This window comes from uncultured Thiodictyon sp. (assembly GCF_903946935.1).
Classification (GTDB): domain Bacteria; phylum Pseudomonadota; class Gammaproteobacteria; order Chromatiales; family Chromatiaceae; genus Thiodictyon.
Genome location: NZ_CAJAXH010000267.1, coordinates 1 through 56,769 on the forward strand (window position 1 = coordinate 1; position 56,769 = coordinate 56,769).

55 protein-coding genes, 1 tRNA gene and 1 pseudogene (1 of these 57 only partly in view) are annotated in these 56,769 nt (G+C 63.9%); 30 read left to right on the forward strand and 27 right to left on the reverse strand.

Going from position 1 to position 56,769, the window contains the following annotated elements; all coding sequences use genetic code 11:
* Positions 1-441: 441 nt before the first annotated feature.
* Positions 442-666, reverse strand: a complete 225-nt coding sequence (locus QZX93_RS23315) for a DUF4926 domain-containing protein (RefSeq protein WP_295391931.1) — start codon at positions 664-666, stop codon at positions 442-444.
* Between the two features lie 17 nt (positions 667-683).
* Positions 684-1,016 carry a DUF6883 domain-containing protein gene (locus QZX93_RS23320; protein WP_295391933.1) on the reverse strand — a complete coding sequence of 111 codons (333 nt, stop codon included), beginning with the start codon at positions 1,014-1,016 and terminating at the stop codon, positions 684-686.
* A gap of 188 nt (positions 1,017-1,204) precedes the next feature.
* On the opposite strand from QZX93_RS23320, the gene QZX93_RS23325 reads away from it, so the two are divergent.
* Positions 1,205-1,567: a transposase gene (locus QZX93_RS23325; protein ID WP_295391935.1), complete on the forward strand. Its 363-nt coding sequence runs from the start codon at positions 1,205-1,207 to the stop codon at positions 1,565-1,567.
* Between the two features lie 347 nt (positions 1,568-1,914).
* On the opposite strand, the gene QZX93_RS23330 is transcribed toward QZX93_RS23325, so the two are convergent.
* On the reverse strand, positions 1,915-2,778 hold the full coding sequence (locus QZX93_RS23330; protein WP_295391937.1) for a hypothetical protein: 864 nt from the start codon (positions 2,776-2,778) through the stop codon (positions 1,915-1,917).
* Positions 2,779-2,959: 181 nt separating this feature from the next.
* Entirely contained in the window at positions 2,960-4,390 is a 1,431-nt protein-coding gene (locus QZX93_RS23335) for a DUF1566 domain-containing protein (protein ID WP_295391939.1), read from the reverse strand.
* A 724-nt stretch (positions 4,391-5,114) separates the two neighbouring features.
* Here QZX93_RS23335 and QZX93_RS23340 point away from each other — a divergent pair.
* The gene (locus QZX93_RS23340) at positions 5,115-5,369 is read left to right on the forward strand and encodes an AbrB/MazE/SpoVT family DNA-binding domain-containing protein (RefSeq protein WP_295391941.1); all 255 of its coding nucleotides are present in this window, start codon (positions 5,115-5,117) and stop codon (positions 5,367-5,369) included.
* A gap of 560 nt (positions 5,370-5,929) precedes the next feature.
* Here QZX93_RS23340 and recC read toward each other — a convergent pair.
* From recC to QZX93_RS23380, 8 genes are all read right to left on the reverse strand, one after another.
* Positions 5,930-9,427, reverse strand: coding sequence for an exodeoxyribonuclease V subunit gamma (gene recC / locus QZX93_RS23345; RefSeq protein WP_295391950.1), 3,498 nt, complete (start codon positions 9,425-9,427; stop codon positions 5,930-5,932).
* Positions 9,428-9,481: 54 nt separating this feature from the next.
* A complete protein-coding gene (locus QZX93_RS23350) occupies positions 9,482-9,934 on the reverse strand; it encodes a DUF29 domain-containing protein (RefSeq protein WP_295391942.1) in 453 nt (150 codons plus the stop codon).
* Positions 9,935-10,094: 160 nt separating this feature from the next.
* Complete coding sequence (locus QZX93_RS23355) at positions 10,095-11,111, reverse strand: hypothetical protein (RefSeq protein ID WP_295391944.1); 1,017 nt, start codon at positions 11,109-11,111, stop codon at positions 10,095-10,097.
* On the reverse strand, positions 11,098-11,832 hold the full coding sequence (locus QZX93_RS23360; protein WP_295391946.1) for an ATP-binding protein: 735 nt from the start codon (positions 11,830-11,832) through the stop codon (positions 11,098-11,100). Before QZX93_RS23360 ends, QZX93_RS23355 begins: the two co-directional genes overlap by 14 nt.
* A gap of 49 nt (positions 11,833-11,881) precedes the next feature.
* Positions 11,882-12,463 carry a metallophosphoesterase family protein gene (locus QZX93_RS23365; RefSeq protein WP_295394972.1) on the reverse strand — a complete coding sequence of 194 codons (582 nt, stop codon included), beginning with the start codon at positions 12,461-12,463 and terminating at the stop codon, positions 11,882-11,884.
* A gap of 59 nt (positions 12,464-12,522) precedes the next feature.
* The gene (locus QZX93_RS23370) at positions 12,523-13,521 is read right to left on the reverse strand and encodes a zinc-dependent alcohol dehydrogenase family protein (protein ID WP_295384375.1); all 999 of its coding nucleotides are present in this window, start codon (positions 13,519-13,521) and stop codon (positions 12,523-12,525) included.
* A gap of 111 nt (positions 13,522-13,632) precedes the next feature.
* Positions 13,633-14,217 carry a hypothetical protein gene (locus QZX93_RS23375; RefSeq protein WP_295384377.1) on the reverse strand — a complete coding sequence of 195 codons (585 nt, stop codon included), beginning with the start codon at positions 14,215-14,217 and terminating at the stop codon, positions 13,633-13,635.
* A 30-nt stretch (positions 14,218-14,247) separates the two neighbouring features.
* A complete protein-coding gene (locus tag QZX93_RS23380) occupies positions 14,248-14,703 on the reverse strand; it encodes a hypothetical protein (protein WP_295384379.1) in 456 nt (151 codons plus the stop codon).
* Positions 14,704-14,981: 278 nt separating this feature from the next.
* On the opposite strand from QZX93_RS23380, the gene QZX93_RS23385 reads away from it, so the two are divergent.
* The 5 genes from QZX93_RS23385 to QZX93_RS23405 all read left to right on the forward strand — a co-directional run bounded on the left by QZX93_RS23385 (position 14,982) and on the right by QZX93_RS23405 (position 19,909).
* Positions 14,982-15,767, forward strand: coding sequence for a class I SAM-dependent methyltransferase (locus tag QZX93_RS23385; protein WP_295384381.1), 786 nt, complete (start codon positions 14,982-14,984; stop codon positions 15,765-15,767).
* Positions 15,768-15,926: 159 nt separating this feature from the next.
* Complete coding sequence (locus tag QZX93_RS23390; protein ID WP_295384383.1) at positions 15,927-16,208, forward strand: hypothetical protein; 282 nt, start codon at positions 15,927-15,929, stop codon at positions 16,206-16,208.
* A gap of 126 nt (positions 16,209-16,334) precedes the next feature.
* Positions 16,335-17,609 (forward strand): glutamate-5-semialdehyde dehydrogenase, encoded by a 1,275-nt coding sequence (locus QZX93_RS23395; RefSeq protein WP_295384385.1) that lies wholly within the window; start codon positions 16,335-16,337, stop codon positions 17,607-17,609.
* Positions 17,609-18,682, forward strand: a complete 1,074-nt coding sequence (locus QZX93_RS23400; protein WP_295384387.1) for a response regulator — start codon at positions 17,609-17,611, stop codon at positions 18,680-18,682. The genes QZX93_RS23395 and QZX93_RS23400 overlap by 1 nt, the downstream gene beginning before the upstream one ends.
* Before the next feature lie 270 nt (positions 18,683-18,952).
* Positions 18,953-19,909, forward strand: a complete 957-nt coding sequence (locus tag QZX93_RS23405; protein WP_295384390.1) for a serine hydrolase — start codon at positions 18,953-18,955, stop codon at positions 19,907-19,909.
* 295 nt (positions 19,910-20,204) lie between these two features.
* Here QZX93_RS23405 and QZX93_RS23410 read toward each other — a convergent pair whose 3' ends face one another.
* The gene (locus QZX93_RS23410; protein ID WP_295384392.1) at positions 20,205-20,861 is read right to left on the reverse strand and encodes an HAD family hydrolase; all 657 of its coding nucleotides are present in this window, start codon (positions 20,859-20,861) and stop codon (positions 20,205-20,207) included.
* Between the two features lie 245 nt (positions 20,862-21,106).
* Between QZX93_RS23410 and QZX93_RS23415 the strand changes: the two genes are divergently transcribed.
* The 3 genes from QZX93_RS23415 to QZX93_RS23425 all read left to right on the forward strand — a co-directional run bounded on the left by QZX93_RS23415 (position 21,107) and on the right by QZX93_RS23425 (position 24,960).
* Positions 21,107-21,646: an RNA pyrophosphohydrolase gene (locus tag QZX93_RS23415; RefSeq protein ID WP_295384394.1), complete on the forward strand. Its 540-nt coding sequence runs from the start codon at positions 21,107-21,109 to the stop codon at positions 21,644-21,646.
* A gap of 90 nt (positions 21,647-21,736) precedes the next feature.
* A complete protein-coding gene (ptsP, locus tag QZX93_RS23420; protein WP_295384495.1) occupies positions 21,737-23,998 on the forward strand; it encodes a phosphoenolpyruvate--protein phosphotransferase in 2,262 nt (753 codons plus the stop codon).
* Between the two features lie 2 nt (positions 23,999-24,000).
* Positions 24,001-24,960 carry an alcohol dehydrogenase catalytic domain-containing protein gene (locus QZX93_RS23425; RefSeq protein WP_295384396.1) on the forward strand — a complete coding sequence of 320 codons (960 nt, stop codon included), beginning with the start codon at positions 24,001-24,003 and terminating at the stop codon, positions 24,958-24,960.
* Between the two features lie 155 nt (positions 24,961-25,115).
* On the opposite strand, the gene QZX93_RS23430 is transcribed toward QZX93_RS23425, so the two are convergent.
* Positions 25,116-25,191: transfer RNA gene (locus tag QZX93_RS23430), tRNA-Glu, on the reverse strand.
* A gap of 126 nt (positions 25,192-25,317) precedes the next feature.
* Here QZX93_RS23430 and pcnB point away from each other — a divergent pair.
* The 5 genes from pcnB to panD all read left to right on the forward strand — a co-directional run bounded on the left by pcnB (position 25,318) and on the right by panD (position 29,491).
* Positions 25,318-26,679, forward strand: coding sequence for a polynucleotide adenylyltransferase PcnB (gene pcnB, locus QZX93_RS23435; RefSeq protein ID WP_295384398.1), 1,362 nt, complete (start codon positions 25,318-25,320; stop codon positions 26,677-26,679).
* Positions 26,666-27,208, forward strand: coding sequence for a 2-amino-4-hydroxy-6-hydroxymethyldihydropteridine diphosphokinase (gene folK / locus QZX93_RS23440; protein WP_295384400.1), 543 nt, complete (start codon positions 26,666-26,668; stop codon positions 27,206-27,208). The genes pcnB and folK overlap by 14 nt, the downstream gene beginning before the upstream one ends.
* Positions 27,209-27,270: 62 nt before the next feature.
* Positions 27,271-28,074 carry a 3-methyl-2-oxobutanoate hydroxymethyltransferase gene (gene panB / locus QZX93_RS23445; protein ID WP_295384402.1) on the forward strand — a complete coding sequence of 268 codons (804 nt, stop codon included), beginning with the start codon at positions 27,271-27,273 and terminating at the stop codon, positions 28,072-28,074.
* 24 nt (positions 28,075-28,098) lie between these two features.
* Entirely contained in the window at positions 28,099-28,953 is an 855-nt protein-coding gene (gene panC, locus QZX93_RS23450; RefSeq protein ID WP_295384404.1) for a pantoate--beta-alanine ligase, read from the forward strand.
* Positions 28,954-29,110: 157 nt separating this feature from the next.
* Positions 29,111-29,491, forward strand: coding sequence for an aspartate 1-decarboxylase (panD, locus tag QZX93_RS23455; protein ID WP_295384406.1), 381 nt, complete (start codon positions 29,111-29,113; stop codon positions 29,489-29,491).
* A gap of 204 nt (positions 29,492-29,695) precedes the next feature.
* Here the strand turns inward: panD and QZX93_RS23460 are convergent, their stop codons facing one another.
* Together QZX93_RS23460 and QZX93_RS23465 are read right to left on the reverse strand one after the other, a co-directional pair.
* Positions 29,696-29,995: a hypothetical protein gene (locus QZX93_RS23460; protein ID WP_295384408.1), complete on the reverse strand. Its 300-nt coding sequence runs from the start codon at positions 29,993-29,995 to the stop codon at positions 29,696-29,698.
* Positions 29,996-30,278: 283 nt separating this feature from the next.
* Positions 30,279-30,617, reverse strand: a complete 339-nt coding sequence (locus QZX93_RS23465; protein WP_295384410.1) for a hypothetical protein — start codon at positions 30,615-30,617, stop codon at positions 30,279-30,281.
* Between the two features lie 17 nt (positions 30,618-30,634).
* Between QZX93_RS23465 and zapE the strand changes: the two genes are divergently transcribed.
* From zapE to QZX93_RS23490, 5 genes are all read left to right on the forward strand, one after another.
* Positions 30,635-31,732 (forward strand): cell division protein ZapE, encoded by a 1,098-nt coding sequence (gene zapE, locus QZX93_RS23470; protein WP_295384412.1) that lies wholly within the window; start codon positions 30,635-30,637, stop codon positions 31,730-31,732.
* A 153-nt stretch (positions 31,733-31,885) separates the two neighbouring features.
* A complete protein-coding gene (locus tag QZX93_RS23475) occupies positions 31,886-32,776 on the forward strand; it encodes an S-methyl-5'-thioadenosine phosphorylase (RefSeq protein ID WP_295384414.1) in 891 nt (296 codons plus the stop codon).
* A gap of 19 nt (positions 32,777-32,795) precedes the next feature.
* A complete protein-coding gene (locus tag QZX93_RS23480; protein WP_295384416.1) occupies positions 32,796-33,323 on the forward strand; it encodes an adenine phosphoribosyltransferase in 528 nt (175 codons plus the stop codon).
* A 7-nt stretch (positions 33,324-33,330) separates the two neighbouring features.
* Positions 33,331-34,614 (forward strand): NCS2 family permease, encoded by a 1,284-nt coding sequence (locus QZX93_RS23485; protein ID WP_295384418.1) that lies wholly within the window; start codon positions 33,331-33,333, stop codon positions 34,612-34,614.
* A gap of 38 nt (positions 34,615-34,652) precedes the next feature.
* Positions 34,653-35,465 (forward strand): Fic family protein, encoded by an 813-nt coding sequence (locus tag QZX93_RS23490; RefSeq protein ID WP_295384420.1) that lies wholly within the window; start codon positions 34,653-34,655, stop codon positions 35,463-35,465.
* Between the two features lie 234 nt (positions 35,466-35,699).
* On the opposite strand, the gene QZX93_RS23495 is transcribed toward QZX93_RS23490, so the two are convergent.
* The 10 genes from QZX93_RS23495 to QZX93_RS23545 all read right to left on the reverse strand — a co-directional run bounded on the left by QZX93_RS23495 (position 35,700) and on the right by QZX93_RS23545 (position 46,978).
* Complete coding sequence (locus QZX93_RS23495) at positions 35,700-36,275, reverse strand: Uma2 family endonuclease (protein WP_295384422.1); 576 nt, start codon at positions 36,273-36,275, stop codon at positions 35,700-35,702.
* A 122-nt stretch (positions 36,276-36,397) separates the two neighbouring features.
* Entirely contained in the window at positions 36,398-37,732 is a 1,335-nt protein-coding gene (locus tag QZX93_RS23500) for a DUF4921 family protein (protein ID WP_295384424.1), read from the reverse strand.
* 175 nt (positions 37,733-37,907) lie between these two features.
* Positions 37,908-38,291, reverse strand: a complete 384-nt coding sequence (locus tag QZX93_RS23505) for a type II toxin-antitoxin system VapC family toxin (RefSeq protein ID WP_295384425.1) — start codon at positions 38,289-38,291, stop codon at positions 37,908-37,910.
* Positions 38,288-38,539, reverse strand: a complete 252-nt coding sequence (locus tag QZX93_RS23510; RefSeq protein ID WP_295384426.1) for a type II toxin-antitoxin system prevent-host-death family antitoxin — start codon at positions 38,537-38,539, stop codon at positions 38,288-38,290. Before QZX93_RS23510 ends, QZX93_RS23505 begins: the two co-directional genes overlap by 4 nt.
* A 289-nt stretch (positions 38,540-38,828) precedes the next feature.
* Positions 38,829-39,032 carry a type II toxin-antitoxin system HicA family toxin gene (locus QZX93_RS23520; RefSeq protein WP_295384430.1) on the reverse strand — a complete coding sequence of 68 codons (204 nt, stop codon included), beginning with the start codon at positions 39,030-39,032 and terminating at the stop codon, positions 38,829-38,831.
* Between the two features lie 106 nt (positions 39,033-39,138).
* A complete protein-coding gene (locus QZX93_RS23525) occupies positions 39,139-39,567 on the reverse strand; it encodes a hypothetical protein (protein ID WP_295384432.1) in 429 nt (142 codons plus the stop codon).
* Positions 39,568-40,452: 885 nt separating this feature from the next.
* The gene (locus QZX93_RS23530; RefSeq protein WP_295384435.1) at positions 40,453-42,096 is read right to left on the reverse strand and encodes an NAD-binding protein; all 1,644 of its coding nucleotides are present in this window, start codon (positions 42,094-42,096) and stop codon (positions 40,453-40,455) included.
* Between the two features lie 78 nt (positions 42,097-42,174).
* Positions 42,175-43,365, reverse strand: a complete 1,191-nt coding sequence (gene prpF / locus QZX93_RS23535) for a 2-methylaconitate cis-trans isomerase PrpF (RefSeq protein ID WP_295384438.1) — start codon at positions 43,363-43,365, stop codon at positions 42,175-42,177.
* 209 nt (positions 43,366-43,574) lie between these two features.
* The gene (gene acnD, locus QZX93_RS23540; RefSeq protein ID WP_295384440.1) at positions 43,575-46,166 is read right to left on the reverse strand and encodes a Fe/S-dependent 2-methylisocitrate dehydratase AcnD; all 2,592 of its coding nucleotides are present in this window, start codon (positions 46,164-46,166) and stop codon (positions 43,575-43,577) included.
* A 518-nt stretch (positions 46,167-46,684) separates the two neighbouring features.
* On the reverse strand, positions 46,685-46,978 hold the full coding sequence (locus QZX93_RS23545) for an HdeA/HdeB family chaperone (protein ID WP_295384442.1): 294 nt from the start codon (positions 46,976-46,978) through the stop codon (positions 46,685-46,687).
* Between the two features lie 424 nt (positions 46,979-47,402).
* Here QZX93_RS23545 and ppk1 point away from each other — a divergent pair, with 424 nt between their 5' ends.
* The 5 genes from ppk1 (at position 47,403) to QZX93_RS23570 (ending at position 52,124) form a co-directional block, all read left to right on the forward strand.
* Positions 47,403-49,631: a polyphosphate kinase 1 gene (ppk1, locus tag QZX93_RS23550; protein WP_295384444.1), complete on the forward strand. Its 2,229-nt coding sequence runs from the start codon at positions 47,403-47,405 to the stop codon at positions 49,629-49,631.
* A 40-nt stretch (positions 49,632-49,671) separates the two neighbouring features.
* Positions 49,672-50,262, forward strand: coding sequence for a Slp family lipoprotein (locus tag QZX93_RS23555; RefSeq protein ID WP_295384446.1), 591 nt, complete (start codon positions 49,672-49,674; stop codon positions 50,260-50,262).
* A 149-nt stretch (positions 50,263-50,411) separates the two neighbouring features.
* Positions 50,412-50,984, forward strand: a complete 573-nt coding sequence (locus tag QZX93_RS23560) for a Slp family lipoprotein (protein ID WP_295384448.1) — start codon at positions 50,412-50,414, stop codon at positions 50,982-50,984.
* A gap of 213 nt (positions 50,985-51,197) precedes the next feature.
* Entirely contained in the window at positions 51,198-51,359 is a 162-nt protein-coding gene (locus QZX93_RS23565; protein WP_295384450.1) for a hypothetical protein, read from the forward strand.
* 183 nt (positions 51,360-51,542) lie between these two features.
* Entirely contained in the window at positions 51,543-52,124 is a 582-nt protein-coding gene (locus tag QZX93_RS23570) for an acyltransferase (RefSeq protein ID WP_295384453.1), read from the forward strand.
* A gap of 347 nt (positions 52,125-52,471) precedes the next feature.
* On the opposite strand, the pseudogene QZX93_RS23575 reads toward QZX93_RS23570, so the two are convergent.
* Positions 52,472-53,050: pseudogene (locus QZX93_RS23575) on the reverse strand (transposase); the annotation flags it as partial.
* Between the two features lie 434 nt (positions 53,051-53,484).
* On the opposite strand from QZX93_RS23575, the gene QZX93_RS23580 reads away from it, so the two are divergent.
* From QZX93_RS23580 to QZX93_RS23600, 5 genes are all read left to right on the forward strand, one after another.
* Positions 53,485-53,772, forward strand: coding sequence for a co-chaperone GroES (locus tag QZX93_RS23580; protein WP_295384454.1), 288 nt, complete (start codon positions 53,485-53,487; stop codon positions 53,770-53,772).
* A gap of 59 nt (positions 53,773-53,831) precedes the next feature.
* A complete protein-coding gene (gene groL, locus QZX93_RS23585) occupies positions 53,832-55,493 on the forward strand; it encodes a chaperonin GroEL (RefSeq protein WP_295384456.1) in 1,662 nt (553 codons plus the stop codon).
* A 109-nt stretch (positions 55,494-55,602) separates the two neighbouring features.
* Positions 55,603-55,908 (forward strand): hypothetical protein, encoded by a 306-nt coding sequence (locus QZX93_RS23590; protein WP_295384458.1) that lies wholly within the window; start codon positions 55,603-55,605, stop codon positions 55,906-55,908.
* Positions 55,909-56,365: 457 nt separating this feature from the next.
* Positions 56,366-56,641, forward strand: coding sequence for a hypothetical protein (locus tag QZX93_RS23595; protein WP_295384461.1), 276 nt, complete (start codon positions 56,366-56,368; stop codon positions 56,639-56,641).
* Positions 56,628-56,769 carry the 5' end (the start) of a zeta toxin family protein gene (locus QZX93_RS23600; RefSeq protein ID WP_295384463.1) on the forward strand. Its footprint extends 458 nt past the window's final position, so 142 of the gene's 600 nt are visible here — the first part of the coding sequence; the start codon lies at positions 56,628-56,630; the stop codon falls past the right edge of the window. The genes QZX93_RS23595 and QZX93_RS23600 overlap by 14 nt, the downstream gene beginning before the upstream one ends.

Consider the following 56,769-nt stretch of genomic DNA (forward strand, 5'->3'; position numbering starts at 1 on the left):
CACCCCGCCGCCCGTGTCCTTGCCTTTTTCGCTTGTTCACGGGTGCCCGCCTCCAGCAGACCAAGATGCGGACCTCCTCGGTTACCGCGCATTCTCAATGTCAGGCTCGACATGGCCTGGGACCCCGAGGAGTACCCGCATCGCTCGCTGTGGCGCGATACTGGTTGTTGCCTGCCAGCGGGCCAAAGCCGTCGGCACTCTCCGACTAAAATTTTCGGGGCTCAAAACCTTCAAGGCCGGCTCCACCCGTTACCTTTACACCTCGCCTGCTTTCGCGCCTACGCATCGACACGCCCGTTACCGTTCGCGCCGCAAGGCTCGATACTGGGCTCGTGGCTAGCGACTACCCAGGTGGGAGTTCCACCCACTAGATTACGCGACATTGCCAAGCCGCACTGGCCCCTTTTTCGCAATAATACTCTATCCCGGCTTACCGGCCGATTACCCCGAGGCTGCCTGCGCTAAGTCGTAGCGCAGCACCAGGAGTCGATCGGCGCCGATAGCCGTCAGGGCATAGGTCCGACCCTCGTCGTCGATGAATTCGACCTCGAATACGTCCTGGCCGAGGGACTCCACTAGGGTACCGACCTGCCCCGTGAGCAGACCGCGGTCGGGCAGATCGCCGGTGAGGGCAACGACATCGAAAGGTTTAATGTGTTGGGTCATGGGGGGCTCCCGATCGATCACAGGACATAGCAGCTGGTGAGCCGGGGGAAGTCCTCTCCGGTTCTGACGATCCAGGTGATTCGGACTGCCGCGGCTCCCTTTGGGCCGTCAATTGAGATATCCAAATCATAGCGCCGACCATAGGCATCCGCCTCGCCGGCCGTCGCGTCATGCGTGCATGCGGCGCGCATAAAGGCGGTGCGCAGCCAGGCTGCTTCGCGGGCAGTGATGCCCAGTGCGGCGGCGAAGACCCGGGCCTTGTGCTGGCCGCGGGGATGCGCCGGATTCAGACAGTACCCCCGTCGCTTCTGAAGGTCGACAAAGGCTCGGTCGGCGTTGGGTAGGCGCATGCTCGGGTCGGTCAGGTCAGGGATTTCCGGGGACAGTATATCTAACTCAGGTTTGGCGCGAGGCTGAATGAAGTAAACTGTCACCGAAACTCTTGTATTGCTCTGAACTGAAATCGTTGTCCGTCCCCGTTTTCCCGCATTTAGTAAACTGTCACCGTAATTTCTGTCACCGTAATTTCTACGTTCTGATGACCAACCACGTCCATTTGCTGGTCACGCCCGCAAGCGCCGTATCGATTCCGCAGGTCATTATCGCCGTGGGGCGTCAGTACGTGCAATATATCAACCACAGCTACCGGCGCACGGGAACCCTCTGGGACAGCAGGTACAAATCCTCCCTGGTGCAGGCCGAGACGTATCTCTTGTTTTGCCAGCGCTACATCGAGCTGAACCCGGTCCGGGCGGGCATGGTCGCCGACCCGGCGGAGTATCGCTGGTCGAGCTACCGGCATCACGCCCTTAATTACGGTGACAGTTTACCAAATACAGTAATTACGGGTTGCGTTCAACGCCCATCCGCATTCAGTGTATTTAGTAAACTGTCACCGTAATTCAGAAGCGTGGACCCAAGAAAAGGGATCGCAACGAGAAATAATGCCATTTGGTAAACTGTCACCGTAACCCGCTTCTGAAGGTCGACAAAGGCTCGGTCGGCGTTGGGTAGGCGCATGCTCGGGTCGGTCAGGCCAGGGATTTCCGGGGACAGCAAGCGATTTCCGGGGATAGTATATCTAACTCAGGTTTGCGCGAGGCTGAATTAAGTAAACTGTCACCGAAACCAAGACCTGACCCCATCCGTAATGCGTTAAATCGGACCACCCCGGCCACCGAAAGCAAGTCGCCAAGCGTGGCGAGGGAATTAAACGTGGTATGTCCCCTATTGCCGTGCTTATCTCCCTCACAGGTCTTCAAGGAGGCTGAATAGTTTTCTTAATTCGCTCTTATCGGGACAGCTCGGTACATCGTTAATATAATGTTTGCAACTCGCGCGGAGGTAATCAACAACCCAGCGATACTTCGGATAGATGCCATTATCGGAGTAAATGCACTCCTCAATGTTCTCTATAATCATGGCCAGCGTTGAGCAATCCTGAAAAGCCGGAGCCAAATAGTCAACGAACATCGCAACGTCCTGCGTTATTCCCCATTTTTGGTATCCGGCGTGGGACCACTGAAATACGATATTCCGATCCGAGATATCGTAATTAGGCATCTTTGCCAGCGATTCGTTTAGGCGCTTTATTAGTGCTCCCGCCGACCTGAGTTTTACGTCCTTAATGATTCGGTTGTCTAGGACAACACGGGGGTGCTTTGCATGCTCTTGCTCTAGTCGATAAGCCTGAGCATAGGCGGGGCCTACAACTTGTTGCTCGTTGATAGGGCAAAATGCATTACCATGCGAAATTCCGCCTCTCATCCAAATGTTGTCTTTCGCGAGGCCGAATTGAATATCACGGACGGCGATACAAAGATCTCGCAGCCTCTGCAAATTCTCATTGGGATCACTCCCGGAGCTAATCGAAAGGATTACTGAATCGCTGATTACAATGGAGCCGATAGGAACACCATCATTCGATGCCTTGAGCGTCTCGGTGCTTTTCTGCACCAAGTCGAAGTACTCCGATATCTTTTTGAGGTCTGCCGGTTTTTCGCTCATCACGAGTTTCTTGAAGCCTAAGACGTCGAGAAACGCTACGTAGTGAGGAGAATAACTGATGGCTGGGTCGTCGCTCATAATCCAGATGCCCAAGAAGATGCCCAAGATCTCGGCCTCAGCCGTAGGGACGCCGGTTACCCGGCAGGAGAAATAGCGGAAATAGGGGGCCGAAAATAGGGGACAGACTAAGTTTAATTCATCGACTCATCTCCAACATGTCCTTGACCATGAAGCGTGGTCTGTCACCGATATTCCCTCCCGATCATTCTCCCTATTCTTGGAAGGCTTAAGGTAAAATTAATAATTTATTACACGCATCCTGATCAGGCCAGCGACTCAATGGCGCACGGCTCTTCGAGCGAAAATGATGTATATCGTAACCTAATTGATCCCAGATAGCCATTAGTTTGCTCATTACACAAACAGGTGTCACTTCACGTCCACGCACCAACCTAAGTTTTATCTGGCGTTCTTTAAGGCCTATTCTCCTATTTGTGAGTATTCCTTCACGGAAATCAATGCTATCGCTACCTGTTGTCTGGTACTCACCAGCAGATGTCCCGGGAAAGATTGCTGCGTCTATTGATGGCATTGCGCAAGCCAGCTCAACAATAGAACCCAACTCCCAGATCTCTGGGGTTCTCCAGTCGTCTTTACCTGCATATCTTGCCTGATAAGCTATGCTCACCGCGTCTTGGTAACTAGTACCGTATCCAGTTCCAATGCAGGTGTCGCCGGACCAATACTGTCCCTGGGAACATCGCTTCCATTGCAGCTTAGTCTCTTTATCAGTTACCGTTCCATCCCCATTGTCGATGAAACGACTAGCCGGGGCTGTGGCACTTACTTTCTTGTAATCGCAGTACTGCGTCATCGGTTTTTCTTGACGCTCCTGTTCATAGATCCTCTTAGCAGATACTAGAGAATCCCTAAGAGATGAAAATGCATTCTTAAAACAGTCTTCAAGAACAGAAGAGATTGGGGACTCTGCCAGCAGAGAGTATTTTTTGTCAGCGCAGATAACCATGTCGATCGCGAACGGCTTTAAAGCATCGGTTAAAAAAAGTCCCGTGCCAATTACTCCATCAAAAAATACGATATTTTGCGCTTTAGCAATAAGAAAGTGATAAGCAGTGGTCATCTTAGTGGGGTATGATGAATATATCCACTCAGCGGCCGCGTCTGAAGTAATCGCGTCACTGTCGCGCAAATATATAAATGTCAGTTGTTTTGAAATGCTGTTTGTATTTTGACAAGAGGTCCAATCAGACTTGCAAAAATACCATATCACGTCATCGCTTAACGATGCATCGAAGGGTATTTGGGAATGTTGGAGCCACTCTCTTGCCTGGCTATTGCTAACACCAGCTTTTTCCGCTATTTCTTTAGCTTTATAGTCAATATAACGATCTTTCGTCATTTTGAGCATTCGTGCGTCGAAGAAAACGGCCGGGCTGTTGTACAGGCGTGATTGATCGGCCAATTCCTTGCAAGTTGGGCCGAAAAAGCCAAAAAACCATTGCTCTTTGGAAACAATACTAAGAACTTTTTCTTCAGTTGTGTCAGAGAAATCCGCCAAGCACTCGCTAACGGTTTCCTCGGATACGTGATATTTTTCTGCCAAAAGTTCGATCTTGCTCTTGCTCTTGCAAGAGAAGACAGCAAAAAAAATAAATAACGCGATACCCACAAGGTAGATATCTCGCATGTTTTTCATTAATTTTCTAACCCTCAAGGAATAATTAGGGACAGACCACGGTTTTCACCAAACAACCCTCTCCGCCCATGGCTTCCGCACCTCGCCGCCAATAAAGCACTCCATGGAACTGAGTGAAAGTAGGGGGAAGCGATCAGGCTCAAAATCTCCTTTTCCCCGAAGCCAGATGAATAAGGTGCCCTCCTATTGCATTAACAGAAATTTAACACAGGCAGCATGCAGAGCTTAGTGTATCGCCGGGGCTTTGACGGATGCAAATGGTTTTTTGTGGATACTTGACGGGAGCGGGTGGACATCGGGCGGGGCGACACGGTGGATCTTAAGGTTGGCTTTGATCGTCGTTTCGGCCAGTCCGCGATATTCTGCGAGCCCGCGGCGGCGAGAGGTTGCCGTCCGTGGCGCAGGATTGCAGCGTCCCGGCCGGAATGACAATCAAGGGCGGAATGGGTCTTGGTCGTCGTTTCGGCCAGCTCGGGGCCGGAGTCCAAGGCTTCAGCCTTGGATGGACAGGACTAAGGCTGAAGACTTGGACTCCCCAACGGCCGCTGGCCGGACGCAGATCAAGGCGACGGCGCCGGTGTAAGCTGGGCGTCGAGCAGCAGGTTGCCCCCCGAAGGTGCGGCACGTGCCTCACCGCATCCTCCGGCCCTTGATCTGTCACACCGATCCCGATATGTTTAACGGTCGCCCTTGCTCTGATCGATATATCCCGCGAGAACCGCCCATGACCACCGTCGTCGTTTCCTGCAAAGGTCAGATCCAACTGCCAGCCGCGCTACGGCGGCGTTTGGGTCTGGGTAGCGGCACGCAACTCGAATTGCTGGAGGAGGGCGACGGACTGCGACTGCGCGTGGTCCGTGCCGAGCCCAGTGTCGATCTCACCGGGCTTGCCGGTCTGGTGACGGCACCGTCACGGGGCGTTCCGCGCCGTCTGGAGGACTTCGACCCGGCGACATTGACGGCGCGCAAGCGGGCGTGAAGTCGCTCGATACCAACGTCTTGGCCCGGTTCTTCATTTAAGGATTTCCCGTTCACCCTTCGACAGGCTCAGGGCGAACGGAAAATCCTTAACTTGATGGCGGCCTTGATCATCATCCCGGCCACCGGGCTAGCCGCGAGGTCGTTGGTCCGCGCAGCGGACCCTACGGGCTGGATTCCGGCGTCCCTGCCGGAATGACGATCACGGCTTGGCGTTGATCATAACTCTGGCCGCTCGTGACACGGAGCCAGCGACTGGGCAGGTATTCGCAGACACCAAACCCCGCCGCGGACCATGATCATCGGTCCGCCCATCGACACTCCCGGCGCAGAGCGCCTGACACAGGCGCGACACCGCTGGAGCGGTGTCACGAGAATGGGGGGTCGGCGCCTGGGAGCGCCGACAGTCTGTCGGCGACGGCGCGAAGCGCCGTTGGGTTCTCGCGAAAACAAGGCCCTTTGCGATTCACCGCGAAACCGCGAACCGCCTGCGGCGGCTGGCCGACAGAATGTCGGCGCTCCCAGGCGCTCCCAGGCGCTGCGCGCCGGGAGCGTCGGCGTCTATGGCTTGGCGTGTAGTGCCTCAAAGAGCGGTCGCAGCAGGGTCTCGGCCCAATGGGTGAATGCGCCGTCGGCGCAGAGTGCGTCAAACCCCGGATAGGCACGCGCCAGGTAGGCATCGGTCTCTACCTCGCCGCGTTGTTGGTCGGCACCTTCGTAGACCTTGCGGGCGGCGGATTCATTGCCGGCCTTGAGCCAGGCAAAGGCGGTCTTGGCGGCGAGCGGTAGCGGTTGGCGCATGCCCGCGTGCCAGGCTGCCAATAGGTCGGTCAGGAGCGCCTGCGCCTGCTCGATGGTGAGCGGTTTCAGCTCGACATCGCCCACTTTGCTGATGACCTGGGTGGTGAGTGGCGCACCGGTCAGGTGCCCGGCGAGGTGCATGACCCAATGGCGGATGATGACCTCTCCGCGGTATTGCTTGTCCTTGACCAGGTCACTGGACTCCAGCACGACCCGGCCCCGCTCGCCGGCCGCATTGACGCGTAGCCCGCCGAGCCAGTCCGCCAGCGGCGGCAATTGCGGGTCCGCGGCCTGAAAGCGGATTGGCGCCTCGTCCTCGATGGCCTGCGGCCAGCGGGCGAGCGCCTTCTGATAGCGCTCGAACAGGTCGTCCATGGGGGCGACCAATTCCGCGGCGAGGGCCTCGCCAAAGGCCCCGGCGGCCAGGTCGCCGCGGCGGCGGATGCGATCCATCCGCTCGGCACGGGCGGGCTCGATCGTCTCATCCCGCGCCAGCGCCGCGGCCTGGACCTGGATCAATTCGTTCTGGAGTTGCCAACGCTCCAGCCCATCCAGTGCAAAGGGTTCCTGGTCCTCTCCGGGTCCTTCATCGTCCTCGAAATAGACGCCGAGACGTTGCCGGAAAAAGGTCTTGACCGGGGTCTTGAGGAAGTCCGCCAGTTCGCGGATGGTGAGTGGCTCATCGCGCACCAGCGGGGCGAGGGGTGCGTCGCCGCCCCCCGCTGGCGTCGGTCCACCGCCAGGTCGCCACTCCCGGGCATAGGTGAACCAGGCGGACTGGGCGGGGTGGGGCGGGAAATAGTCCGGGCTGAAGGGCTGGAGCCGGTGCTCTTGGGTGAGCGCGTCCAGGAAGGCCTCCGACGCCTTGTCCGCCGGCCCGGTGTAGCCGGCCAGCCGCCAGCCGGCGGCCAGGTGATCGCGCAACTGGCCGACCAGCACGGAGGGCGGGCGCGGGCTGTTGTCGGTGATGCTGCGCCCCACCCAGGAGCAGTGCAGCCGGTCGCGCGCTGACAACAGGGCCTCCAGAAAGAGATAGCGGTCGTCCTCGCGCCGCGAGCGATCGCCCGGCCGATAGTCCCGGCCCATGAGGTCGAAGTCCATGGGCTTGCGTTGGCGCGGGTAGTCGCTGTCGTTCATGCCGAGCAGGCAGACCTGACGGAAGGGGATGGCGCGCATGGGCATGAGGGTGGCGAAGGTGACGGCGCCGGCAAAGAAGCGCTGCGAGAGGCCGCCCGCGTCGAGCCGCGACAGCCAATACTCGCCGACGATCGACAGCGGCAGCCGTTGGGTGAGCGCGGCCTCGTCGCAGACCTCCTGCCATTCCTGTAGGGCGCTTTCCAGCCGCAGCAGGGTATAGGCGTCCCCGTCGCTGTCCTCGGGCAGCAGGAAGTCGGCCATCAGGGTGCGCAGGCGTACGCACCAGTCGGCGACGGTGGCGGGCTCGCGCAGCCGGTGCCAGGTCGCGTCCAGCCGCTCGATCAGTCGCACCAGGGGGCCGAGCAGTGCGGCATCGAGCCCGCCGATCTCATCGAACGGCTCGATCCCCTGCCACTCGCCGGTGCCCGCGCCGACGGCATAGCCGAGCAGCATGCGGCGCAGACCGAAGCGCCAGGTGTGTTGGGTCTGCGCCTCGGGTTGGGGCGGCAGGTCGAGGCTGGCGCGCTGCTCGGCGTGCAGGCCCCAGCGGATGTTGGCGCCCCGCACCCAGCGATGCAGCCGCGGCAGGTCGTCGGCGTCGATGCCGAAGCGCCGCCGCAGGGCCGGGACCTCGAGCAGGTCGAGCAGGTCGCTCACCGCGAGCCGCGACTGGGGCAGGGCCAGCAGGGTCGCCAGGGCCTGGACCAGCGGATCGGTGGCGCGCTGGCCCTGGTCGGCGACGCTGTAGGGGATGAAGCGCGGATCGCTGCGATCGAGCAGCCCGAACACCGCCTGGATGTAGGGTGCATAGGCGTCGATGTCCGGGACCATGACGATGCAGTCGCGCGGGGTCAGGCTGGGGTCGGCATTGAAGGCGGCCAGCAACTGGTCGTGCAGGACCTCCACCTCGCGCTGGGGACCGTGGGCGGTATGGAAGCGGATGGACCGATCATGCCGCGGGTCGAGCGCCGGCCAGTGGGTGCGGGTCTCGGTGAGTGGGCGCAGGTCGCGGATGTCGTCTTGCAACTGTCCCAGCAGGGTGTTGACGGCGTCCGGCTCGCGGTGCGCGAAGAGGTCGATGCGCTGCTCGATGGCATGGAAATGCCCGGCGTACTGCGCCCGCGCCTGGGCGTCGTCGTGCTCGTCGAGCAGGCCGATGAAGTCGCGCCCCTGTTTGCCCCAGGCCGCCAACAGGGGGTGGGCGTGCAGGTGCATCCGCTCCGGGGCCAGATCCTCAGGCATGCCGTCGCGCCGCTGCTGGCGGCGGTGTTGCGCCCGCAGCAGGTCCTGGTCGGCGACGATGTCGGCCCAGTAGTGCTCGCAGGGGTTGTGGACACACATGAGGATCTGGGTCCAGCGCGCCATGACGGCCAGGACCTCCAAGGACTGGCGCGGCATGCTGGAGATGCCGAACACCAGCAGTCGGCGCGGCAGGCCGGCCGGGCGCTGGCCCGGCGGCCAGTCGGCCGCGCGGCGCAGGAAGGCGGCATGCACGGCCGCCCGCCCGGCATGGGAGCCGCGCCCCAGGTGGCCATGGCCGCTCTCGACATCGTCCAGCAGGGCGCGCCACAGCGAGGCCTGCCAGTGCTGCTCCGGCGCCAGGGGCACGCGCGTACCCCGGGCATCGATCAGCACGGCCTCACCGGCGGCCCAGGCGTCCAGCCAATCGGCGCGATAGACCTGATACTGGTCGAGCAGGTCGGCCAGCCGCTCGGCGAGCTGGAAGCGCTTGCGCAGATCGGCATCCTCGGTGAGGAAGCGCCGGATGGGCGCGTACTCGGCCTGTTCCAGGAGCTGCGGCAAGAGCCGCATCAGGCGCCAGATCAGACGCGACTCATCAAAGGGCGAGGTCTCGGGGACCGCCCCGGGTCCGAGCACCGACCGATAGACCCGCCACAGGAACCGCGACGGCAGCGAGACCTCCAGCGCGGCGGCGATGCCGAGCCCGCCCTCGTTGCCATCCGCGCCGGGATTGGCGGCCAGCGCCAGCTTGAGCCACTGGGCGATGCCGTTGCTTTGGGCGAGACAGATCTCCTGCTCCAGCGGCGCCAGCGGATAGCGCCGCATCCAGGTCACCAGGAGGTCCCGCAGGGTTTCCGGCTGGTTGCCGTGGACGAGCATCAGGCCGGGGGGGAGGGGGCTGGCGGTCACAGCGGGCTCCAGTTGCAAGTCCGCTCAGGCATCGCTGGCGTCACCGGGAAAAAACTCCGGGGACAGCGATTGCTCAAGGGTATATGGGCATTCCCGCGGAAAGCGGCCGCGATCGATGCCGGTCTCATCCTCTGCCTTGAGCTTGGCCTTCTCATAGGCCGCCTGGATTTTTTCAGTCACCAGTGGCTTCAGGCTCGGGCTGTCTTCAAGCAGGTCCGCGATGTCCATGCGCTGCGTCAATATGGTATTGCGCCCACTGCGCGTTCTCTTGGGTGCCTGGTACTGCCATTTAAGCAGATGCATCAGCAATATTGCAAGGCGATTCAATAGCTCACGTTTCTCGCTCTTAGCCATCGCCTCCAGCTCCTCGGCCACATGTTCAACATCGAGCTGGTCAAATTGATGATTTCGCATCAATTGCGCATTGGCGTTCAACCAGCCGAAAAAATCACGGTCGTAACTCTGAGCAACGGTCATTTTTCGACACTCCTACTGCAAATGTCTCGGCGCCTCCGCGTCTCTGCGTGAGTCCATAATGTCTGACGCAGAGGTGCCGAGACGCAGAGAACGGGAAAGTCCGGCTTGTCTCTGGGGAGAGTGGCCGGAACGATGACTAACGCCAAAGTCAGCATCTCACCTACTGGCTGAAATCGGCCGCCAGCGCTTGGAGCGCTGGTGTGGGGAGACCATAGCTCACCAGCCGCACATCGAGATCGAAGGCCGCCGCCAGGCGCAGTGCCCTGGTCATCGCGGCATCGATCCAGCCAGCGTCATTACCAAAGGCGCCGCCACCCAGCCGAGTCAATAAGACGACATTCGATCCGCCGCATTGCGCGCTCGCCATCGCGGCCAGCAGCGTAGCCTCGTAGGCGGCCTCCAGTATCAAGGTGGCAAAGGGCGCCCAGAACGCCGGCGGTACACGACTATAGGCAACCGGGAGCGCCGAGCAGAAGGCCTGTGAGACTATCGGTGGCGGTGCGGCGAGCGCATCGGTGACCTCCACGTCGCGGTGACACCCGATACGCAACAGGCCGCGCAAGGCATCGATCTGCGCTGGTCCCAGGCTCGCGAGATGGCCCGAAATCGCTTCGAGACCGGCCTGGGTGCATAATGCGTAACCATTGCGCATCGTCCACAGCGTATTGACCGGCACACCCAGCGATGCGCCGAACGCAGCGCCCAGATCGGCCAGTCCGTCCAACTGACGTTCGCTCGTCTGGCCACTCCCCCCAGCCACCGGCGCAAAATAATTGCGATACACCGTGGCCGCACCGGCGGCCATGGCGCAGGCCGGTCCCTGAGTGCCATCGCACCGATAGCGTGTGACGCCATGCTCAGGACTCACCTCCGGCGCGGTCATCTCCAACAGGTTGAATTGCGAGGCGACTTGAAATAGCGCGCCGGCGTATTCAGGCAATGCATGCATGGCCCGAACATCGCCGGTCACGATGCGAACGCTCAGGCGGCCGGCCGGCATGCCTGCGATACGCACGCGTTCGCGCAAGGAGCCCAGCGATACGAGCTCCAGCTCGCCAATGCCGTAGGTCCTGCCATTGACTCGGGATCGCAGTTGGCGCCCGTCAAGCCCGAGTTGGCGGCGGGTCTTGTCATAGCCGACCTCGCGGAACCCAAAGAGGCGTTCAAACCAATCCATTTTCGGTCATGATCGGTCGCATGGCGTGCAGCAGGTTGGCGAATAGATTGGGGTGCCCGCTCTCCTCGCGTGTCAACAGGGCCTTCATGTGCTCGCGTCGGGTGGGCATAGCGAAACAGGCGGGGCAACTGTCGGGCACCACCGGCAGGGCCGCCGCGCGGGCGTAGTCCGCGGTCTGGCGCTCGCGGCAATAGGCCAGCGGGCGGATGATGCGCACGTCCCCGGTCTTGTTGACATAGTGTGCCTTCATGGTGCGCAACTGGCCGTTGTGAAAGATGGACATCAGCAGGCTCTCCGCCAGGTCGTCCAGGTGCTGGCCCAGCGCCAGACAGTTGTAGCCCTGCTCGCGGCAGATGCGATACATGATGCCGCGTTTCATCCGTGAACAGTAGGCGCAGAAGGAGTCGCCGTCCATGTGGGTGCGCGCCTGGGCGATCAGCGGCTGGCGGATGTAGTGCCAGGTGAGCTCCGGGTAGCAGCCCGGCAGGTGCGAGGGGTCGAAGCCCGGCACCTCCGGGTCCACGGTCAGCACCGCCAGCTCGAAGCGCACCGGGGCATAGGTTTGCAGGTGCCGCAGGATCGCCAGCAGCGACAGCGAGTCCTTGCCGCCCGAGACACCGAGCAGGATGCGGTCGCCGTCGCGGATCATGCGATAGTCCGCGATGGCCCGGCCGACCTGACGCAGGAGCGATTTGGGGGGCTTCGGGCGAGTATCGGCCATGGGGTGTGGTCCTGGAAAGAGTACTTAGCCGCAAATGAACGCAAAGCTATCAGGCTGGCATTCGGGGGCCGGGTGCGGGTGAAAAACGGTGGACCTCCACCCGCCAGTCCCGCTCATCCGCGCTCAACACCAGGCAGGTCGGCCCGCCGCCGGTGCGGGTGCGCCCCGCCGCCCCGGGGTTGAGGACCCAGGGCAGTGCGTCCCGATCCAGCACCAGACGGTGACTGTGCCCGCAGACCAGGACGCGGGCGCGCGGGAAGCGTCGGCGCAGCCGCTCATGGCGTATCCGCGCCGCGGTTTTGTGACCGTGGATGACGACCAGCACGCCACCCGGCAGGTCGATCTGGGTGTGTGGGGGAATGGTCGCCAGCAGGGCCTGGTCCGCCGCCGGCCACTCGGCCGGGCGATCGTTATTGCCCCGCACCGCATAAATCAGGCCGCGGCGGGGCCGCAGTCGGGCGAGGACCGCGGCACTGCCGATGTCCCCTGCGTGTACAACGAGGTCACAGTCGGCCACCACCGCGAGCACGCGCCGATCCACCCAGCCATGGGTGTCAGCGATGATCGCGACCCGCACCGGGCCCGGGCCGTCGAGACCGTCCGCCAGGCCGGTCGATGTGGCATCCGTCATGTCGAGTCCAGGGGTCGTCTTACAGCGACTGGCCGGGTCGCGCGCCCGGCAGGCGCTGCTCAATCCATCGTCAGAGCGAGCTTACCGGTCACATGCCCGGCCCCGATCAGGGTGTGGGCCGCCGCGGCCTCGGCCAGGGGGAAGGTCTGCGAGACGTGGATCTTGAGCTCCCCGCCGTCGATCAGCTTGCCGCACCGGCGCAGGATCTCGCCCTGGTGGGCGAGCGCCCGCGGCAGGTTGCGCAGTTGGGGCGTGAGCATCAGCTCCAGGCTCAGGCGCAGGTTGCGCATGCGCGCCTCCTTGAGATCCAGCTCAGGCCCCGGGTCCAGGATGGTCACCAGATTGCCGTAGGGGGCCATGGCCGGGATGCTCTGACGGAAACACGCCGCGCCCACGGTATCCAGCGCCACATCCACCCCGCGCCCGCCGGTCCAGTGCATGACCGCGTCCACCAGGTCCTCGTCGCGGTAGTTGATGCAGTACTCGGCCCCCAATGAATGGGCAAACTCGGCCTTCTCCGGACCACTCACCGTGGTGCAGACCCGCGCCCCGGCGATCCGTGCGAGCTGGATCGCCACGTGGCCCACGCCCCCGGCCCCGGCATGTATCAGGACGGTCTGACCGGCGGCGAGACCCGCACGATCGCTCAACGCCTCCCAGGCGGTCAGCAGGACCAGGGGCGCGGCGGCGGCCTCGGCGAACGTCAGCGCGTGCGGCTTGGGCTGGGCCAGATGGCTGTCGAGACAGATATATTCGGCATAGTTGCCGACCGGGCCTCCCAGACCGCCGTGACAGAACCAGACCTCGTCGCCGGACTTGAAGCGGGTCACGTCCGCGCCGACCGCCTCGACCACGCCCGCCCCGTCGCAGCCCAGGACGGCCGGGAACCCGGCGGGCAGGAGCGCGCCGTTGGCGCGGATCTTGGTGTCGACCGGGTTCACGCCAGCGGCCATCAGCCGCACCAAGATGTCGTCCGGACCGCTCAGTTCGGGACGGGGACGTTCGGTCAATTGCAGGACCGCAGGGCCACCGGTCTCACGTATCTCGATCGCTTTCATGGGCAACACTCACCGACTTATCGCAGCAAAGACGCTAACAGTAGCCTTGTAGCCATGCACCTGACAACACCGCGACCGATACAAAGCATAGAAAAACGGCCTCGCCGGCCGCTACCAGCGCCGCCAAACCGTGTAATCGGGTCCGTCGCTCAGTGCCAGTCCGATCTGGTGGCGCATGGCCATCTCGTCGGCAAATCCACCCGGGGTCTCGTTCGACCCGACATAGTAGAGGCGAAACGCGCCGTCCGGCAGCGGCACGATACAGGGCGTGCCGACCGCGAAGGCATCCCAACGGCCCGAGCCGCGCGGGGCGTGGGCAAAGACCGACCCGTCGGCCTCCGCTCCGGGTTGCCGGTCCCAATGGACGGCGTCCGCAGAGGTCGCCAGCCCGATCGAGCGGTAACCGTCGCGGCCCACACCCTCATAGAACATCAGGTAATGGCCCTCGTGCTCGATGACGTGTCGCGTGCCGACGCCGCCGGCATCGAAGGCGCCGGGCGCGCCGGCCCCCAGTATCTCGCCCCGCTTAGACCAGGTGAGACCGTCCGCCGACTCGGCCAGGCAGACGACGAAGACCATCCGGGCCGGGTCCAGGCTGTGGTAATAGAGGCGCCAGACCCCATCGCGACACCGCACCACCTGGGGCCAGGCGCACACCGCGGCGTCCGGCTCACCGGGTGTACCCAGGTCCAGCACGGCGCCCCGATAGGGGCCGTCGACGCGCGACTAGTGCAGACCGTCGGGCGAGGTGGCGCAGCCGGGGCGCAGGTTCAGCCCCTTGACCGCAAACTGTCCGAACTGCTGGCGACTGTGGTCGCCGCCGAAATACCACATCCGGTAGAGACCATCCTCCTCCCGCTGCACGTCGCTCAGACCGACATGGGCGGAGTCGAAGCGCGCCGGGTCGGGGTGGGCCTCGAACACGGCACCGCGCGTCAGGGGCCCCGGCACCCGCTGCCAGGTCAGACCGTCGGCGGACTGCGCCAGGCCGCAACGCCCGGTCGGCAGGTTGATCTCCCGATCGAATTGGGTGTCGCGGCCGTAGTACCACATCCGCCAGGTCCCGTCCGACCCGCGCAGCACCCGCGGCCCGGAGACCCGCTCGTCGTCCCAGGCCCCGGCCGGACCCGGCCCAAACAGCAGCCCGGCCGGCCGCTCAGTCGTGTCTATCATCGTGTCCAAGGGCTGGAGTCTCCGAATGGGTTGCGGCACTGGCTGACGTACCAAGGACGATCCGTGCGGGGTACATCTGGAACCGCGGCGCCCTTTTCAACCGACGCCGGAACCATTTTCCTGTCCCGCCGCCACCCTCCCATGATCGCAGTGCCTTGGGTTCGCTTGCCGCCCGCCCTCCGGCATGGCTAGAATCGGCGACTGGCCCAAGGGGCAGCGGTTGACGTTTTTGGCGCGCGATGACGCGAGCGCGAACGCTATTCGCAGGCAGCAGCCGGACGATACGAATGAACTTTAGATCTTCGATCTCAAAAAACATCATGTCGGTGCGCGAGGCAATAAAAGACCTAAAGCATTCCAAATTTCTCGGGGGGCGACTGCTATACCGCTTCTTCAGACAATGCCGGATTGGCATCGACGTCCTCTCAAACCGTCGCTTCCGCGCCGAGACCTTGACCAGGCTGCGCTTTCGCAATCGTTCTCATCAGCGATCGACCTATACCTCCGCCAACCGTTACCCATTGGTCTTTAAGGCCTGCGCCGAGTATTTATCATCCATCGCGCCCCCCGCCCGGCTACTGTCTTTTGGCTGCTCGACAGGCGAGGAGGTCGCCACCCTGGGACATTACTTTCCCAACGCCGCGATCGTCGGTGTCGACATTAATGACTGGAGCCTAAGACAATGCCGAAAAAACTATAAGGAACAGCGCTTTTCTTTCCTGCAACGCCAATCGCAAGCCCTCGCGGCGGCCGAGAATTTCGATGCGATATTTAGTATGGCCGTTTTCCAAAGAACGGAAAACCGCACCAACCCTGAAAACTCGACTGCTCAAGGATTCCTGTTTGAGCAGTTTGCAGCGGAAATCGCGATCCTGCATAAGAAGCTCAAACCGGGCGGATTATTTGTGATCGACCATGCCGATTTCAGCTTTATGGATACCGGCTGCGCCAAGCATTACACCCCGCTGCCCTTTATCAACAACCGACTGCGCCGTGAGCGGCCAGCATTCGATCGCAATAACCTGAAGATAGCAGAGTCACAGTATTATTACCGGGTGTTCGTAAAATCCTGATGCGCTTGCGATCCTCGCCCAGGTCCTGCCGTTCCTCGCCCGTTTCGGGGCCTTGGTGCTGGCGACCCTGATCGTCGACGCCTTACTGCACCTGTTGGGGTTGGCCTGGATCGGACGGTATCTGGGCATCCCCGGCACCCTGCTGATCCTGCTCTCGTTGTGGTCGCCGCCAATCTGCTGGTCCTGCTGGCCGTCGCGGTGCTCTATCCGCACCTGACGATCGCCCCCGGCCACCCGATCGAGGCCCACGCTGCGCTCGCGACCGACTGCGTCGCCTGCCACACCCCGTTGCTCGGCAGCCGCCCGGCGCTGTGTCAGCGCTGCCACCGGCCGCACGAGATCGGCCTGGTGACGACCAAGGGCCTGCGGATCCTCGATACGGCCAGGCTCACGCCCTTTCACCAGAGCCCGGACGAGAAAGGAGACAAGGACGACGACTGACGGGACCGGGCAACGCGCAGGAGCGCCAACCACCGATAAACTGCTATGATTCGGCGCCAGACTCCGCGAGGTGCGGGTCGCTTGCGGGCAACCCTGCGCGCCTCCATTGCAGACTCGGACAGGACCATGACCCAGACCCCGATCACCGATGTCGCCGCCTACCTTGACGACCTCGGGCAGCGCGCGCGCACCGCCTCGCGCGCCCTGGCCCGCGCTCCCACCCGTGACAAGGACGCGGCCTTGCTTGCCATCGCGCAGCGCATCGACGCGGATCGCGCGGCCATCCAGGAGGCCAACCGCGCCGACCTCCAGGCCGGGGCCGCCCAGGGCCTGGATGCGGCCATGCTGGACCGATTGGAACTCACGCCCGGGCGCGTCGACTCAATGGTCGCAGGACTGCGCCAGATCGCCGCCCTGCCGGACCCCATCGGCGCCATCACCGACCTCAACTACCGGCCCTCCGGCATCCAGGTCGGACGGATGCGCGTACCGCTGGGGGTCGTCGGCATCATCTACGAGTCGCGCCCCAACGTCACCGCGGACGCCGCCGGGCTCTGTCTGAAGTCAGGCAATGCCGCCGTGCTGCGCGGCGGCTCCGAGTCCCTGGCCTCCAACCAGGCAATCGCCGCCTGTATCCAGGCCGGCCTCACACAGGCCGGCCTGCCGGCGGATGGGGTGCAAGTGGTCGCCACCGCCGACCGCGCCGCGGTGGGGGCCATGATCGCCATGCCGCAATTTATCGATGTCATCATCCCGCGCGGCGGCAAGGGGTTGATTGAGCGGATCAGCCGGGAGGCGCGGGTGCCGGTGATCAAGCACCTGGACGGCATCTGTCATGTCTATATCGATGCCGCCGCGGACCCGGAGATGGCCCTGTGCATCGTTGTGAACGCCAAGACCCAGCGCTACGGCACCTGCAACACCCTGGAAACCCTACTGGTGGACGCCCCGGTGGCCGCGACCATCCTGCCGCCGATCGCCGCCGCCCTGGTCGCTGCGGGGGTGGAACTGCGCGGATGCCCCCGCACGCTCGAATCGGTTCCTTATGCGCAACCCGCGAGCGCGGAGGATTGGGACACCGAATATCTGGCCCCCATTCTGGCCATCCGCGTCGTGGACGGTCTCGACGCCGCGATGGACCACATCGCCCGCCACGGCTCCGCCCATACCGATGCCATCGTCACCCAAGACTATGGCCGGGCCCGCCGCTTCCTGCGCGAGGTCGACTCCAGTTCAGTCATGGTCAACGCCAGCACCCGCTTCGCCGATGGTTTCGAGTACGGCCTGGGCGCCGAGATCGGCATCAGCACGGACAAGTTCCACGCCCGCGGCCCGGTGGGGCTGGAAGGGCTGACTTCGCTTAAATTCGTGGTATTAGGAAACGGGGAGGTCCGCGGTTGATGAAGATCCTATTGGTCGACGATTCAAAGTCCGCTCGCTATGCCTTGCGGCTTGCGCTGCAGCGCCTGGGCGCTGAGGTCGAGATCGCGGAATCCGCGGAGGCCGCCTTCCAGATACTCAAGGGCCAGCTACCGGACGCCATCCTGATGGATCACATGATGCCCGGGCTCAACGGCTTCGAGGCCCTCGAGGTCATCCGCACGGACCCCCGGACGGCGCCGATCCCGGTAGTGATGTGTACATCCCATGAGGACCCGGACTTTGTGGCTGACGCCCGCCGCCGCGGCGCGGCCAGCGTACTGCCCAAGTCGATGGCGGCAGAGCGACTCCCCGACCTCCTGAGTAGCCTGCAAAGCCGTCTGGATCAAGCCGCCGCAACCATACCAACCGCCCTGCCAGCCGCCCCCAAGAGCGTGCCGCAGCGGCCCCTGTCCCTGGATCCGGAACTGGTCCAACTGATCGAGAAGCGCATCGATGCCTGTATGACCGGCATGATCGAGCCGCTGATGCAGGAGCTGGAGCGCAACCTCAGCGAGCGCCTGCTGGCGACCACCCGCAAACTCATCCAGTCGCAAACCGAGTTGCAAGCGGCGGAGACCCGGGAGCTGATCGAGTCACGCCTGGCCGCGGAGCGCCCGGCGGCGAAGCGGGCATACACCGAGGCCATCGCCACGCAGTGCCAGGCGTCCATCGGTCAACTGATCGGGGAGACCGTGTCTGAAAAGGTGCGGATCGGGCTTGAGACTGAGCGCGACCAGATCATGGCCCTGGTCAATCAATGCCTGCGTGACTTCTCCGCCGAGGGAACGACTGCGGCACAACGCGACGAGGAGCGGCTGACGGCACTCGACAGCCTCATGTCGACCAAGACCCGCGAATTCGCCGAGGTCGCCGAGGTCGCCAAGCGTGAGACGAGCGCGGCCGCCGCGGGGGCACTCACACGCGCCCAAGAGATTGCTGACCAGATGATGAAGGAGCTCCGCGGCCGCCTGACGGGGATCTACGTCGCCATCGCGGGGACCGTACTGATCGGTGGACTGATCGTGGCCGTGGTCTTTTATCTGCCCCGCTGAACACCCGCGACGGTCACGCCGCCGGCTGCGGCGTGACTTCAGATAGACGCCGGATCCCGCTGACTTAGTGGGATGTTTGACCTGCCGCGCCCCTTGCCATCCGCGGCACGGGCGCCTATTCTTTTCACCGATTGCCGCCGTCGAGCGCGTTGACCGTCGCAGACCCCACAGGTACTTCCCGCTCAGACCGCCGAACCGCTGCCGCGGACACCGCTACCGGCGGGCGCCCGCGGCGGCACCATTATCCATTTCGGAGAGGGGGAATCGAGGATGTACGAACCAACGCACGATAGCGACCAGCCGGACTTGTTCAACCATCAGGTCTTCCTCACGCGACGGCGGTTCCTTGAGGCACTCGCCGCCACCTCCGCCGGTCTGCTCTGCGGGGCGCCGAGCTTCGCCCGCGCCGACTACGTCGCCAGTTCCGGGCTGCAGCGTCAGGTTCTTGAACTGTTGCGGCTCATGCAGGCCGAGGACCTGCTCGCGCCGGGCGAGCGCACGGCCTGGTCGGTCTACGACTTCAACGCGGGCAAGCAACTGGTGTCGATCAACGCGGACGCCCCGCGCCAGGCGGCGAGCATGATCAAACCCTTCGTCGCCCAGGCCTATTTCTTTGAAGTCAAGAGCTCGCGCGGGCGGGTCCGCTACACGGAGGACGTACGCGAGACCATGGAGCGCTCGATCCAACACAGCAATAACCTGGCCACCAACAAACTCATGGACCTGGTGAGCCTCCACCAGTCCGGGCGCGGGCCCCGCGACGTGGAGACCGTGCTGAGGAGCAATGCCCCGGCGGTCTTTCAACAAACGCGCGTGGTCGAGCGGATCCCCGCCAACGGCCGGACCTTTAACAACCTCGCCTCGGCCAGCGACTACACCCGCTTCCTCATCTCGCTCTGGCAGGACCGCCTGCCCTACAGCAGCGAACTGAAGGCGCTCATGTCCCTGCCTAATCGCGACCGTATCTGCCAGGGGGTGGATGCCATGCCGCCCGGGGTACGGGTCTATGACAAGACCGGCTCGACCTCCCAGCTGTGCGGCGACATGGGCATTATCGATGCACCGAGCTACTACGGCCGGCGCGCACCCTATATCTTCGTCGGCATCATCGAGCGGCCCACCAGCGCCAGCAACTACCGCACCTGGATCACCCGGCGCAGCAACGCCATCCGCGCCGTGTCCAACCTCGTGTATCTGGATATGAAGAGTCGCTATCGGTTGGCGTGACGGCGGTTGGCGTGACGGCGGTTGGCGTGACGGCGGTTGGCGTGACGGCGGTTGGCGTGACGGCGGCCGCCCCGGCGGCGACGCTGCGGTCAACCTGAAGCCGGAATGGGCTCACGCCAAGACGCCAAGGCGCCAAGGCGCCAAGGAAGATTTATACGCGCGTGACACCGCTCCAGCAGATTGTGAAGGTACTCGAAACGTGCCCGGCGTAGCCCGGATGGAGCGCTAGCGGAATCCGGGTGCGGCCTCGCGGGCAACCGGTCGCAGGAGCGCCCCCCAGGCCGCGATGCCCCACTCACCCCCGCAAAGACAGGATCGGCCAGCCGCGGGCCAGCGCCGCCGCACGCAACTGGGGGTCCGGGTCCACGGCCACCGGGCGGTCCACGCGGCCGAGCAAGGGCAGGTCGTTATGTGAATCGCTGTAGAAGGTGCTGCCGGCCAGGGTCTCGCCGTGGGCCTCGATCCAGTCCTCCAGACGCCGCACCTTACCCTCGCGGAAGGCCGGGATACCCGCAACCGCGCCGGTGTAGCGGCCGTCCACCTGCTCCGGCACGGTGGCGATCAGGTGGGCGATGCCGAAGCGCTCGGCAATCGGTGTACCGACGAAGGTGTTGGTGGCGGTGACGATCAGCAGGGTATCCCCGGTGGCGCGGTGCGTGGCGATCAGGTCGCGGGCGGCGGGCAGCATCAGCGGCGCAATGACCTCGTCGACAAAGCGCTCGCGCAGGGCCTCGAGCAGGTCGCGCGGGTGCTCCCGCAACGGACTCAGGGCAAAGCGCAGGAAGGCGTCGATATCCAGGGTACCGTCGCGGTAGTCCTGATAAAAGCGATCGTTGGCGCGGGCGTATACCGCCCCATCCACCAGTCCTTGGGCGACCAAAAAGGCCCCCCAGAGGTGATCTGAATCCCCTGCGATCAGGGTGTTGTCGAGGTCAAAAATCGCTAAGGCCATGGTCTGATTCCTCCTTTCGCCGTCGCGCCCGGGCGGGGACGGGGTTGCCGGGGTCGGGTGCATTGTGCCTCAGATCGGGGCAGCCGCGCGCGGGCCGCGGCTCGCGATGCCGCTCATCCCGCGCAAGGTCCCGGGAGCCATCAGGAAAGCCGTTCAACGGCAATTGCTTATGCAATCCTTTCCTTGCCGGTTGCAAGCCGCTTGTGGAAGAATGGGGGCATGTAGACGCGCCCGAGTGTGGTGCCTTGATCGACCACGATGGTTTCCGCCCCAATGTGGGCATCATTCTGAGCAACGAGGAGCGCCGCCTGTTCTGGGGCAGACGCATCGGTCAGAATGCCTGGCAGTTTCCGCAAGGGGGCATCAACCATGATGAGACCCCGGCGCAGGCTATGTACCGTGAACTGGAGGAGGAGGTCGGACTGCAACCTCACCACGTGACCATCCTGGGCTCGACCCAGGGCTGGCTGCGCTACCACCTGCCCAGACGCTTCATCCGCCGCCACTGCGGTCCCACCTGCATCGGCCAGAAGCAGGTGTGGTTCCTGCTGCGGGTCGACTGCACCGAGGACGCCTTTTGTCTCGACAAGACCGAAAAACCCGAGTTCGATGCCTGGCGTTGGGTGCGTTACTGGCAGCCCCTGCACGAGGTGGTCTACTTCAAGCGCCGCGTCTATGAGCTGGCGCTGGAGGAACTCGCACCCCTGCTGTACCCGGAAGGAACCCCGGAGCGTAGCGAGGCCCTGGCCCGCGCCGCCGGTTTCCTGCGCCAGCGGCGCCGCTGATGCCGTGGGTCAACACCGCCCCCACACCTAAGCCCCGCCGATCCCCGTCCCCAGTCACCCGCTGCAAAGGTCCCATCGCCCATGCCCGGCATGCTTGAATCACTGCGTCGCATCGTCCAAGAGGTCGACAACGCCCCCGACCTGGAACAGGCCCTGGCGATCATCGTGCGGCGGGTGAAGGAGGTAGTGAAGGCAGACGTCTGCTCGGTCTATCTCAACGACTATGACAACCGCCGCCATGTCCTCCAGGCCACCGACGGCCTGAGCCAGGCGGCGGTGGGGCGGGTACGCATCGAGCTGGGGCGCGGCCTGGCGGGGCTGGTGAGCGAGCGGGCCGAGCCCATCAATCTGGACGATGCCTGTGCCCACCCGCGCTATCTGCGGATCACCGACAGCGGCGAGGACTGCTACCACGGTTTCCTCGGGGTGCCCATCATCCAGAACCGCAAGGTGCTCGGGGTGCTGGTGCTGCGCCAACTGGAACAGCGGCAATATCAGGAGGACGAGGTCACCTTTGTCGCGACACTGGCCTCGCAACTCGCCGGCGCCATCACCTATGCACGCACCAACGGCGAACTGGCGCGGCTCCAGGACGAGGGCATCCCCCAGCGCTTCCTGCCCGGGCTGGCCGCCTCCCCCGGGATCGGGATCGGCACCGCGGTGGTGGTCTATCCGCCGGCGGACCTGGACGCCATCCCCGACCGGCGCGTCGACAACCCGCAGGCGGAAGAGGACGCCTTTCGCGGCGCACTGCGCGATGTGGCCGCCGACCTGGACCGCCTGGCCGCACGCACCCAGACCAATCTGAACGCCGAGGATATGGCGATCTTCGACGCCTGGCGCCTGATGCTGGAGAGCGACACCCTGGTCGACGGCACGCTCGGGCACATCCGCGCCGGCAACTGGGCGCCGGGGGCACTGCGCACGACCATCGCCGATCATGCCCGGGTCTTCGACGAGATGGAGGACGCCTATCTGCGCGAGCGCGCCTCCGACGTGCGCGATCTGGGACGCTGCATCCTGGTCCACCTGCAAAACCTCGCCGACGCGCCCATCGCGTATCCGCCGAAGACCATCCTGGTGGGGACGGAGATCTCGGCCATGCAGATCGCCGAGGTCCCGCGGGAGCGGCTGGCCGGGGTGGTCTCCACCGGCGGCTCCGGGTCCTCTCACGTCGCCATCCTGGCGCGCGGCATGGGGGTGCCGGCGGCCATGGGGGTCGCCGACCTGCCGGTCGGACGGGCCGAGGGCCGTGACATGGTGGTGGACGGCTACCGCGGTCGGGTCTATGTCTCCCCGGCCCCGGCGGTGCGGATGGAATACCAGCGCATGGCCGAACACGACCGGGCCATGAGCAATGAACTCAAGGCCCTGCGCCACTTGCCGGCGGAGACCACCGACGGCTTTGAGGTGCCGCTCTTCCTCAACACCGGCCTGGTCTCGGAGAACCGGCCCTTGGGACTGGATGAGTGCGCCGGGGTGGGGCTCTACCGCACCGAACTGCCCTTCATGGTGCGCGACAGCTTCCCCGGGGAGGTGGCGCAGATGGCCAATTACCGCAAGGTGCTGGAGATGTTCGCACCGCGCCCGGTCACCATCCGTACGCTCGACATCGGCGGCGACAAACCACTGCCCTATTTCCCGATGCATGAGGCCAACCCCTTCCTCGGTTGGCGCGGCATCCGCATCACGCTCGACCATCCGGAGATCTTCCTGACTCAGGTGCGCGCCATCCTGCGGGCCTCGGTCGGGCTCGACAATCTCAAGATCCTGTTCCCCATGGTCAGTACAGTGACCGAGCTGGACGAGGCCTTGATCCTGTTGCGACGCGCCCACGATGAACTGCTGGAGGATGGCTACCAGGTGCGGATGCCGCCCACCGGGGTCATGATCGAGGTGCCGGCGGCGGTCTATCAGGCCGAGGCCCTGGCGCGCCGGGTCGACTTCATGTCCATCGGCACCAACGACCTCACCCAGTACCTGCTGGCGGTCGACCGCAACAATTCACACGTGGCCAAGCTCTATGACGAACTGCACCCGGCGGTGCTGCGCGCCTTGAGCCAGACCCTGGTGGGGGCGCGGGTGCATGGCCGGGAGGTCACCGTGTGCGGCGAGATGGCCGGCGACCCGCTGGCCGCGATCCTGCTGGTGGGCATGGGTGTGCATAGCCTGAGCATGGGTGCGCACAGCCTGCCGCGGGTCAAGCGGGTCATCCGCAGCATCAGCCGGGCGCGCGCCCGCGAGGTCCTCAAGGCCGCCCTGCAATGCGAAGACGCCGCTGCCGTGCGCCGACTGCTGGTCGACACCCTGGAGGCGCTGGGCCTGAAGGGACTGGTGCGGCCGGAGCCCTAGCGATGCTGGGGCTGTGGCTGGCCGATCGGGCACTCACCCTGAGGCGCGACCTCCCGGAGCCCGTCGCGGGTCCGGACGAGGCGCTGGTCCGACCCCTGTTGCGCGGCATTTGCAGCACCGATCACCAACTGGTCGACGGACTCTATCCATTCACCGGCGTACCCGGTCACGAGTTTGTCGCCGTGGTGGAGGCGGGACCGCCGGAGTTGCTCGGATGCACCGTCGTCGCCGAGATCAATATTCCCTGCGGGCACTGCGCGCTCTGTGGGCGGGGGCTGGCAAAGCATTGCACCCACCGTCAGGCCATCGGCATCCACGGCCGCCCCGGCGCCTTCGCCGAACGGTTGGCCGTCCCCGTCGCCAACCTACACCGGGTCCCGGCCGGCGTTGCCCTCGAACAGGCGGTCTTCACCGAACCACTGGCCGCCGCACTGGAGATCCAGGAGCAGATTGACTTTGGCCCCGAGGACTTAGTGCTCGTGGTGGGCGACGGCAAGCTCGGCCAACTGATCGCCCAATCCCTGGTGCCGACCGGCTGCCGGTTGAGCGTCCTGGGCCGCCACCCAGCCAAGCTCGCGCCCCTGGCGCGGCTCGGCCTCACCACCCTCACCGCACCCCCGGGCGCCCCGGCCGGCTTCGACGTGGTCATCGAATGCACCGGCTCCGGTGCCGGCTTCGCGCTCGCCCGCCGGGCGGTCCGCCCGCGCGGGACCATCGTACTCAAGAGCACCTATCGCGGGACCCTGGCAGTCGATGTGAGCGCGCTCGTGGTGGACGAGGTGCGGCTCCTGGGCTCGCGCTGCGGGCCATTCGAGCAGGCATTGCGCCTGCTGGCCGGCGGGACATTCGACTTGGGTTACTTGATCGACGCCATCTACCCGCTCGCCGACGGGCTCGCCGCCTTTCGCCGCAGCCGGGAGCGGGGCGTCCTGAAGGTGTTAATGAGCTCGCCGCCACGCTGAATCCGGAGGGTTTGGTTTGCGGGCTACCCGCATACCACGGACGCTGGCTCTTTCAGGCTTGGACCAGATGAAGGGCAAAAAAAAGCACGAACTCTTACCAGATATCCGTAAAAGTTTCGTGCATTTTTGGCAGCCACAAGGTAACCACCTGATTTTGGCGCTCCCTAGGGGTTTTGAACCCCTGTTACCGACGTGAGAGGCCGGTGTCCTAGACCACTAGACGAAGGGAGCGGTACGCTTCAAGCGAAGCAGGTATTATACGGAGACTGCGCCGCACCACAAGCGACGGTTACACTATTACGCTCCCGACAGCCACCGGGCACTGTCCAAGCCCTCAAGGAACCCCTCGATCACGTGATGCAGGAAACCTACCCCAAGGCACCGCACAGCGCGGCAGTCCCGCTGGTCGTGCCCCGCGCCGGGCACAGCATCTCGCGCGCCAACATCAGCGAGTATGCACTCAAGGTCCTCTACAAGCTGAAACAGGAGGGCTTCGCGGCCCATCTGGTGGGCGGCGGGGTGCGCGACCTCCTGCTCGGCCATGAGCCCAAGGACTTCGACGTGGCCACCGACGCCACCCCGGAGGAGGTCCGCCAGGTCTTCCGCAACTGTCGCCTGATCGGCCGTCGCTTTCGCCTGGCCCATGTCCACTTCGGCCAGGAGATCATTGAGGTAGCGACCTTTCGCGGGACCGGGGCGGACGACGACGACGCGGATCGCCAGGTCGAGAACGGCATGATCGTGCGCGACAACTCCTACGGGAGCATCGCGGAGGACGCCCTGCGACGTGACTTCACGATCAACGCGCTCTACTACGACATCAGCAACTTCTCGCTGGTCGACTACGCCGGCGGGCTGGAGGACCTGCGCCTCGGGCAACTGCGCCTGATCGGCCACCCCGAGCAGCGCTATCGGGAGGACCCGGTGCGGATGCTGCGGGCGGTGCGTTTTGCCTGCAAACTCGGGTTCAAGGTCGAGCAAGGGACCGAGGAGCCCCTGTTCACGCTGGGGCCGCTGCTCGGCGACATCGCCTCCGCCCGGCTGTTCGACGAGCTGATCAAGATGTTCCACGGGGGCTACGGGCGCGACACCTTCGAGAAGCTGCGCCACTACGGACTCTTCGGCCACCTGTTCCCGGACACCGATGCCGCCCTGGCGCTGGAGGAGGAGTCCTTTCCGGTCACCTTCGTCAGTCGCGGACTGGAAAACACCGACCGGCGCGTCCTGGCCAACAAACCGGTGGCGCCCTTCTTCCTGTATGCGGTCCTGCTGTGGGAACCGGTGCGCCGACGCTACGAACGACTCCTGGCCAAGGGGGTCGAGGAGTTGGACGCGATCGAGCGGGCGGGTAGCGAGGTGTGTACGCGCCAACAACCCCTGGTCGCCATCCCCAAGCGCTTCTCACTGCCGATGCGCGAGATCTGGTCGCTCCAGCCGCGCCTGCTCCAGCGCGACGGCAAGCGCCCGGCCCGCCTGATCGGCCACCCCCGCTTCCGTGCCGCCTATGACTTTCTGATGCTGCGGGCAGAGGCCGGCGAGGCGGATCGGGAACTCGCCGACTGGTGGACGCGCTTCCAGGAGGCCGACGGGACGCAGCGCACCGCCATGACCGAGGGCGGCACCAAGCGACGGAGGCCCCGGCGGCGACGCGGGAACGGCATCGGGGCCGACTCGGACCCCGGGAGCGCGCTCGCCGAGGGACCCGATGGCGGCGCCTGAGCCTCCGGTGCTGGCCTATATCGGGCTCGGCAGCAACCTTGACGACCCGCGCGCCCAGGTCGCCCGCGCCATGGATGAACTGGCGGGGCTCCCCGGCTGCACCCTGGCCGCGCGCTCCTCGCTCTATGCCACCGCCCCAGTGGGGCCGGTGGCACAGCCGGATTTTGTCAACGCGGTGGTCGCGCTCGCCACCACGCTCGCGCCGCTCGCCTTGCTGGGCGCCTTGCAGGGGCTGGAGCGCGACCATGGCCGGGTGCGCGACGGGACCCGCTGGGGACCCCGCACCCTGGACCTGGACCTGCTGCTCTTCGGTGACTTACAGATTCACTTGCCGGGGCTCGTCCTGCCCCATCCGGAGATGAGGCGGCGCGCCTTCGTCCTGGTACCCCTGGCCGAGATTGCGCCAGGGGGCCTGCCGATCCCCGGCCAGGGGCCGCTCGCCGAGCTGCTCGCCGCCCTGGACGACCGCGACTGGATTCGCCCCGTGTCAACTGGCGCTGGCGCGCCGGGCGCCTTATCCTCGCGCTAGCGGGACGCGCGGACGCGTGCGCGCCGATCCGCAAGCCCCACACCCCACACCTCGGAGCACCCATGTCCGCCAAGCCGATCTCAGTCGCCACCCTGGCGGCAATGAAGGCCCGGGGAGAGCGCATCTCCTGTCTCACCTGCTACGACGCCAGCTTCGCCCGGCTGCTCGATACCGCCGGGGTCGAGGCGATGCTGGTAGGCGACTCGCTCGGAATGGTGCTGCAAGGACACGCGACCACGGTGCCGGTCACCATCGAGCAGATGGCCTACCACACCGCCTGCGTAGCCCGCGGGCGCGAACGCGCACTCTTGATTGCCGACCTGCCCTTCCTGGCCAGTGCCACCCCGGAGCGGGCGCTGGCGAACGCCGCCCGGTTGATGCAGGAGGGCGGCGCCCAGGTGGTCAAGCTGGAGGGCGGGGGCCACGTGGTGGAGACGATCCGGTGCCTGACCGAACAGGGCGTGCCGGTGTGCGGCCATCTGGGACTGCTGCCCCAATCGGTCAACCTCATCGGCGGCTACCGCTTTCAGGGGCGCGATGCGGACTCCGCGCAGACCATCAAACGCGACGCCCTGGCCATCCAGGCGGCCGGCGCCAGCCTGCTGGTGCTCGAATGCGTGCCGGCGGCCCTGGCCCAGGAGATCGGCCAGACGCTCGCGATCCCGGTGATCGGCATCGGCGCCGGGGCCGGGTGCGACGGCCAGGTGCTGGTCCTCTACGACATCCTGGGTCTCAACCCCAAACGGCCGCCGCGCTTCAGCCGAGACTTCATGCAAGGCCGCGGCTCGATCATGGAGGCCGTGGCGGACTATGTGGCAGCGGTCAGGGACGGCACTTTCCCCGGTTCGGCCGAAACGACTTATTGAACGACTGAGCGATTGAGCAACAGCATGGATATCGTCGAAGACCTCAACACCCTGCGGGCCCAGGTCCGCGCCTGGCGCATGGCAGGGGAGCGCATCGCCTTCGTCCCCACCATGGGGAACCTCCATGAGGGACACATCACCCTGGTGCGCGAGGCCGGTCAGCGCGCCCGCCGGGTCATCGCGAGCATCTTCGTCAACCCCCTGCAATTCGGCCCCAGCGAAGACCTGGCGGCCTACCCCCGCACCCCGGAGCGCGATCGGACGCTGCTGGCCGCGGCCGGCTGCGACCTGCTGTTCGCACCCGCGGTGGCGACCATGTATCCTCAGGGCCAGGAGGCGCAGACCCGGGTCGAGGTCCCCGGGGTCTCGGACCTGCTGTGCGGGGCCAGCCGCCCGGGGCATTTCATCGGGGTGGCGACCGTGGTGTGCAAGCTATTCAACATGGTCCAGCCGGACCTGGCGCTCTTCGGTGAAAAGGACTTCCAGCAACTCCTGGTCATCCGCCGCCTGGTCGCCGATCTGAACCTGCCGGTGGAAATCGCCGGTGTCCCCACCGTGCGGGAGCCCGACGGGCTGGCCATGAGCTCGCGCAACGGCTATCTCTCGGCCGCCGAGCGGGCCCAGGCACCGGCGCTCTACCAGGCACTGACCGCGGCCGCCCGGGGGCTGGCGGCCGGACGACCGGCCCCGGAGATTGAGTCGGAGGCGGCCGAAATCATTGCCGCAGCCGGCTTGAGACCCGATTATGTCAGCGTCCGACGGGCCGCGGACCTGGCCGAGCCGGCCGTAAGCGACGCCGAACTGGTGGTGTTGGCAGCGGCCTATCTCGGCCGGACGCGACTGATCGACAATCTGCGCGTGACGCGCCCGGGCACCTGAGGGGACCCGCCACCGAACGCCACCGCACGAACAATGATGCAGCGCAGCAATTCATGCGTTAGAATCGACCCCCAACTGAAATCATACGGGTTTACTCGCGGTTAACCGAGACCCGAGAGCCCATGAGGCCCGAGCGGCTTTTTAGAGGATCGAGTTGATGCAACTGACCTTACTGAAGTGCAAGCTGCACCGCGCCTGCGTGACCCACGCCGAGGTGGACTACGAGGGCTCCTGCGCCATCGACGAGGAGCTGCTGCGGCGTGCCGGGATCCGCGAATACGAGCAGATCCAGATCTACAACGTTACCAACGGTGAGCGTTTTACCACCTATGCCATCCGCGCCGAGTTGGGGTCGCGGGTGATCTCGGTCAACGGGGCAGCGGCACACAAGGCCGCCCCCGGGGATCGGGTCATCATCTGTGCCTATGCCGGCATGAGCGAGGCCGAGGCGCGGGTCTTCAAGCCCAGCCTGGTCTATCTGGACGAGTGCAATCGCATCATCCGCACCGGCGAGTCGATTCCCGCGCAAGCGGCATGAAGACAGGGACTTAGGCTAACGGGCAGCGCGCCCGCACCACCCCTCAAGATGAAAGTGGCGGGCGCCTGACCGTTCCCCCACCCCGCCCTCCACCACGAGGGGGGGGTGGGAGAATTGGACCGCGCTCCCGGCGCGACTTTCATGTTGAAGGACACCGCACCCGGGTGCTGCCTGGGTGCGGTGTTTTTTGTTGCCTTGCCGGCCCTATTGCGGGCTGGTCGCCGGGTTCAGCCCGGCCGGATCGGCGGCGATCTCTTCCTCGGTGAGGAAGGTGAAGCCACACTGTTCCGGCGTCAAATTCTCGGCGGCCGTGCGCGGGTATTTACGGCAACTGGGCGGACGCACATGGTAGACGGCGCAACTGCTCAGGCCCTCCTCGTCGAAACGCAGGAAGGGACAAGGGTAAGGGAGCTTGCAGCAGGCGCCGCAACGGTTGCACTCGCCCTGCCGGGTGGCGTCGACCGGCAGCAGCGAGGTAGTGAAGCGCTTGACTTTGTTCAGCACGCTAGGAACTCCTAAGGGCTTGTGACCGCTAAGGGACAAAGCAGGTTAGCGTATACAGTATTAGAAAGGGCCGTGCTTGTCACTCGCTTGCCTCTCAACTAAACCATGTTTAATTTTAGGTAGCGGGGGCCGGCACGGCGGCGTGGCTGACGCGGGCACCGTGGCGGCGAGACGAGCGACGCCCAGCGCCACGTCAGCGGCTATTCGCGTTTTTGTCGGTAAATTGATTTAAGTCATGGCCCCCATCTCACAGACCTGGCCGCACGCGTCCTCGCGCCGCCGCTCATCTGTCTGTAATCGTTGCCTCGGCTTCGTGTTGGGCGGTCTTCTCGTGAAAGGTCCATTGGCCAGGGTATATGGCAGCAACGGTTGCGACCATATTGTGTCCGCCGATATTGCCTTGGACTCTCCATTCTTGTGGGTTGACCCGGGTCGCCGTCCCATAGGAATCGAAGCCCGCGATGTGGCCAGTGATGTTGTAGGACCCGTCGCGTACCCGATACAGCGTGGCGTAGGCCTCTTGACCGCGGATATAACCAGTAAGCTTATAACGGCCGGCGCTGATCTCTTTGATCGTCGCGAAGGATTCGTATCCGTCGACGCGGCCTATTGCGGTAAACATGGGGAGTCATTCGTAAGGTGTCTGTTCGTTCTGATCATTTTTCCGTGCCTGCCGCCGCGGCCAACTTCACGGCCTTGGACGGCGTCCAACAGGAGGCGCGTGCGTTGTTTGATGACCTGCGGGTCCGCTTGGCCGACGGCGCCGGGCGGGGACCTCGGCGCGGTTCGTTGAGCCGGCTGTGGGAGCGCCGCGGCCGTCCTGCGCAAGTCACTGGGGTCTATTTATGGGGTGGTGTGGGTCGCGGCAAGACCTATCTGATGGACTGGTTCTGCGACACCCTGCCGGGCACGGATAAGCGCCGACTGCATTTTCACCATTTCATGCGTGGCGTCCATGACGCCATGTCGCGGCTGCCCAGCCAACCAGACCCACTGGAGGTGATTGGCGGTCAGTGGCGACAGGACGTGCGGGTGTTGTGTCTGGACGAGTTCGTCGTTACCGACATCGCCGACGCCATGATCCTGCATCGCTTGCTCGGCGCGCTGTTTAAGCGCGGCATGACGCTGGTCGTGACCTCCAACACAAGCCCCGAGCGACTCTATCACAACGGCCTGCAGCGACAATTGTTTCTGCCCGCCATCGACCTGCTGAAGGCACACACACACGTGTTCGAGCTGGCCGGCGCGGTCGACTATCGACTGCGCACGCTCACGCAAGCCGGGGTATTCTTCGTCGGCGAGGACGGAGAGGCCCGGCTTGCCGAACATTATGAACACCTGACGGGCGGGCATGGGGGGGCGGATGAGGGCTTCAGCGTCAACGGACGGACCTTCCCGGCGCGTCGGGTGGGTCCGGATGTCGCCTGGTTCGACTTCCAGGCGTTGTGTGGGACAGCGCGCGCAGCCGCCGATTATATCGAAATCGCCCGCCTGTTTCACACCGTGCTGCTGTCCGGGGTGCCGGTGTTGCGGCCGCAGCACGAGGCGGCGGCCAGGCGTTTCGTACACTTGATCGACGAGTTTTACGACCGGCGGATCAAGCTCGTCATCGCCGCCGAGGCGCCGATCTCGGCACTTTACCCGGGTGGCTTCGTGGACTTCCCCTTTGAGCGCGTACACAGTCGCCTGATCGAGATGCAGTCCCAGGACTACCTGGCGGCCCCAGGAGCGGAATAACCGGCAGCGCCGAACCGCGTCCGCCTTGATCGTCATTCCGGCCGGGACGCCGGAATCCAGACCAGGGATGGCAACCTCTCCTTGATGACTGTGACCGGCGAAATAGTGTACCCTCCCCGCCCTGTTGGCAAACACCTTTTCGGAGAACATTCAATGGCAGGCAACGGTAGCACCCCGGTGCTCGGCATCATCGGCGGCAGCGGTGTCTACGACATCGAGGGGCTCACCAACAAGCGCTGGGAGCGCGTCGACTCACCCTTCGGCAGCCCCTCAGACGAACTGCTGTGCGGCGAGCTCAACGGGCAGCCGATGGTGTTCCTGCCGCGCCATGGCCGTGGACACCGCATCCCCCCCTCCGAGATCAACTTCCGCGCCAACATCGACGCACTCAAGCGCGCCGGCGCCACCGACGTGGTCTCGGTGAGCGCCGTGGGGTCGCTGCGCGAGCACCTACGTCCCGGGATGTTCGTGATCGTCGACCAATTCATCGACCGCACCTTTGCCCGCACCAAGAGCTTTTTCGGCACGGGTCTGGTGGCCCATGTGTCGATGGCGCACCCGGTCTGCCACCGGCTCGGCGACCATCTGGAGGCGGCGGCGCGCGAGGCGGGGATCGAGGTGGCGCGCGGCGGCACCTATCTGGTGATGGAAGGGCCGCAGTTCTCCAGCCTGGCCGAGTCCGAGCTCTATCGCAGTTGGAACTGCGACGTCATCGGCATGACCAACATGCCCGAGGCCAAGTTGGCGCGCGAGGCCGAGCTCTGCTACGCCACCGTGGCCATGGTCACCGATTTCGATTGCTGGCACCCGAACCATGACGACGTTACAGTCGATGCCATCGTCAAGGTGTTGCTGGGCAATGCAGACAACGCCCGCAGCCTGGTAAAGAAGGTCGCGCCGCGCCTGCATGGCGATGCCAATGCCCCCGCCTGCGGCTGCCGCAGCGCGCTCGAACATGCATTGATTACGCCGCCCGCGACGCGCGATCCCGCGCTGGTCCGACAACTGGATGCGGTCGCCGGTCGCCTGCTCAATCCCCGTTAATTGTTTCCGGAAGCACCCCATGCCCATCAAGTCCCGTATTCGCACCGTCCCCCATTACCCCAAACCGGGCGTGATGTTTCGCGACATCACCACCCTGCTCAAGGACCCGGTCGGCTTCCGCATCACCATCAATGAGCTGGTCAATCGCTATACCGCCCAGAAGATCGACCGGGTGGCCGGCATTGAGGCGCGCGGCTTTATCCTGGGCGCGGCCCTGGCCTATCAATTGGGGCTGGGCTTTGTGCCCATTCGCAAGAAGGGCAAGCTGCCGGCCGAGACCGTCGGCCACGACTACGATCTGGAATACGGCACCGACCGCATCGAGATGCATGTCGATGCGGTCTCCAAGGGCGACCAGGTGCTGCTGGTCGATGACCTGATCGCCACCGGCGGCACCGCCGAGGCGGCCTGCAAGCTGATCGAGGGCATGGGCGGCGCCATCGTGGAGTGCTGCTTTGTCATCGACCTCCCCGATCTGGGCGGCCGCGCGCGGCTGGAAAAGCACGGCCACAAGGTCTTCTCGCTGTGCGAGTTCGAAGGCGACTGAGGTTGCGATGACGCTCTTTGGCCTGCGCGAGGCCGGCACCACGGTCCGCACCGAGGTACTCGCGGGCCTCACGACTTGGCTCGCCATGGTCTATATCGTGGCGGTCAATCCCAGCATCCTGGCCAGCACCGGCATGGACCAGGGGGCGCTCTTCGTCGCGACCTGCCTAGGCGCCGGGCTCGCCTCCATCGCGATGGGGCTATACGCCAACCTGCCGCTGGCGCTGGCGCCCGGCATGGGGCTGAACGCCTATTTCGCCTTCGTCGTAGTCGGCGGCCTGCATATTCCCTGGCAGGTGGCGCTGGGTGCGGTCTTCCTGTCCGGTGTGCTATTCCTGATCGTCTCGCTCCTGCGCCTGCGCGAATGGCTGATCAACAGCATTCCGCTCTCACTCAAGCTGGGTATTGGCGCCGGCATCGGCTTCTTTCTGGCGCTGATCGGGCTGGAGCACATGGGTGTCGTGGCCGCAAACCCAGCCACCTATGTAACACTGGGCGATCTCGGCAACCCCGCGACCCTCCTGGCCTGCGTCGGCTTCGTGGCAATGGCGGCGCTGGCGGCGCGCGGTATTGCCGCCGCGGTCCTGATCGGGATTCTCGCCACCGCCGCGGCCGGCATCCCACTCGGGATGACGACCTTCCACGGCGTGATCGCACCGCCGCCCTCGCTCATGCCGACCTTGTTCCAGATGGACATCCCCGGTGCGCTCAACCTGGGCCTGATCAGCATCGTGCTGACCTTCTTCCTGATCGACGTGCTGGACAATGCCGGCACGCTGATCGCGGTCACGCATCGGGCCGGGCTGATGCGCCCGGATGGCACGGTGCCGCGCCTACGCCAAGCGCTGACCGCGGATTCGGGCGGCGCCATGCTCGGCGCGGCGCTCGGCACCTCCACCGTCTGCGGCTATATCGAGAGCGCGGCCGGCATCCAAGCGGGCGGGCGCACTGGCCTCACTGCCGTGGTAACGGGCGTGCTATTCCTGGCGACGCTATTTTTCGCCCCGCTGGCCCTGTCACTACCCGAGTTCGCGACCGCCCCCGCACTGGTCTTCGTTGCGTGCCTGATGGCCGGAGCACTGCGCGGGCTCAATTGGGACGAACTGACCGACTATCTGCCCGCGGTGGTCACTGCGCTGGCAGTGCCCTTCACCTTTTCGATCGCCGCCGGCATCGGTATCGGCTTCATCGTCCATGCGCTGGTGAAGACCCTGGCCGGCCGCCCGCGCGAGGTGGGCGGCGCGGTCTGGCTGATCGCCGCGGCCTCGGCGGTGAAGTTTGCCATCCAGTGAAGTGTCCTTCGTACCCTTGAGGTACAGGCTTCCAGCGCATGAATATCAACGACCTGAAGGCCTTCGATGGACTGGACCCGGATATCCGCGCGGCCCTGCTGGCCCAAATCCGAGACCTCTGGACGCATGGCTCCACGGCGATCGAGGGCAATACCCTGACGCTGGGCGAGACCAAGTTCGTCATTGAGGAAGGGCTTACGGTCTCGGGCAAGCCGCTGAGGGACCATCAGGAGGTGATGGGGCACGCGCGCGCCATCGAGCTGATCTACCGCTGGCTGGATCTTGGATTCACACAGGACCGGTTGTTCGATCTGCATCGAGCCGTTCAGACCGAGATGATCCTGGACATCTTCAAGCCGTTCGGTGCCTGGAAGCTGGAGCCCAACGGGACCTATGCAGTGACCGCGGACGGGCGCCAGACCTTCATCGAGTACGCCGCCCCGCGGGACGTGCCGGCACTCATGACCCAATGGCTTGCGGAGCTCAATCGCTTGTCCCAGGAGAACCTGAGCGAGGTGGATGCGATCGCGGCCTATGCGCGACTGCACCTGGGGTTCGTGCATATACATCCCTTCTGGGACGGCAATGGGCGGATGGCGCGATTGCTCGCCAATGTCCCGGTGCTGCGTTCGGGCCACCTCCCGGTAGTGATCGATGTACAGGACCGCAAGCGCTATATCGACACCCTGGCCGAGTATCAACTCAGCGCCGGTCAATTGAACCCCCAGGACGGAGTCTGGCCAAGCCAGGACCTGCAAGGCCCCTTTATGGCCTTTTGTGAGGAGTCCTATGCGCCAACACGGGCACTGGTCTGTCAGGCCCAAGCACAGCAGGCCAAGAGAGTGCGTTGATACCGGAGTTTCCTTTCGGCCTTGATCGTCGTTCCGGCTACCGAGGCTGGTCGGTCGGCCGTCAGGCCGACCGACTGGGAGCGCCGCACCCCAGTGCCGGATTGATGATCAAGACCGTCGCTCCGGCCACTGGAGGTCGAGGTTTTAGCCCGTACGGCGTGCAGACACCACTGATTTCTCTTGAAGCCTCGACCTCCGGTTGTAGATAATCAAGGCTCCCGGCGCGGACAGGACCTATGGCAACAGTTCAGCGACCTGTACGGCCAGTGTCGGCAAGGTTTCAGAGCTGATGCGACCCTGCTCCGGAACCACGGTCCTGGATGCATATCCGCCACGTCCGGGGCGGGTGAAAGCCTCCAGCACCCGCCCCCGGACATTGACTATCCAGTATTCCGGGATACCGTTGCGCGCATAGGCGGCGGCCTTGGCGGAGCGGTCGTATTCCAATGTGGAATCAGAGACCTCGATGACCAGCAGGGCCTGGGTGGGATGCGATTTGGCGTAATCCCGCGGCACCCCAGGGACCACGCAGAGGTCAGGCTCTGGCTCGGAGCGATCATCCAGGGCGATGGGCGCCTGCACGCGAACCAGATAGCCGGCAGGCAGCCGTTGGCGTAGGACCTCGGCGACCAGTTGCGTAGCGGTCACGTGCAATGGTCCCTGGGGTGACATATCGATGATTTCTCCATCCAGCAGTTCGAGCCGGGCATCCGGAGCGAAGAGTCCCACCTCGGACATCCGTTCGTATTCTGCCCGGGTCCAGTGATGGACCGCAGGGACCCTCAGGGGCTGTTGCAGGGTAGCGGACATGGCGGCGACCTCCGGAATAATTCGGGACCGGACTTTGGAGTGTTTCCGTGTGTTTCCGTGGCAAAACGGCGACTGACTTCCTGCGTCCCAAGTGCTGCGATGGGCGGATTGATGATCAAGGCCTACCGCACCGCCGGATTATACCGCAGACAATTGGGAATACAGGCGCACTCGAACGCGATCTTCATCGGCGCAATCTTGCCCTCGTTCTTGAGCTGGAACAGCCGCGGCACCACCCGATCGCGCAGCCCCTCCGGGTCGATCGTATTGACATAAATCCGGGTACCGCCTTCAAAACCCGCCGGGTTGGAGACGCGCCATTTGATCAGGATGCGCCACGGCATCGGCACGTCCACATCGGGTGGCTTGTAGTACCATTCCTCGTTACAGGGGACATCCGATCCGGTCGCGGCATGGCAGGCATGCACTAGATCGGACATGCCGCGCAGCTCGTCCGCCGAGTGGGTCCAGGGTTCGCACCGCTCGCTCTTGGAAAATATCTCCAGCGTCGGAAAGCGATGACCGAAGCCGGCGAAGGCGATGGCGTAATCGTTTTCGGCCACCACCAGATTGCGGTAGCCAGCAAAGTTGACTGCCGCTTCATTGTACATATTCGGATTATCCCGCACCCGGCGCAAGGCTAGATCGTTCTGCACGCCGCGCTCGTCGATCGCCACCAGCTGCTTGTGCAGATGATCAAATGACGCGCCGGCCTGCTTCAGCCAGTTCTGGAACACGGCAACATAGCGGATATAGCGGTTATGGGCAAACAAGTCGCGCAGGGCATCGACCGTGAAGCACAGATACTGGTCATGCTCTTGCGGCGTCAGAGTTCCCGAGGACGCCAACTGATGCTCATGGGTGGCGCCATCGATGAAATGGCGTCGGGCCACGATCACGTCATGGCCGCCGGCAAAAAAGGCGTCCGCCAGCTGCAAACGCTCGTCAACGGACAGCAGGTGACACTCGGCCTCATCGAGGCCCGCGGCCCGTAAACGCTGATCGACCACCTTCAGTACGTGCGCACGCCCCGACTCCGATGCAAGATAATCCAACTTGTGTGCCGCGATATGTTTCGGCATCTGATAGTCGAAGTTCTGCTGCCAATAGTCGAATGACACGATCTCGAACAGGTTGGGGATGCGGCGGAATTCGGCCACGGTATCGAACAGGTGCTCGACATGCAGATGGCGCAGTGTCTTCATCCCATCGCCCGACCGGATCAGCCGCACCTTCTCGGGGGGCGTCTCCAGATAGCGTCGGGCGCAGAACGAACAATAGGCATCGTGCGCCGCCGGATCCAGCGGCGCCGGGTTGGGTGAGCTCACCCCCAACGGCCGATTGGCCCGACCCGGAACGGTCCACACCTCCGTGTGGGTGAAGGGATTGATCTGCTTGATCGTCCCATCGGCCATGCGCATGAGATAATTGGCTTCGGGAATGACCTGAGATAACATGCCTGCCGTACCTAGCGGTTGAGTCGGAAGGGGTCCACTTGAGTGAGCAGCGCTCACCCAGCGGGTCAGGTGCGATTCAATGGAGTAAGATGGACAACGGCCAGGCGCAATTCAATCCCTCGTGCCGAAAAGATTTCTGAGCCTGCCCGCTCGGCACTCTTACAGTATACGAAACCTAAAGCACGCCTTCGATATCGGTTCCGGTGAAGTCGTTGCCGACAAAGAGCAGACGGCACCCGCTTTCTCTGGCCGCGCCATAGGCGAAACAGTCCCCAAAATTGAGGGCCGCGGGGTTGATGCCTTTCCCCCATCGTTCATACGCCTGAGCGATGCGCCGCGCCGAGGTCGCGGTCACGGCCACCACCTCGAAACCAAAGCCGTCGATCAGGCTGGTCATGGCGGAACCGACCTGCCGCCGTCCCGCAACGATCAGTGCCTCTGTCACTGTGCCGGCAGAAATCAGAACCTCGTCCGCGGCTTCAAAGGCGGCGATACAGGCATCCGCCTCCGGCTCATTCAGGAGGATCGCCATCAGGGCCGACGTATCGACCGCGATCATCCCGGGAGACCGTCGTCACCATAGAGAAAATCCTGGCTACGGGCAGCGCTAGGCCCAGCCGAGGCGCAGGCGGACGCCCGCAATTCGTCTAACAGTTTGCGACGGGTCTTGCGGTCTGGCATTGTCTTGATAGGAACCAGACGGACCGTGGCGTGACCGTGGCGGGTCAAGATCACCTCATCCCCAGCCTCAGCACGGCGGACCAGTTCGGTCAGTTGCCCCTTGGCTTCGGTGACTGAAATCTGCATTGACACCTCCTATGACTAGCCGGCATAGAGTCTGATGGCGCGCACGCCCCTCTTGGGCGCATTGTTCGGCGCTATGCAACCTCACGCATTGGCCGGACCTTCGCTGCTGGAAGGCTCCGGGCTTCCGCCTTGAAATGGATGATTACATCCTCGACAACCGAGCATAACTCACTATACAGGGAAACGGGGTCGTCCCCATGAATTCCAGTAATCAGATCCGGGCATTTTCCGACGTACACTTGATCTTCGTCGCTCCACTCCACCCACTTGTGATATCGGTCGCTGTCTTTCATTTCGTGACGGCCTCGATGGCGCTGGTGACTTCCCTTTCTTGATAGTGTTTCACATCATCCCCGAGTCCTCCGCTGACCGTAACGGCACCGGAAAACTTCGGGTGAACAAGCTTTCGGTGCGATCCTTTGCCAGCGCCGGGTATCTCTCTGAACCCAGCGCCTCTCAGGTCTCTTAGCAGATCGCGAATTTTCCGTGGCAACCTATTGCTCCGGAGGGCGAGAACATTATGTTGAATTGAGCCTAGCCCCTTTAGTCCCTAGAACACGCGGCCTTGCCAGGCCGCACTGGCCCCTCCGGATAGGCCCCTAATGAGGCGCTAAATTCGTCTCTTGCCTATAATACCGCCTCACCATCTCGCTAAGCGCGTCCATCTTTTCCTTGATTTCTCTTTTAAGTCTTACCTCCTCTGCTTGCAACCGTGCGAGTTTCTGTTCCCCGCGTTTGCGCTCCTCTTTCAGGCGTTTGCCCTCGTCATCCAGGCGTTTGCCCTCGTCATCCAAGCGTGCGTTTTCTTGGTGTAGTAAACAAGTACTCTTTTTTATGCCTTTGAGTGACTGGCAATCTTGGGCACTCGCGCCCGCCGCTTGAACGCCGGGTGGAGCCTTAAGCTCAGTGCTTGAATCAGAACCGTCACCCGCCGCGTACAATTGATCTCCGGTTAAAGAACTTGCGAAAAGAAGAAGCAAAAGAAACCGCTTTGAAAAAAATATGGAGAAAGATCTATTTTCCGACATATTCAAGATTTCCTAGGTGTGTCCACTCTCTTGCAGCGTGCTGCCGCTGCACCGTTAGTGTGTTAGGCCGCAAGGTCGCCGCGTAAGACACTAACGGCGAGGGGCGTACCGTTGAAATTCCTCAAACTCGGCGCGGGTGTCTTAACGCTTCCATCATGTGCGGTCAACTTCAGCATCGTCAGAACCCTCCTTTTTCCTGTTGCTCTTCTTCGCCGGGTGCTAAAGGGGTGAGTACCCTTAACCACTGGGCTTCATCGCAAAGGCTACTGACCCTGAGGTATCCCCACGAAATCTTTTTCTCGCACAGTTGGATGCCGAGGCCGCAACTGCCCGACAGTCATCCTGAGCCCAGGGGGCCGCTAAGTAACGATGCAGAAACAAGCTATACACGAGAATTCGACGCGAAGCGTCGTAAAACAGTCTGTTGCGCCAAAGCAACGCGCCGCTTGTTAGGGGGCCGTCCCTAAACTGCTGATTTCGTAATCAGTTTCGTCGGGATACCTCAGGCGCTGACCCCTTTGCCGGGATGGGTTCAGGTCTTGCTTCTTGCCACTCTTCCCGCTTACCGTAACATTGCGGACGAGGCTAATCCATGCCCCGCTACGCGTCAAGGCAGGCATAGACGATCGATTCGCTCGGGAAGCGCTTTATTAAGAAAACTTTACAGATAGGACGATCAAACTGACATTGAGCAAAATTCAGGCTATCAGTCCTTGGCATAACCGGTCGCGGCCGGGTGCCTTAATCGTCGTTCCGTTCCGTTCCGCCCGAGTCCGCGGCGGCCGAGAGGTTGCCATCCCAGATCTAAATTCCGGCGTCCGGGCTGGAATGACGATCAAGGACCCCGGCCGCGACGAACTTAGAAGGCACAGGCCCGGCCCGCCCTCACCTCGGCGCCGCCCGAAATTCCCGCGCAAACTCCGCCATACTCGCCGCCGTCCCGAACACGATGATCAGGTCATCCGCCTCAATGCAAAAGTCCGGCGGGAACTTCACCATCGCCTTGCCGTCGCGTTGCAGCCCCACCAGTGAGGCGCCGCTGCGCTCGCGTACCCCGGGCTGCCAGGGGTGTGTGCCAACCAGGGTGCCGGGGGTCATGCGCATGCATTGCAGGCGCTGGTCCACCAGCAGGGCGCTCTCGCCGAACAGGTGATGAGCCAGGAGTTGACCGGCCACCTGACCCACGGACAGGGCGAAGTCGGCCCCGGCCTGGTAGAGCCGCGGGACATTGTTGGCCCGGTTGACCCGCGCGATCAGGCGCACCTGGGGGGCATAGTCGCGGACCACCGCGGTGGCGAAGACCCCGGCGCTGTCGTCGCTGAGTGCCAGGACCAGGGTCCCGGCGGAGCGCAGCTGGCCGCGCTCCAGGGTGGACTGCTGGAGCAGGTTGCCGACCACGTCCACGCCGGGCTGGGCCTGGGCGTCGATGATGATGGTGGTCTCGCCGGCGTCCTTGAGCATCTCGTCGACCTTGCGCCCCACCTCGCCGAAGCCGGCGACCACGATGGGACCGGTGCGCGGGATGGGGGCGGCCAGGGCCTCCAACTGGAGCAGGTTCTCGTGGCTGCCGATCGCCACCAGGATGGCCCCGGGGGCGATGCGCGTGTCCGGTCCCCGGCTCGCGATGAATCGCCCGCCCTGCCATTGGCCGACCAGATTGATGCCATGGTGTTCCCGCAGGTGCAGCTCACCCAGCCGGCGCTTGGCCAGCGGGCTCTCGGGGTGGACCCGGTATTCGGCCAGCCCCGCTTGTTCATCCAGGGCGTGCAGCCCCTCGGCGCTCGGGCTGATGCGTGCGCTGGCGCGGGCGGCGAGCGCGGCGGCCAGGACATGGGAGGGGGTATAGACCGCCGTCGCGCCCACCTGGACCATGGGCGCCCGGTGCAGGGGGTTCTCCGCCAGGGCATAGATGGGTCCGGTGAATCCCTGTTCACGGGCCGACATGATAAAGGTGGCGTCCACGTGGTCGTCGGCGTTGGTAAAGAGTGCGCGGGCGTTCGCCACCCCGGCCAGGATCTGTGGATTCTGTTCCAGGTTGCCCAGCACCACCGGGAAGCCGCGGTCCTCCAGGGCGCGCGCCGCCACCCGGTCGGGCTCCAGGATCACGAAGGGGGTGCGCGAGCGCTGCAATTCGTCGACGAGCGACTCCACCGCCGGGCCATAACAGTGGAACAACACCCGGCCGTCCATCTTGGGCAGGCGCCGGATCAGGCGCGACTCGAAGCGTTCCTCGAAATAGGGCAGGACGAAGATCGGAAAGATGAGAAAGATCAGCAATACCCCGCAGAGCTGCACGAGTACCACGAAGAGATTCATGACTGGATGGTTCCAATGGGCGTCCTTGCCATAGCCGGTGGTACTGAGCGTCTCGGAGGCCCACTCCAGCCCTTCCCAAAAGCCCCGCGGGGCGCCCTCCAGGTGTTCCATGCCGAGCCCGTAGAGCATGCCGAGCACGACCACGGCCGCCGGCAGCGCCGTCAGCAGGACGAGCAGGCGGCGGGTCGAGCGCTTAAGCCTCAGTGCCACCATGGGCCTCCGCGCGCGGCGCTGGCCGCGATGCCGTAAACCATTAAACCTAAATCCAGAAATTGCGCACGCCAAGCTAGCCTAGAACGCGTCGCCCGGTACGCGGACCCAGCCTTCCATCAACACCCTGGCGCTGCGACTCATGATGGCCTTGGTCACGACCCATTCGCCGTCGACCTGGTTGGCCTCGGCGCCCACCCGCAAGGTGCCCGAGGGATGGCCGAAGCGCACCGCGGTGCGCGCTCCGCCCCCGGCGGCGAGGTTCACCAGGGTGCCAGGGATCGCCGCCGCGGTGCCGATGGCCACCGCGGCCGTACCCATCATGGCGTGATGCAGCTTACCCATGGACAGGGCGCGCACCAGCACGTCGATGTCGGCGACCTCGACCGGCTTGCCGCTGGATGAGACATAGGCCGCCGGTGCGGCGACAAAGGCGACCTTGGGGGTGTGCTGGCGCTTGGCGGCCTCATCGATGTGCGTGATGAGACCCATGCGCACGGCACCATAGGCGCGAATGGTCTCGAACATGGCCAGCGCCTGGGGGTCGCCGTTGATGGCGTCCTGCAATTCGGTGCCGGTATAGCCGATGGCCGCGGCAATCACGAAGATGGTCGGGATACCGGCGTTGATCATGGTGACCTGGAGCGTGCCGACACCAGGGACCTCAAGGTCATCCACTACATTGCCCGTGGGGAACATCGAGCCGCCCGCGCCTTCTTCATCGGCGGCCGGGTCCATGAATTCAAGCTGTACCTCGGCCGCCGGGAAGGTCACGCCGTCGAGTTCGAAGTCACCGGTTTCCTGCACAGCGCCGTCGGTGATGGGCACCTGCGCGATGATGGTCTTGGCGATATTGGCCTGCCAGATGCGCACCGTCGCCACGCCGTTTTGGGGAATACGATCGGCCGCGACCAGCCCGGCGCCGATGGCAAAGGAGCCCACCGCGGCGGAGAGATTGCCGCAGTTGCCGCTCCAGTCCACAAAGGCCTTGTCGATGGAGACCTGGCCGAACAGGTAATCGACGTCGTGATCGGGCTTGCTGCTCGTTGACAGGATGACCGTCTTGCTGGTGCTGGAAGTGGCACCACCCATACCATCGATCTGCTTGCCATAGGGGTCGGGGCTGCCGATGACACGCAGCAACAGCGCATCGCGCGCCGCACCCGGCACCTGGGCGCGTTCGGGCAAATCCTGAAGGCGGAAGAACACGCCTTTACTGGTGCCGCCACGCATATAGGTGGCGGGGATCTTGATCTGGGGACTATGGGACATGGGAAGCTTTATCCTAGCGGGCTAAACCGCGTCCAGCATGGTATGCATGGTGTTGCGCATAGACTCTGGACCTTCTGCGCCAACCAGCGTCGCCACTGACGCGGTTTAGATATGAATTTATTGGATTACTTAAACCGCGTGGCGCTGCCGCCCATCGTAGCCGCGAGGCCAAGACAGGCGACAAACCGCGCGTTCACGCTACAAGCGGTTTAAGCAGCCTTGGTCGACTCGAGGAAGTCCTGAGCGAAGCGCTGCAATACGCCGCCGGCCTCATAGACCAACACCTCGTCGGCGGTATCCAGGCGGCAGGTCACCGGCACTTCCACCCGCTCGCCATTCTTGCGGTTGATCACCAGCGTGAGCGTGGTGCGCGGGGTGCGTTCGCCGACCACGTCGAAGGTCTCGGTGCCATCGATGCCCAGCGTCTTGCGGTTGACGCCCGGCTTGAACTCCAGCGGTAGCACGCCCATACCGACCAGGTTAGTCCGGTGAATACGCTCGAAGCCTTCGGCGGCAATGGCCTCCACACCGGCCAGGCGCACACCCTTGGCGGCCCAGTCACGCGACGAGCCCTGACCATAGTCGGCGCCAGCGATGATGATCAGCGGCTGCTTGCGCTCCATGTAGGTCTCAATCGCCTCCCACATGCGTGTCACCTTGCCGTCCGGCTCGATGCGGGTCAGCGAACCCTTTTTGACCACCCCATCGACCACGGCCATCTCATTCACCAACTGAGGATTGGCGAAGGTGGCGCGCTGGGCGGTCAGGTGATCGCCGCGGTGAGTGGCATAAGAATTAAAGTCCTCTTCCGGCAGGCCCATCTTGGTGAGATATTCACCGGCGGCGCTATTCGCCATGATGGCATTGGACGGCGACAGGTGATCGGTGGTGATGTTGTCCGGCAGGACGGCCAGCGGACGCATCCCCGTCATCGTGCGCTCGCCCGCCAGCGCGCCTTCCCAATACGGCGGACGGCGGATGTAGGTGGACTGCGGACGCCAGTCGTACAGCGGGCTCTTGGCCTCTTCCACGATGCCCAGATCGAACATCGGCAGGTAGACCTGCTTGAACTGCTCCGGCTTCACGCAGGCCGCCACGATGGCGTCAATCTCCTCGTCGCTCGGCCACAGGTCCTTGAGTGTAATCGGGTTGCCGTTCTGGTCGTGACCCAGCACGTCCTTTTCAATATCGAAACGGATGGTGCCGGCGATGGCGTAGGCGACCACCAGCGGCGGCGAGGCCAGGAAGGCCTGCTTGGCATAGGGATGGATACGGCCGTCGAAGTTGCGATTGCCGGACAGCACGGCCGTGGTGTATAGGTCGCGGTCGATGATCTCCTGCTGGATCTTGGGGTCCAGGGCACCGGACATGCCGTTGCAGGTGGTGCAGGCATAGCCGACGATGCCGAAGCCGAGTTGCTCCAGTTCGGTCAGCAGGCCGGCCTCTTCCAGATACAGCTTGGCCACCTTGGAGCCCGGGGCGAAGGAGGACTTGACCCACGGCTTGCGCACCAGCCCCAATTGGTTGGCCTTGCGCGCCAGCAGTGCGGCGGCCACCACGTTGCGCGGGTTGCTGGTGTTGGTACAGCTGGTGATGGCCGCAATGATCACCGCGCCATCCGGCATTTCGCCTTCCTTCTCTTCCCAGGCACCGGCGATGCCGCGCGCGGCCAGTTCGGAGGTGGGCAGACGGCGGTGCGGGTTGGACGGGCCAGCCATGTTACGCACCACGCTCGACAGATCGAACGTCAGCACGCGCGGGTATTCGGCGTCGACCAAGCTATCGGCCCACAGCCCGGTGGTCTTGGCATAGTTCTCGACCAGCGCGACCTGCTCCGGCTCGCGACCGGTGAGCTTCAGATAGTCGATGGTCTGCCGGTCGATATAGAAGATCGCCGCCGTGGCACCGTATTCCGGGCACATATTGGAGATGGTGGCGCGGTCACCGATGGTTAGGCTGTCAGCGCCGTCACCGAAGAACTCGACATAGGCACCCACCACGCGCTCCTTGCGCAGGAACTCGGTCAGGGCCAGCACGATGTCGGTGGCGGTGATGCCCGGCTGATGCTTGCCGGTCAGCTTGACGCCGACGATATCGGGCAGGCGAATCATGGAGGCGCGGCCCAGCATCACGGTTTCCGCCTCCAGGCCGCCGACGCCGACGGCGATGACACCCAGGGCATCGACATGCGGGGTGTGGCTATCGGTGCCAACGCAGGTATCCGGGAAGGCCACGCCATCACGCACCTGGATCACCGGCGACATCTTCTCCAGGTTGATCTGGTGCATGATGCCGTTACCGGCCGGAATCACGTCGACGTTCTTGAACGCGGTCTTGGTCCAGTCGATGAAGTGGAAACGGTCCTCATTGCGACGGTCCTCGATGGCGCGGTTCTTGGCGAAGGCGTCCGGATCGAATCCGCCACACTCCACGGCCAGCGAGTGATCGACGATCAGCTGGGTCGGCACCACCGGGTTCACCTGGGCCGGGTCTCCACCCATGTCGGCGATGGCGTCACGCAGCCCGGCAAGGTCGACCAGCGCGGTCTGGCCGAGGATGTCATGACACACCACCCGGGCCGGGTACCAGGGGAAATCCAGATCCTGTTTGCGCTCGATGAGTTGCTTGAGTGAATCGGCGAGCGTGGCCGGATCGCAGCGGCGCACCAGGTTTTCGGCCAGCACGCGCGAGGTATAGGGCAGCTTGGCATAGGCCCCCGGCGCGATGGCATCGACCGCGGCGCGCGTATCGAAATAGTTGAGGTCGGTGCCGGGCAGTGGCTTACGGTTTGCTGAATTCATTAGGAGTACACATTTCCAAAGTTGGGGGGCGTCGCGTGAGACGGTGAGAAGCGGTGGCCCGCAGTCTTAGTGCGCGACGCGGGCTCGTGCTGGTAGGGAATTTCCAATTCACCGCGAGCGCCACCGTGAGTGGCGCGCAGTCGGGTGTTGCGGATTCAAATCAAGGCCCCAGCAAGTCACGGGGTGGGCCGCGTCATGCCGCCAGGGGCCGGGCCGCGAGGCCAGCGCAGCATTGTATCAGTGATACGCCGCAGGGCTTGGCAATGGTAAGGATAGGAAATTCACCCACCTAAGACCAGATAACCGATCAATCTTAGCGGCCCCCAAGGCGCCGGGCAAGGGCCACTGGACCGGCGAGTCTTTAACCCCAACGGGGTAGTGGCCTCGTGCCGCCCGTCGCCCGGCCGCTGACGCGGGCCGACCGATCCGGCAAAAATTTCCCGGACGGGGCAAAAGCGCCGCCCGGCAGTCTAGGTGTAAGCCTGCCCCTGATCCTCAGCCAGTCACTTCGTTCAGCGCTATTCTTCGGCTGGCATGGCATCAATGGCATCCATGATGCTCTTCTTGGGATGCTCACCGCAGAACTCACCCATGTGCGTGCCCAGCTTCTTCATCCACTCATCGCTGATCGTGGTGTCCTTACTTTCGGCGCTCATATAGCCGTCAATCCAGAAGATCATCATGGCGGTCGTGTCCTTGTCATCAAGGAACTCCGCGCAGGTCATCTTGGCGAGGTCATAGTCTTTCGCCATGGTGGCGAGCGGGGCGCAGAACAGGGCGGCGGCGGCCATCAGGACTAACGGCTTGTGCATGGTTCGTTTGCTCAGTGGTGTGATTTTCAGTGCTGCGGATTATTTGCGATCGGCAACCGAGTATTGGGTTTTCAAGCGGTTCGCCGTCCACACGCGGGGCTGCGCCGGTAACGCGTGCCGCTGCCGCCGAGTCTAGGTGGCGGTGCCGGCGAACCGGCACAAGGGCACCAATAAAAAGAAGCTTGAGCGTGAAAGTCAGGCCGGGACCCGGTGGGAGCGGCTTCAGCCGCGAGGCGACCTCGCGCGCTGCCGCGGCCTCGTCGCGGCTGAAGCCGCGCCCACGGGCATCCGCCGGGCCGGAGCCATTGTGTTACCCCGCAAGCGTAACGAAATGGTCACAAATCCACCGCCCTGCCCTACCCTGGCCGTTGCTAGAATGTGGCGGTTACTCGCCCCGCTCACCCATCGCGACAGGGAACCTTTCATGACCGCCAGCACGCTCCAGCCGATCCTCGACGATGACGACGACGACGCGGACCTCGACCGCGCCCCCCCGCCGGCCCCGGCCGCGGAGGAGCTGCGGCTGGACGACCCCGCGCTCTTTCTCAACCGGGAGCTCACCTGGCTCGCCTTCAACGCGCGGGTGTTGCACGAGGCGGAGGACCTGCGCATCCCGCTGCTGGAGCGGGTGAAGTTCCTGGCGATCGTCAGCAACAATCTCGATGAGTTCTTCATGAAGCGCATCGGCGGGCTCAAGCAGCAGATCGGGGCCGGCGTGCATACTCCAAGTGTGGACGGACGTACCCCCGCCGAGCAGCTCAAGATCTGCCTGACGCGGGTACGGGCGATGCATGTCGAGCAAAAACGCGTGTTCGATCAGTTGCTGGTGCCCTTGGCTGAACGCGGTATCCGCATCGTGCGGATGGCCGAACTGCCGGACGACGCCCAGGCGCGCCTGCGCCTGTCCTTCCGGGACAACATCTTCCCGATGCTGACCCCGCTGGCCATGGACCCGGCCCACCCCTTTCCGTTCATCTCCAATCTGGCGTTGAACCTGCTGGTCACGCTGCGCTACCCGGGCGGGAGCGAGTCCTATATGGCGCGGGTCAAGGTGCCGGTGAGCCGGGATGTCTCCAAGCGACTGATCCCGCTAGACGGCACCACCACCTTCGTGACCCTGGAGGATCTCATCTGCGCCAACCTGGACATGCTCTTTCCGGGCATGGAGATCGACTCCGCCGAGTTGTTCCGGGTCACCCGCAACGCCGTCGTCGAGCCGAACGTGGAGGCCGCCAATGACCTGTTGGAGCTGATCGAGACCGAACTGCGGGAGCGGCACTTTGCCCCCATCGTGCGGCTCGAGGTCGAGGAGGGCACCGACGCGGTCCACCGCGGCATGCTGGCGGCGGAACTGGGGCTCAACGAGGAGCTGGACGTGGTGGAGGTGGATGGGATGATGCAGTTGCGCGACCTCTTTGAGATCGCGGGGCTCGACTTCCCGGACCTGAAAGACCCGCCGCATCGGCCGGTGGACCACCCGCTGCTGGCCAATGACCGGCGCAATATTTTTCATATCATCCGTGAGAACGGGCCGCTGCTGCTCCAGCACCCCTATCAGCCATTCAGCACCACGGTCGAGCGCTTCCTGCGCACCGCCGCCGAGGACCCCAAGGTGCTGGCGATCAAGATGACCCTCTATCGCACCTCCGCCGGCGCCATACTGGATTCGCTGATCGAGGCCGCCCGCAACGGCAAGCAGGTGGCGGTGCTGGTGGAGTTGCAGGCGCGCTTCGACGAGGCCGCCAACATCGGCTGGGCGCGCCGCCTGGAGGCCGAGGGCATCCATGTCAATTATGGCGTGCTGGGACTCAAGACCCACAGCAAGCTCATCTTCATCGTCCGCCGGGACTATGCGCAACTGCGCCGCTATTACCATATCGGCACCGGCAACTATCACCCCGGGACCGCCAAGCTCTATACGGATCTCGGGATGCTGGGGTGCGATGAGGGTATCGGCCAGGACCTGACTGAGCTGTTCAATTATCTGACCGGCTATTCGCCGCCGCCTTCCTATCGCAAGATCCTGGCTGCGCCCTATAACCTCAAGCGCGGCCTGATCGATCGGATAAATCGCGAGATTGAGCACCAGCGGCGCGACGGCTCCGGCCTGATCCAGATGAAAATGAACGCATTGGAGGATATCGACATCACCCGCGCACTCTACCGGGCGACCTACGCCGGGGTGCGGGTGGATCTCATCGTGCGCGACACCTGCCGCTTCCGCCCAGGGTTACCGGGGATCAGCGAGAACGCACGGGTCATCAGCATTGTCGGGCGCTTCCTGGAGCACGGGCGGATCATCTATTTCCGCAACGGCGGCGATGAGGAATATTTCATCGGTTCCGCGGACATGATGGGCCGCAATCTGGATAGCCGGGTCGAGGTCCATGCCCCGGTGGAGAACCCGGAGCTACGCCAGGAGCTACGGCTGATCCTGGACGTGCAGTTCGCGGACCAACGCTCCGCCTGGGACCTGGACTCCGACGGCATCTACACGCAGCGCGTACCGGCCGATGATAAGGTCAAGGGCGCCCAGGAAACCCTGATGGCGGTCGCGGAGAAACGCCTGGCCGCCGCCGGCAAACACAAGGAGAAGAAGATGCGCTCGCGCTTGTTGAGCCACTTTCAGTGGCGGTTGCGCGGGAAGGATTAGCCTGAATATCGCACGCCAGGGCGCCAAGCACGGCAAGTTTATGAGCTCTCACGCCTGTTCTCGCAGTCGCACCCTCGCGCTAGCGCTGCTGATCGCCTTGGGCGGCTGCGCCTCGCCCGTCCCCCAGGCCATCCGTAGCGCCCCCGGCCAGGCACTGACGGTGGCCCAGGTGCAGCAGGACCCGGCTAGCGTGGCCGGTCAGCGGGTGCGCTGGGGCGGAACGATCATTGCGGTCGCTAACCTGGCTGACGCGACCGAGATCGAGGTGTTGAGCCGACCCCTGGAGAGCGACGGGGAGCCGCGCATCGGGCAGCCGGGCGCGGGGCGGTTTATCGCCCGAGTGACGGGCTTCGTGGACCCGGCCGAGTATCAAAAGGATCGTGTACTGACGGTGTTCGGCACCCTCAGCGGGGCGGAGACCCGAGCGGTTGGCCGCTATGCTTATGCCTACCCGGTGCTGCGGGTCGAGACCCGCTATTTGTGGCCCACGGCACCCCCGCAGGGGACCTATCGCCCCTATGATTACCCAGGTTGGTACGGTCCTTGGGGTCCTTGGGGTCCCTATGGTCTCGGCTATGATCCCTGGTTCGCGCCCTATGGCCCTTACCGCGGGCGGGGCTGGCGCCATTGAAGCTAGGTTCGCCATCACGTTTTCAGGCGATTCCCAAGAATCGGCAGACCGTCAAATGTCGGTGCAACTTCAGTCGCACCGACACCCTGTCCGACGGCGATCGGTAACCGGTTTACCGGAAATCGCCTCAGCACCTCGCCGGAGTCTCAATGAAATCGCATACCTATGTCTGTTTTTCCGGCGCAATGATCGCGGCCCTCGCCTTGCCCGGGTGCGCCACCACCGACTGCGTCGGCGCCATCGGCAACCCCAGCTTGACCCCGACCCAGGTCGCCGCCAGCCAGGGCCATACCGGCGAACTGCAACGCTGGGGCGGCTCAGTGGTGGACGGCCAGAACCTCGCCGACCGCACCGAACTCACGATCATCGGCTACCCACTGGACCGCTGCGGGTTACCGCGGCTCAATCAGCCCGCCACCGGCCGCTTCGTGGCCGTGGTCCCGGGCTACCTGGAGACCGGGGACTATCGCCCCGGGCGCGCGGTCACCGCCACTGGCCTGATCTCAGGCACCCGTGCCGGCCAGGTCGGGGCCGCCCCCTACTCGCTCCCGCTGCTCACCAACGCCAAGGTCAAATTATGGCCGGTGGCAGACGGGCCTGGGCCTGGGACCGCGTCCGGATCGGGCTGGCTCGGCGGTGTGCGGCCGCGGATTTCAGTCGGCATCGGCGCCGGGACGGGCGGTTGGCATGGCGGCTATGGCGGGATCGGCATCGGGTTTTAGCCGACATCCGTGCCACCGCCGCAGACTTGATCTTGGGTCAGCAAGCGTGGCCTAATGCCCCAGCCGTTCAGACGCTGAACAGTCCTGGGTTCGATACCAAGCTCAGCCCCACGCCTCCGATACCGGCATGAACCGGTAGGGCGGTAGCGTGTCCGAGCGGTCAGCAACCAAGCAGCAACCGACACAACCTCCACCGACATGAACACTCGCTCAATGGACCTGCTGCCCCGTCACAACGACAAACAAGCCATCATCGGCATCCTCGCGACCGACCATGACGGCTTCGATTCCGATCTGATTAAGGCCCACGCCCGACTCATTGTCGACACCCGCGGCGTCTACCGCGAGCCGGCCCATCATATTGTGAAAGCCTGATTTAGCCGCGGAAACACACGGAAAGCACGAAAAGGTAGATGATAGCCCTCGTGTCGTCCCAAGTTTTTTCGTGGCCCAAGATATGAAATTTTGCCACGACACCACCACACGGAAAGCGCAGATAAATACAGAATATCCGCCCAGGTCCTTCCGTGTGTTTCCGTGGCTAAAAAGGGCCAATCTATGACCATCACAATCCATCCAACCGCTATCGTCGATGACGGCGCCATGATCGGCGCAGACACCCGCATCTGGCACTGGGTTCACATCTGCGCCGGTGCCCGCATCGGCGAGCGCTGCTCCTTCGGCCAGAACGTCTTCGTCGGCAACGATGTACTCATCGGCAACAGCTGTAAGGTCCAGAACAACGTCAGCATCTATGACGCAGTCACGCTGGAGGATGACGTTTTCTGCGGCCCCAGCATGGTGTTCACCAATGTCTACAATCCGCGCTCGGCCGTCATCCGCAAAGACGAATACCGCCGCACGCTGGTGAAGCGGGGCGCTACCATCGGCGCCAACGCCACCCTCGTCTGCGGCGTCACGCTGGGTGAATACGCCTTTATCGCCGCTGGCGCGGTCATTACCAAAGATGTGAAACCCTACGCCTTGATGGCCGGCGTCCCGGCCCGCCAGATCGGCTGGATGAGTCAGCATGGAGAGCGCCTGGACCTGGCTCTGGCGGGCGATGGACAGACCACCTGCCCAGCCACCGGCGCTGGCTATCGCCTCGACCACGGCACCGTGAGCCTTGCTGAGCGTTAACACCGCGTCTCAAGGCATACACACGGAAAGAATCGCAAGCGCGTAAATTTTGTGTTGAAAATCGCAACCACTGTACTTTCGTTGCCAATAGACAAAGAACTGAATGACTCCCGCCTCCCCCGAACAGCGCAATACCAGATTCAAAGGTGACGTGCTGCGCCTGGTCTCCGGCACCAGTCTGGCTCAGAGGTTGTGAACAATTCGATTTTCGGGGCATCTTTGTGGCGCAAACTCACCGATCATGACGGATCGACCTCGTACACGCTTTTCAGGAGGTCGCGGCGCTGCGATGCCCGGCCCCGGGGCGATTGGCGGGGTCGCGCGACCTTTTCTTTTATATCAATGCATTATGTTTGCATTGCGGGTTCCGCGGACGCACCTCTCCCGGACCCGAGCAGATCGGGTACCAGCGCGAAGGTGCGCATCAGGTTATGAGCCAGGGCATGCAGTAGCAGCACACAGCGCGTCTTAGAGGTGCCGCGGACCCGCAAACGGATGAGGCCGCGCTCGCGCGCTTGGGCGTTGACGCACTCGGCCGTGGATGCCCGTTCTTTATAGATGTCCTTCGCCGCGTCGGTACCCATGCGTTCGCGCCAGGCGGCGACGGTTTCGCTGTCGCCCGCTTTGGCGACGTGCGGATCGGTCTGCGCGTCGTTCGGTTTGGGGACCGGGGCATACACGACGGTCGACGCGGCGGCCTGTTCGAGTTGCTCGTGGGCCGGGTAGCCACCGTCGACCAGCCACTCGGCGGGGAGCTGCCCGTAGCGGTCGCTGACCTGCTCAATCATGGGGGTCAGTTGCGCCATGTCGGTGCCCGCCGTGGCCGCTTTCACGCCGACAATGACTTGCGATGCCGTGTCGCTGACGAACTGGCCGTTGTAGGCGGGACGATAACCGCCGTCGGCCATCTTCATGACCGTCGCCTTGCATGGCCCCTGACGGGTCGGCGGTTTCGCGCAAGCTGACCTTCCTGCCCATGGCACGCCGACCCTTGCAGGAGACGACGGCGAGGCCTTGTATAGACGCCACGCACAGGCCCGCGCCTCGGTCCAGGTGCGGCCAAGCCCGCAGTGTTTACGTGAAAGTCGCGCCGGGAGCGCGCTCCAATTCTCCCTCCCCTATCGTGGGAGGGCGGTCAGGGGAACGGCCAAGGCGCCCGCCACTTTCGTAGTGCGGGGTGCGCGGGCGCCATGGCCGTCAACCGATCGGGGGGCATCGCCGGCCGGATTTTTTCGCCCGGGACTCGCTCAGGGTCTTGACGGCGGCGAAATCTCCCGTAAATTACTAGCACTCGCACCAGCCGAGTGCTAACACCTTATCCGGTGGCCCGGCCCCGCCCCAGTCCCAGGAGACAAACGACATGAATATTAGACCTTTGAATGACCGTGTGGTGATCCGTCGGCGCGCGGAGGAGCGCACCTCCCCGGGCGGGATCCTGATCCCCGACTCCGCGACCGAGAAGCCGATCCAGGGTGACGTGATCGCCGTCGGCAAGGGCAAGCGGCTGGACAACGGCGAGCTGCGCCCGCTGGATCTCAAGGTCGGCGACCGGGTGCTGTTCGGCAAATATTCCGGCACCGAGGTCAAGGTCGGCGGCGACGAGGTCCTGGTGATGCGTGAAGACGACATTATGGGCGTCATTGAGTAACACCGGCCCCAGCCCGGCGACACTGCCCCTTACTACAAGTTGATTGAGGTTATAAAGCGATGACTGCAAAGGAAATCTATTTCGGGGACGAGGCGCGCGCCCGCATCCTTCACGGCGTCAACATCCTGGCCAACGCGGTCAAGGTGACGCTGGGCCCCAAGGGCCGCAACGTGGTCCTGGAGAAGTCCTACGGCGCCCCGACGGTGACCAAGGACGGCGTGTCCGTGGCCAAGGAGATCGAGCTCAAGGACAAGTTTGAGAACATGGGCGCCCAGATGGTCAAGCAGGTCGCCTCCAAGACCAGCGACATGGCCGGTGACGGCACCACCACCGCGACCGTGCTGGCCCAGGCCATGGTCCGCGAAGGCCTCAAAGCCGTTGCCGCCGGCCTGAACCCGATGGATCTGAAGCGGGGCATCGACCAGGCGGTCGAGGCGGCCGTGGCCGAGCTCAAGGCCATCTCCCGCCCCTGCTCCGATAACAAGGAGATCGCCCAGGTCGGCACCATCTCCGCCAACTCAGACGACTCCATCGGCGAGATCATCGCCGAGGCGATGGGCAAGGTCGGCAAGGAGGGCGTCATCACCGTCGAGGAAGGCAAGTCGCTCGCCAACGAACTCGATGTCGTCGAGGGCATGCAGTTCGACCGCGGCTACCTCTCCCCCTACTTCATCAACAAGCAGGACACCCAGAAGGCGGAACTGGACGACCCCTTCATCCTGCTGCACGACAAGAAGATCTCCAACATACGCGAGCTGCTGCCGGTGCTGGAAGGAGTCGCCAAGTCCGGCAAGCCGCTCTTGATCATCGCCGAGGACATCGAGGGCGAGGCCCTGGCGACGCTGGTGGTCAACAGCCTGCGCGGCATCATCAAGGTCTGCGCGGTCAAGGCCCCGGGCTTCGGCGATCGGCGCAAGGCCATGCTCCAGGACATCGCCATCCTCACCGGCGCCACCGTCATCGCCGAAGAGGTCGGGCTGTCGCTGGAGAAGGCGACGCTGGCCGAGTTGGGTACCGCCCGCAAGGTCCAGGTCAGCAAGGAAGAGACCACCATCATCGACGGCGCCGGCTCCGAGTCCGACATCAAGTCGCGTTGCGAGCAGATCCGCAGCCAGGTCGAGGAGACCACCTCCGACTATGACAAGGAGAAGCTCCAGGAGCGTCTGGCCAAGCTGGCCGGCGGCGTGGCACTGATCAAGGTCGGTGCCGCCACCGAGATGGAGATGAAGGAGAAGAAGGCGCGCGTCGAAGACGCCCTGCACGCCACCCGCGCGGCGGTGGAAGAGGGCGTGGTCCCCGGCGGCGGTGTCGCCCTGGTGCGCGCACTGAGCAAGATCAGCGGGCTCAAGGGCGCCAACAAGGACCAGGACGTGGGCATCACCATTGCGCGACGCGCCATGGAAGAGCCGCTGCGTCAGATCGTCGCCAACGCCGGTGAGGAGCCGTCCGTGGTCCTGAACAAGGTCGCCTCCGGCACCGGCAACTTCGGCTACAACGCCGCCAATGGCGAGTATGGCGACATGATTGCGATGGGCATCTTGGACCCCACCAAGGTGTCCCGTTATGCCCTGCAGAACGCGGCCTCCATCGCCGGCCTCATGATCACCACCGAGGCCATGGTGGGTGATTTGCCTAAGGACGACAAGCCTTCCGGCGGTGCCGGTGGCGGCGGCATGGGTGGGATGGGCGGCATGGGCGGCATGGGCGATATGGACTACTGATCGGCCCCGGCGCTCTCAAGAGCCTGACCAAGCCCCGCTTCGGCGGGGCTTTTTGTTGGTGGCGCTGCTCAATCCAGCTTGGCAGGCTATGCCACCCCCGGAGACCGTAATGAACGAAAGTAACGAGGACCTTGCAGCACTGGAGTCCTTCCTGGGGGCCGGTCTGCGGGAGGTCTTTCTGGAGACCTTCAAACGCCGCTTCGGCGATCCGCCCGACGCCATCAAGGCGTATGTGGATGCCGCGCACGTCATGGAGCTAAAGGAATGGATTCCCAACATCGTCAGCGCCGAGACGCCGGACGACATCTTTTACTCCGACCTCGGGCACGCACTCACGCAATTCGCCGCAGCGGTGGACAAGCGGGATCAAAGTCGGTTCGATGCGGGGACTGACCGACCCGATCGAGCGCCTTGAAACGCGTGGATGGGCGGCCGCGGATACGTTAATCCCGACTTCATCGCCCGCATCGGCACAGTCCCGATACTGCACCGCCCCCAGTCATTCGCTATCCGGCGTCGGTCATAATCCCGGCCACAAGATCTTGGGTTGCGGGGATTTTGGCCACGGAAGCACACGGAAAGCACGGAAAAAGCAGAACGTTTCGGTGTCCTTCCGTGTGTTTCCGTGTGTTTCCGTGGCAAAACGGCGACTGACTTCCGGCGTCCCAAGCGCTGCGCCGCCAACTGACCCGCCGCTTCGGCCCGCTGCCTTCATAGGTCGGAAAACGTCTGGAGCAAGCCGGCGAGACCGAGCTTGAGTCTTGGGCTGACCGGGTGCTTGAGTGCCGGAGCCTTGAGGATGCATTCGGGGGGGGCGGCTTGAGAGCCATTTGCTTTGCCAGCGGGAGGCTGTAGGAGTAGGCTATCGGCGATTGGCCGGCTACGAAGCTCGGCACTTTTTCGTGGTATGCCCCTATTTCCTCGATCTGGCGCCGCGATTCAACCTGGACCCGACCATGGACCCCGCACACTTCGACCTCAACGACATCGAACACGAGCCGACCGACGAACAACTCGCGGCCCTGATGGAGGCAGTTGCGCAAGAGGCTCGCCGCCGCGGCGCACTCGCCCGTACTGAACTGCTGGCCAACCTGAAAGCGGGGCTTGCCGCGGCGATGACTAATCCGGCGACACATGAGCCTGCTTGACAGGCCGCGACTGATCGTGGTCGCTGGCCCCAATGGGGCGGGCAAGACATCCATCACCGAGCAACTGCTGCGCCATGAGTGGATGGGCGGCTGCGAGTACGTCAATCCCGACTTCATCGCGCGGGATC

Bases quoted from the DNA above. Each gene is read 5' to 3' on its own strand.
- QZX93_RS23315 (WP_295391931.1), bottom strand. From the start codon at position 666: ATGACCCAACACATTAAACCTTTCGATGTCGTTGCCCTCACCGGCGAT.
- QZX93_RS23320 (WP_295391933.1), bottom strand. From the start codon at position 1,016: ATGCGCCTACCCAACGCCGACCGAGCCTTTGTCGACCTTCAGAAGCGA.
- QZX93_RS23325 (WP_295391935.1), top strand. From the start codon at position 1,205: ATGACCAACCACGTCCATTTGCTGGTCACGCCCGCAAGCGCCGTATCG.
- QZX93_RS23335 (WP_295391939.1), bottom strand. From the start codon at position 4,390: ATGAAAAACATGCGAGATATCTACCTTGTGGGTATCGCGTTATTTATT.
- QZX93_RS23340 (WP_295391941.1), top strand. From the start codon at position 5,115: ATGACCACCGTCGTCGTTTCCTGCAAAGGTCAGATCCAACTGCCAGCC.
- recC (WP_295391950.1), bottom strand. From the start codon at position 9,427: ATGCTCGTCCACGGCAACCAGCCGGAAACCCTGCGGGACCTCCTGGTG.
- QZX93_RS23350 (WP_295391942.1), bottom strand. From the start codon at position 9,934: ATGACCGTTGCTCAGAGTTACGACCGTGATTTTTTCGGCTGGTTGAAC.
- QZX93_RS23355 (WP_295391944.1), bottom strand. From the start codon at position 11,111: ATGGATTGGTTTGAACGCCTCTTTGGGTTCCGCGAGGTCGGCTATGAC.
- QZX93_RS23360 (WP_295391946.1), bottom strand. From the start codon at position 11,832: ATGGCCGATACTCGCCCGAAGCCCCCCAAATCGCTCCTGCGTCAGGTC.
- QZX93_RS23365 (WP_295394972.1), bottom strand. From the start codon at position 12,463: ATGACGGATGCCACATCGACCGGCCTGGCGGACGGTCTCGACGGCCCG.
- QZX93_RS23370 (WP_295384375.1), bottom strand. From the start codon at position 13,521: ATGAAAGCGATCGAGATACGTGAGACCGGTGGCCCTGCGGTCCTGCAA.
- QZX93_RS23385 (WP_295384381.1), top strand. From the start codon at position 14,982: ATGAACTTTAGATCTTCGATCTCAAAAAACATCATGTCGGTGCGCGAG.
- QZX93_RS23395 (WP_295384385.1), top strand. From the start codon at position 16,335: ATGACCCAGACCCCGATCACCGATGTCGCCGCCTACCTTGACGACCTC.
- QZX93_RS23400 (WP_295384387.1), top strand. From the start codon at position 17,609: ATGAAGATCCTATTGGTCGACGATTCAAAGTCCGCTCGCTATGCCTTG.
- QZX93_RS23405 (WP_295384390.1), top strand. From the start codon at position 18,953: ATGTACGAACCAACGCACGATAGCGACCAGCCGGACTTGTTCAACCAT.
- QZX93_RS23410 (WP_295384392.1), bottom strand. From the start codon at position 20,861: ATGGCCTTAGCGATTTTTGACCTCGACAACACCCTGATCGCAGGGGAT.
- ptsP (WP_295384495.1), top strand. From the start codon at position 21,737: ATGCTTGAATCACTGCGTCGCATCGTCCAAGAGGTCGACAACGCCCCC.
- QZX93_RS23425 (WP_295384396.1), top strand. From the start codon at position 24,001: ATGCTGGGGCTGTGGCTGGCCGATCGGGCACTCACCCTGAGGCGCGAC.
- pcnB (WP_295384398.1), top strand. From the start codon at position 25,318: ATGCAGGAAACCTACCCCAAGGCACCGCACAGCGCGGCAGTCCCGCTG.
- folK (WP_295384400.1), top strand. From the start codon at position 26,666: ATGGCGGCGCCTGAGCCTCCGGTGCTGGCCTATATCGGGCTCGGCAGC.
- panB (WP_295384402.1), top strand. From the start codon at position 27,271: ATGTCCGCCAAGCCGATCTCAGTCGCCACCCTGGCGGCAATGAAGGCC.
- panC (WP_295384404.1), top strand. From the start codon at position 28,099: ATGGATATCGTCGAAGACCTCAACACCCTGCGGGCCCAGGTCCGCGCC.
- panD (WP_295384406.1), top strand. From the start codon at position 29,111: ATGCAACTGACCTTACTGAAGTGCAAGCTGCACCGCGCCTGCGTGACC.
- QZX93_RS23465 (WP_295384410.1), bottom strand. From the start codon at position 30,617: ATGTTTACCGCAATAGGCCGCGTCGACGGATACGAATCCTTCGCGACG.
- QZX93_RS23475 (WP_295384414.1), top strand. From the start codon at position 31,886: ATGGCAGGCAACGGTAGCACCCCGGTGCTCGGCATCATCGGCGGCAGC.
- QZX93_RS23480 (WP_295384416.1), top strand. From the start codon at position 32,796: ATGCCCATCAAGTCCCGTATTCGCACCGTCCCCCATTACCCCAAACCG.
- QZX93_RS23485 (WP_295384418.1), top strand. From the start codon at position 33,331: ATGACGCTCTTTGGCCTGCGCGAGGCCGGCACCACGGTCCGCACCGAG.
- QZX93_RS23490 (WP_295384420.1), top strand. From the start codon at position 34,653: ATGAATATCAACGACCTGAAGGCCTTCGATGGACTGGACCCGGATATC.
- QZX93_RS23495 (WP_295384422.1), bottom strand. From the start codon at position 36,275: ATGTCCGCTACCCTGCAACAGCCCCTGAGGGTCCCTGCGGTCCATCAC.
- QZX93_RS23500 (WP_295384424.1), bottom strand. From the start codon at position 37,732: ATGTTATCTCAGGTCATTCCCGAAGCCAATTATCTCATGCGCATGGCC.
- QZX93_RS23505 (WP_295384425.1), bottom strand. From the start codon at position 38,291: ATGATCGCGGTCGATACGTCGGCCCTGATGGCGATCCTCCTGAATGAG.
- QZX93_RS23510 (WP_295384426.1), bottom strand. From the start codon at position 38,539: ATGCAGATTTCAGTCACCGAAGCCAAGGGGCAACTGACCGAACTGGTC.
- QZX93_RS23525 (WP_295384432.1), bottom strand. From the start codon at position 39,567: ATGTCGGAAAATAGATCTTTCTCCATATTTTTTTCAAAGCGGTTTCTT.
- QZX93_RS23530 (WP_295384435.1), bottom strand. From the start codon at position 42,096: ATGGTGGCACTGAGGCTTAAGCGCTCGACCCGCCGCCTGCTCGTCCTG.
- prpF (WP_295384438.1), bottom strand. From the start codon at position 43,365: ATGTCCCATAGTCCCCAGATCAAGATCCCCGCCACCTATATGCGTGGC.
- acnD (WP_295384440.1), bottom strand. From the start codon at position 46,166: ATGAATTCAGCAAACCGTAAGCCACTGCCCGGCACCGACCTCAACTAT.
- QZX93_RS23545 (WP_295384442.1), bottom strand. From the start codon at position 46,978: ATGCACAAGCCGTTAGTCCTGATGGCCGCCGCCGCCCTGTTCTGCGCC.
- ppk1 (WP_295384444.1), top strand. From the start codon at position 47,403: ATGACCGCCAGCACGCTCCAGCCGATCCTCGACGATGACGACGACGAC.
- QZX93_RS23555 (WP_295384446.1), top strand. From the start codon at position 49,672: ATGAGCTCTCACGCCTGTTCTCGCAGTCGCACCCTCGCGCTAGCGCTG.
- QZX93_RS23560 (WP_295384448.1), top strand. From the start codon at position 50,412: ATGAAATCGCATACCTATGTCTGTTTTTCCGGCGCAATGATCGCGGCC.
- QZX93_RS23565 (WP_295384450.1), top strand. From the start codon at position 51,198: ATGGACCTGCTGCCCCGTCACAACGACAAACAAGCCATCATCGGCATC.
- QZX93_RS23570 (WP_295384453.1), top strand. From the start codon at position 51,543: ATGACCATCACAATCCATCCAACCGCTATCGTCGATGACGGCGCCATG.
- QZX93_RS23580 (WP_295384454.1), top strand. From the start codon at position 53,485: ATGAATATTAGACCTTTGAATGACCGTGTGGTGATCCGTCGGCGCGCG.
- groL (WP_295384456.1), top strand. From the start codon at position 53,832: ATGACTGCAAAGGAAATCTATTTCGGGGACGAGGCGCGCGCCCGCATC.
- QZX93_RS23590 (WP_295384458.1), top strand. From the start codon at position 55,603: ATGAACGAAAGTAACGAGGACCTTGCAGCACTGGAGTCCTTCCTGGGG.